This window comes from Pseudoxanthomonas broegbernensis (assembly GCF_014202435.1).
In the GTDB taxonomy this organism is placed as follows: Bacteria; Pseudomonadota; Gammaproteobacteria; order Xanthomonadales; family Xanthomonadaceae; genus Pseudoxanthomonas; species Pseudoxanthomonas broegbernensis.
Map to the genome: position 1 here is coordinate 1 of NZ_JACHGU010000002.1, position 54193 is coordinate 54193.

At 73.2% G+C, this 54193-nt stretch carries 56 protein-coding genes and 1 pseudogene; 31 read left to right on the forward strand and 26 right to left on the reverse strand.

Annotated features, from left to right (window positions below):
- Positions 1–95 (reverse strand): serine dehydratase beta chain (locus HNR76_RS03460; RefSeq protein WP_183982109.1); only part of this gene is annotated, 95 nt, incomplete at its 3' end.
- 114 nt (positions 96–209) lie between these two features.
- On the opposite strand from HNR76_RS03460, the gene HNR76_RS03465 reads away from it, so the two are divergent.
- Together HNR76_RS03465 and HNR76_RS03470 are read left to right on the forward strand one after the other, a co-directional pair.
- Positions 210–437: a glutaredoxin family protein gene (locus tag HNR76_RS03465; protein WP_162312328.1), complete on the forward strand. Its 228-nt coding sequence runs from the start codon at positions 210–212 to the stop codon at positions 435–437.
- Positions 434–871, forward strand: a complete 438-nt coding sequence (locus HNR76_RS03470) for a hypothetical protein (protein ID WP_162312329.1) — start codon at positions 434–436, stop codon at positions 869–871. Before HNR76_RS03465 ends, HNR76_RS03470 begins: the two co-directional genes overlap by 4 nt.
- A gap of 57 nt (positions 872–928) precedes the next feature.
- Here HNR76_RS03470 and HNR76_RS03475 read toward each other — a convergent pair whose 3' ends face one another.
- The 3 genes from HNR76_RS03475 to HNR76_RS03485 are packed head-to-tail and all read right to left on the reverse strand — an operon-like array spanning position 929 to position 2780.
- A complete protein-coding gene (locus tag HNR76_RS03475) occupies positions 929–1495 on the reverse strand; it encodes a YceI family protein (RefSeq protein ID WP_162312330.1) in 567 nt (188 codons plus the stop codon).
- On the reverse strand, positions 1492–2073 hold the full coding sequence (locus HNR76_RS03480) for a cytochrome b (protein WP_162312331.1): 582 nt from the start codon (positions 2071–2073) through the stop codon (positions 1492–1494). Before HNR76_RS03480 ends, HNR76_RS03475 begins: the two co-directional genes overlap by 4 nt.
- Positions 2070–2780: a YceI family protein gene (locus tag HNR76_RS03485; protein ID WP_162312332.1), complete on the reverse strand. Its 711-nt coding sequence runs from the start codon at positions 2778–2780 to the stop codon at positions 2070–2072. Before HNR76_RS03485 ends, HNR76_RS03480 begins: the two co-directional genes overlap by 4 nt.
- 237 nt (positions 2781–3017) lie before the next feature.
- Here HNR76_RS03485 and HNR76_RS03490 point away from each other — a divergent pair, with 237 nt between their 5' ends.
- Positions 3018–6500, forward strand: coding sequence for a hybrid sensor histidine kinase/response regulator (locus HNR76_RS03490; RefSeq protein WP_246429002.1), 3483 nt, complete (start codon positions 3018–3020; stop codon positions 6498–6500).
- Between the two features lie 128 nt (positions 6501–6628).
- Here HNR76_RS03490 and hemE read toward each other — a convergent pair whose 3' ends face one another.
- Genes hemE through HNR76_RS03505 form a run of 3 tightly spaced genes read right to left on the reverse strand, consistent with a single transcriptional unit; the run spans position 6629 to position 8996 of the window.
- The gene (hemE, locus tag HNR76_RS03495; protein ID WP_162312211.1) at positions 6629–7702 is read right to left on the reverse strand and encodes a uroporphyrinogen decarboxylase; all 1074 of its coding nucleotides are present in this window, start codon (positions 7700–7702) and stop codon (positions 6629–6631) included.
- 48 nt (positions 7703–7750) lie between these two features.
- Positions 7751–8005, reverse strand: a complete 255-nt coding sequence (locus HNR76_RS03500) for a WGR domain-containing protein (RefSeq protein WP_162312212.1) — start codon at positions 8003–8005, stop codon at positions 7751–7753.
- 34 nt (positions 8006–8039) lie between these two features.
- The gene (locus HNR76_RS03505) at positions 8040–8996 is read right to left on the reverse strand and encodes a GlxA family transcriptional regulator (protein WP_162312213.1); all 957 of its coding nucleotides are present in this window, start codon (positions 8994–8996) and stop codon (positions 8040–8042) included.
- A 94-nt stretch (positions 8997–9090) separates the two neighbouring features.
- Here HNR76_RS03505 and HNR76_RS03510 point away from each other — a divergent pair, with 94 nt between their 5' ends.
- The gene (locus HNR76_RS03510; RefSeq protein ID WP_162312214.1) at positions 9091–9705 is read left to right on the forward strand and encodes a cysteine hydrolase family protein; all 615 of its coding nucleotides are present in this window, start codon (positions 9091–9093) and stop codon (positions 9703–9705) included.
- Between the two features lie 38 nt (positions 9706–9743).
- Here HNR76_RS03510 and aroB read toward each other — a convergent pair whose 3' ends face one another.
- Together aroB and HNR76_RS03520 are read right to left on the reverse strand one after the other, a co-directional pair.
- Positions 9744–10847: a 3-dehydroquinate synthase gene (gene aroB / locus HNR76_RS03515; protein WP_162312215.1), complete on the reverse strand. Its 1104-nt coding sequence runs from the start codon at positions 10845–10847 to the stop codon at positions 9744–9746.
- The gene (locus tag HNR76_RS03520) at positions 10844–11386 is read right to left on the reverse strand and encodes a shikimate kinase (RefSeq protein WP_162312216.1); all 543 of its coding nucleotides are present in this window, start codon (positions 11384–11386) and stop codon (positions 10844–10846) included. The genes aroB and HNR76_RS03520 overlap by 4 nt, the downstream gene beginning before the upstream one ends.
- Positions 11387–11540: 154 nt before the next feature.
- Between HNR76_RS03520 and HNR76_RS03525 the strand changes: the two genes are divergently transcribed.
- A complete protein-coding gene (locus tag HNR76_RS03525; RefSeq protein ID WP_162312217.1) occupies positions 11541–11744 on the forward strand; it encodes a dodecin family protein in 204 nt (67 codons plus the stop codon).
- Between the two features lie 34 nt (positions 11745–11778).
- On the opposite strand, the gene HNR76_RS03530 is transcribed toward HNR76_RS03525, so the two are convergent.
- From HNR76_RS03530 to HNR76_RS03545, 4 genes are all read right to left on the reverse strand, one after another.
- Positions 11779–12063 (reverse strand): hypothetical protein, encoded by a 285-nt coding sequence (locus tag HNR76_RS03530; RefSeq protein ID WP_162312218.1) that lies wholly within the window; start codon positions 12061–12063, stop codon positions 11779–11781.
- Between the two features lie 113 nt (positions 12064–12176).
- Positions 12177–12836 carry a response regulator gene (locus HNR76_RS03535; protein ID WP_162312219.1) on the reverse strand — a complete coding sequence of 220 codons (660 nt, stop codon included), beginning with the start codon at positions 12834–12836 and terminating at the stop codon, positions 12177–12179.
- A complete protein-coding gene (locus HNR76_RS03540; RefSeq protein WP_162312220.1) occupies positions 12836–13693 on the reverse strand; it encodes a response regulator in 858 nt (285 codons plus the stop codon). The genes HNR76_RS03535 and HNR76_RS03540 overlap by 1 nt, the downstream gene beginning before the upstream one ends.
- A gap of 712 nt (positions 13694–14405) precedes the next feature.
- Positions 14406–15242, reverse strand: coding sequence for a kinase (locus HNR76_RS03545; RefSeq protein ID WP_162312221.1), 837 nt, complete (start codon positions 15240–15242; stop codon positions 14406–14408).
- A 44-nt stretch (positions 15243–15286) separates the two neighbouring features.
- On the opposite strand from HNR76_RS03545, the gene pdxH reads away from it, so the two are divergent.
- Positions 15287–15892 (forward strand): pyridoxamine 5'-phosphate oxidase, encoded by a 606-nt coding sequence (gene pdxH, locus HNR76_RS03550; protein ID WP_162312222.1) that lies wholly within the window; start codon positions 15287–15289, stop codon positions 15890–15892.
- Between the two features lie 67 nt (positions 15893–15959).
- On the opposite strand, the gene HNR76_RS03555 is transcribed toward pdxH, so the two are convergent.
- Positions 15960–16550 carry a class I SAM-dependent DNA methyltransferase gene (locus HNR76_RS03555; RefSeq protein WP_162312223.1) on the reverse strand — a complete coding sequence of 197 codons (591 nt, stop codon included), beginning with the start codon at positions 16548–16550 and terminating at the stop codon, positions 15960–15962.
- Positions 16551–16703: 153 nt separating this feature from the next.
- Here HNR76_RS03555 and HNR76_RS03560 point away from each other — a divergent pair, with 153 nt between their 5' ends.
- Positions 16704–17159: a CopD family protein gene (locus tag HNR76_RS03560; RefSeq protein WP_162312224.1), complete on the forward strand. Its 456-nt coding sequence runs from the start codon at positions 16704–16706 to the stop codon at positions 17157–17159.
- Between the two features lie 363 nt (positions 17160–17522).
- Here HNR76_RS03560 and HNR76_RS03565 read toward each other — a convergent pair whose 3' ends face one another.
- Positions 17523–19238, reverse strand: a complete 1716-nt coding sequence (locus tag HNR76_RS03565; protein ID WP_162312225.1) for an alkaline phosphatase family protein — start codon at positions 19236–19238, stop codon at positions 17523–17525.
- A gap of 211 nt (positions 19239–19449) precedes the next feature.
- Between HNR76_RS03565 and HNR76_RS03570 the strand changes: the two genes are divergently transcribed.
- A complete protein-coding gene (locus HNR76_RS03570) occupies positions 19450–20718 on the forward strand; it encodes a dicarboxylate/amino acid:cation symporter (RefSeq protein ID WP_162312226.1) in 1269 nt (422 codons plus the stop codon).
- Positions 20719–20799: 81 nt separating this feature from the next.
- Here HNR76_RS03570 and HNR76_RS03575 read toward each other — a convergent pair whose 3' ends face one another.
- Entirely contained in the window at positions 20800–21642 is an 843-nt protein-coding gene (locus HNR76_RS03575; RefSeq protein ID WP_425501838.1) for a C40 family peptidase, read from the reverse strand.
- A gap of 106 nt (positions 21643–21748) precedes the next feature.
- The gene (locus tag HNR76_RS03580; RefSeq protein WP_183982166.1) at positions 21749–22303 is read right to left on the reverse strand and encodes a C40 family peptidase; all 555 of its coding nucleotides are present in this window, start codon (positions 22301–22303) and stop codon (positions 21749–21751) included.
- A gap of 71 nt (positions 22304–22374) precedes the next feature.
- Here HNR76_RS03580 and HNR76_RS03585 point away from each other — a divergent pair, with 71 nt between their 5' ends.
- The 6 genes from HNR76_RS03585 (at position 22375) to HNR76_RS03610 (ending at position 27404) form a co-directional block, all read left to right on the forward strand.
- Positions 22375–22854, forward strand: a complete 480-nt coding sequence (locus tag HNR76_RS03585; RefSeq protein WP_162312228.1) for an FKBP-type peptidyl-prolyl cis-trans isomerase — start codon at positions 22375–22377, stop codon at positions 22852–22854.
- 252 nt (positions 22855–23106) lie between these two features.
- Positions 23107–24222, forward strand: a complete 1116-nt coding sequence (gene hflK, locus HNR76_RS03590; protein ID WP_162312229.1) for an FtsH protease activity modulator HflK — start codon at positions 23107–23109, stop codon at positions 24220–24222.
- The gene (gene hflC / locus HNR76_RS03595; RefSeq protein ID WP_162312230.1) at positions 24219–25082 is read left to right on the forward strand and encodes a protease modulator HflC; all 864 of its coding nucleotides are present in this window, start codon (positions 24219–24221) and stop codon (positions 25080–25082) included. The genes hflK and hflC overlap by 4 nt, the downstream gene beginning before the upstream one ends.
- Positions 25082–25270, forward strand: a complete 189-nt coding sequence (locus HNR76_RS03600; protein ID WP_162312231.1) for a DUF2065 domain-containing protein — start codon at positions 25082–25084, stop codon at positions 25268–25270. The genes hflC and HNR76_RS03600 overlap by 1 nt, the downstream gene beginning before the upstream one ends.
- A 180-nt stretch (positions 25271–25450) precedes the next feature.
- Positions 25451–25750: a DNA-directed RNA polymerase subunit omega gene (gene rpoZ, locus HNR76_RS03605; RefSeq protein ID WP_162312232.1), complete on the forward strand. Its 300-nt coding sequence runs from the start codon at positions 25451–25453 to the stop codon at positions 25748–25750.
- Positions 25751–25898: 148 nt separating this feature from the next.
- Positions 25899–27404, forward strand: a complete 1506-nt coding sequence (locus tag HNR76_RS03610; RefSeq protein ID WP_162312233.1) for a hypothetical protein — start codon at positions 25899–25901, stop codon at positions 27402–27404.
- A gap of 93 nt (positions 27405–27497) precedes the next feature.
- On the opposite strand, the gene HNR76_RS03615 is transcribed toward HNR76_RS03610, so the two are convergent.
- Positions 27498–29621: a glycosyltransferase gene (locus HNR76_RS03615; protein WP_183982111.1), complete on the reverse strand. Its 2124-nt coding sequence runs from the start codon at positions 29619–29621 to the stop codon at positions 27498–27500.
- Between the two features lie 98 nt (positions 29622–29719).
- Here HNR76_RS03615 and mrcB point away from each other — a divergent pair, with 98 nt between their 5' ends.
- From mrcB to HNR76_RS03670, 11 genes are all read left to right on the forward strand, one after another.
- The gene (gene mrcB / locus HNR76_RS03620) at positions 29720–32143 is read left to right on the forward strand and encodes a penicillin-binding protein 1B (RefSeq protein ID WP_162311012.1); all 2424 of its coding nucleotides are present in this window, start codon (positions 29720–29722) and stop codon (positions 32141–32143) included.
- An 8-nt stretch (positions 32144–32151) separates the two neighbouring features.
- A complete protein-coding gene (locus HNR76_RS03625) occupies positions 32152–32682 on the forward strand; it encodes a hypothetical protein (RefSeq protein WP_162311011.1) in 531 nt (176 codons plus the stop codon).
- Positions 32683–32761: 79 nt separating this feature from the next.
- Complete coding sequence (yoaA, locus tag HNR76_RS03630) at positions 32762–34792, forward strand: DNA repair helicase YoaA (RefSeq protein WP_162311010.1); 2031 nt, start codon at positions 32762–32764, stop codon at positions 34790–34792.
- Positions 34793–34895: 103 nt separating this feature from the next.
- A complete protein-coding gene (tsaB, locus tag HNR76_RS03635) occupies positions 34896–35621 on the forward strand; it encodes a tRNA (adenosine(37)-N6)-threonylcarbamoyltransferase complex dimerization subunit type 1 TsaB (protein WP_162311009.1) in 726 nt (241 codons plus the stop codon).
- Positions 35618–36250 (forward strand): RNA polymerase sigma factor, encoded by a 633-nt coding sequence (locus tag HNR76_RS03640; protein WP_162311008.1) that lies wholly within the window; start codon positions 35618–35620, stop codon positions 36248–36250. The genes tsaB and HNR76_RS03640 overlap by 4 nt, the downstream gene beginning before the upstream one ends.
- Before the next feature lie 67 nt (positions 36251–36317).
- On the forward strand, positions 36318–36695 hold the full coding sequence (locus tag HNR76_RS03645) for a VOC family protein (RefSeq protein WP_162311007.1): 378 nt from the start codon (positions 36318–36320) through the stop codon (positions 36693–36695).
- A gap of 176 nt (positions 36696–36871) precedes the next feature.
- A complete protein-coding gene (locus tag HNR76_RS03650) occupies positions 36872–37252 on the forward strand; it encodes a diacylglycerol kinase (protein ID WP_162311006.1) in 381 nt (126 codons plus the stop codon).
- A 29-nt stretch (positions 37253–37281) separates the two neighbouring features.
- Positions 37282–38031: a TerC family protein gene (locus tag HNR76_RS03655; RefSeq protein ID WP_162311005.1), complete on the forward strand. Its 750-nt coding sequence runs from the start codon at positions 37282–37284 to the stop codon at positions 38029–38031.
- 102 nt (positions 38032–38133) lie between these two features.
- Positions 38134–39018, forward strand: coding sequence for a prolipoprotein diacylglyceryl transferase (lgt, locus tag HNR76_RS03660; RefSeq protein ID WP_162311004.1), 885 nt, complete (start codon positions 38134–38136; stop codon positions 39016–39018).
- Positions 39015–39809 carry a thymidylate synthase gene (locus HNR76_RS03665; protein ID WP_162311003.1) on the forward strand — a complete coding sequence of 265 codons (795 nt, stop codon included), beginning with the start codon at positions 39015–39017 and terminating at the stop codon, positions 39807–39809. Before lgt ends, HNR76_RS03665 begins: the two co-directional genes overlap by 4 nt.
- A gap of 5 nt (positions 39810–39814) precedes the next feature.
- Positions 39815–40309 (forward strand): dihydrofolate reductase, encoded by a 495-nt coding sequence (locus HNR76_RS03670; protein WP_162311002.1) that lies wholly within the window; start codon positions 39815–39817, stop codon positions 40307–40309.
- Positions 40310–40378: 69 nt separating this feature from the next.
- On the opposite strand, the pseudogene HNR76_RS03675 reads toward HNR76_RS03670, so the two are convergent.
- The 5 genes and pseudogenes from HNR76_RS03675 to HNR76_RS03695 all read right to left on the reverse strand — a co-directional run.
- Positions 40379–41215: pseudogene (locus HNR76_RS03675) on the reverse strand (symmetrical bis(5'-nucleosyl)-tetraphosphatase); the annotation flags it as partial.
- A 13-nt stretch (positions 41216–41228) separates the two neighbouring features.
- Entirely contained in the window at positions 41229–41615 is a 387-nt protein-coding gene (gene apaG, locus HNR76_RS03680) for a Co2+/Mg2+ efflux protein ApaG (protein WP_162311000.1), read from the reverse strand.
- A gap of 192 nt (positions 41616–41807) precedes the next feature.
- Positions 41808–42590: a 16S rRNA (adenine(1518)-N(6)/adenine(1519)-N(6))-dimethyltransferase RsmA gene (rsmA, locus tag HNR76_RS03685; RefSeq protein WP_162310999.1), complete on the reverse strand. Its 783-nt coding sequence runs from the start codon at positions 42588–42590 to the stop codon at positions 41808–41810.
- A 79-nt stretch (positions 42591–42669) separates the two neighbouring features.
- Positions 42670–44055 carry a sigma-54-dependent transcriptional regulator gene (locus tag HNR76_RS03690; protein WP_162310998.1) on the reverse strand — a complete coding sequence of 462 codons (1386 nt, stop codon included), beginning with the start codon at positions 44053–44055 and terminating at the stop codon, positions 42670–42672.
- A gap of 55 nt (positions 44056–44110) precedes the next feature.
- A complete protein-coding gene (locus HNR76_RS03695; protein WP_162310997.1) occupies positions 44111–45712 on the reverse strand; it encodes a sensor histidine kinase in 1602 nt (533 codons plus the stop codon).
- Positions 45713–45894: 182 nt separating this feature from the next.
- Between HNR76_RS03695 and sucC the strand changes: the two genes are divergently transcribed.
- The 4 genes from sucC (at position 45895) to HNR76_RS03715 (ending at position 49723) form a co-directional block, all read left to right on the forward strand.
- Positions 45895–47058, forward strand: coding sequence for an ADP-forming succinate--CoA ligase subunit beta (gene sucC, locus HNR76_RS03700; RefSeq protein ID WP_162310996.1), 1164 nt, complete (start codon positions 45895–45897; stop codon positions 47056–47058).
- A gap of 180 nt (positions 47059–47238) precedes the next feature.
- Positions 47239–48111, forward strand: a complete 873-nt coding sequence (gene sucD, locus HNR76_RS03705) for a succinate--CoA ligase subunit alpha (RefSeq protein WP_162310995.1) — start codon at positions 47239–47241, stop codon at positions 48109–48111.
- Positions 48112–48534: 423 nt separating this feature from the next.
- Positions 48535–49044, forward strand: coding sequence for a sigma-70 family RNA polymerase sigma factor (locus HNR76_RS03710; RefSeq protein WP_246429003.1), 510 nt, complete (start codon positions 48535–48537; stop codon positions 49042–49044).
- 19 nt (positions 49045–49063) lie between these two features.
- A complete protein-coding gene (locus HNR76_RS03715; protein WP_162310993.1) occupies positions 49064–49723 on the forward strand; it encodes a hypothetical protein in 660 nt (219 codons plus the stop codon).
- An 87-nt stretch (positions 49724–49810) separates the two neighbouring features.
- Here the strand turns inward: HNR76_RS03715 and HNR76_RS03720 are convergent, their stop codons facing one another.
- Both HNR76_RS03720 and HNR76_RS03725 read right to left on the reverse strand, forming a co-directional pair.
- On the reverse strand, positions 49811–50374 hold the full coding sequence (locus HNR76_RS03720) for a cob(I)yrinic acid a,c-diamide adenosyltransferase (RefSeq protein WP_162310992.1): 564 nt from the start codon (positions 50372–50374) through the stop codon (positions 49811–49813).
- Between the two features lie 28 nt (positions 50375–50402).
- Positions 50403–50996 carry a hypothetical protein gene (locus HNR76_RS03725; protein WP_162310991.1) on the reverse strand — a complete coding sequence of 198 codons (594 nt, stop codon included), beginning with the start codon at positions 50994–50996 and terminating at the stop codon, positions 50403–50405.
- Positions 50997–51166: 170 nt separating this feature from the next.
- On the opposite strand from HNR76_RS03725, the gene ubiH reads away from it, so the two are divergent.
- Positions 51167–52372 carry a 2-octaprenyl-6-methoxyphenyl hydroxylase gene (gene ubiH, locus HNR76_RS03730; RefSeq protein ID WP_162310990.1) on the forward strand — a complete coding sequence of 402 codons (1206 nt, stop codon included), beginning with the start codon at positions 51167–51169 and terminating at the stop codon, positions 52370–52372.
- Positions 52369–53544, forward strand: a complete 1176-nt coding sequence (locus tag HNR76_RS03735; protein ID WP_162310989.1) for a UbiH/UbiF family hydroxylase — start codon at positions 52369–52371, stop codon at positions 53542–53544. The genes ubiH and HNR76_RS03735 overlap by 4 nt, the downstream gene beginning before the upstream one ends.
- 172 nt (positions 53545–53716) lie before the next feature.
- Here the strand turns inward: HNR76_RS03735 and HNR76_RS03740 are convergent, their stop codons facing one another.
- A complete protein-coding gene (locus tag HNR76_RS03740; RefSeq protein ID WP_183982113.1) occupies positions 53717–54091 on the reverse strand; it encodes an EF-hand domain-containing protein in 375 nt (124 codons plus the stop codon).
- Positions 54092–54193 lie beyond the last annotated feature (102 nt).

The window sequence follows — 54193 nt, forward strand, 5'->3', positions numbered from 1 at the left end:
TGGACGAAGCGCGCGGCCGCGCGCATCGGCCCGACGGTATGCGAGGAACTGGGCCCGATGCCAATCTTGAACAGGTCGAACGTGCTGACGGCCATCGCGAGGGATCGGGAGGCGATCGCCGAAGTGTATTTGTTTCGCGTGCAACCGGCATGGTGCGCTGCGGAATGCGGCTGGGCTACCGTGTCGGCTGGCCCGCCACGGAAACCCGGATGTCCCGCTACGCCCTCTACCAACGCGACGACTGCCACCTGTGCGACCAGGCGCTGGCCCTGCTCGCCCAGGCACGCCTGCCCGAGCCGGACAGCGTCTTCATCGACGGCGACCCTTCGCTGGAGGCCCGCTACGGCCTGAGGGTGCCGGTGCTGCGCGACGTCGCCACCGGCGCCGAGCTGGATTGGCCGTTCGCCGCGGAGGCGGTGCGGCAGTGGCTGGAATGAGCGCCGGCTGGGCGCCGCTGCTGGCCGCGCTGGGCGGCCTGGCCAGCGGCGCGGCGGCAGGCGGCGACGTGGACCTGGCCAAGTCCGCGCGTACCGGCAGCGCTTCGGAATGGGCCGGGCGCCGGGTCGGCGACGTGCTGGATCCCGACGCCATCGTCCGGGTGGTGCTGCTGAAGGCGATCACCAGCACCACGGCCGACCGCGACCTGGCCAACATCAGGCGGATCCTGCGGGATGCGGCCGCCCAGGCGTTCCTGGACGCGCCGGCGCCCCCCGCGCCGCTGCGCCTGGGCCACGACGACAGCACCTGGGAAGCGGTGGTCCTGACCGGCGACGGCGCGGTGTACGGCTTCGCCGCCGGCGGTGACCGTGCCTGCCTGCGCGGGGCGGACGGCCGGGGCGGCTGCTTCGCGCTGCCGCCGCCCAGCCCCTAGGAGCGGCGGCCGGGCGCCGGCAGGCCGGCAGCGGGCCGGCGCCCGCGCTGCCGGTTTCTACAGGGCTTTCAGAAGCACGCGGGTGCTGATGTTGACCTCGTTGGGAATGGCCGCGGTGTCGGACCAGTCGCCGTCGCCCACGCCGAAGTCCAGCCGCTTGACCACCGCCTTGCCGCTGAGCACCGGCTGCGCGCCGCCGCTCCAGCCGAAGGTCAGGGTCACCGGCTTGCGCACGCCACGCAGTTCCAGGGTGCCGTCGGCGGCGTACTGGCCATCGGCCAGCTTGCGGAAGCCGCTGGCGGTGTAGCGGGCCTGGGCGAACCGGGCGATGTCGAAGAAGTCGGAGGTCTTGAGCGTGGAATCGCGATCGTCGTTGCCGGTGGCCGCGCTGGACAGGGCGATGGTCACGTCCAGGCTGCCCGCTTCCGGCTTGGCCGGGTCGAAGCTGACCTTGGTGTCGAAATCGGAGAAGCGGCCGGTGAACAGCTCGCCGTCGTAGCGGCTGGCGAAGACCAGGGTGGAGCCGGCGGCCTGGACGTAGTCGGCGGCGTGCGCGGTGGGGGCGGCCAGCATCGCCGCCAGCGCGGCGGCGACGGCGGCGGGCGTGGTGAGCTTGACGGTCATGCGGAGTCCTCGTTTCGTGGGGGAGAGATCCAGCGGCGCGGCAGCATCCGCGCCAGGGTGGCGTCGCGCTGGACGAAATGGTGGTGGAGCGCGGCGCCGGCATGGGCCAGCACCAGCGCGATCAGCAGCCAGAACAACCATTCGTGCGTGCTGTGCGCCGTGCTGGCCAGGGCCTCGTCCGGCGCGGCGAGCTTGGGCACTTCGGCCAGGCCGAACCAGCGGAACGGGCGCAGCCCGCTGGCCGAGTCGTACAGCCAGCCCGACAGCGGCATGGCCAGGATCAGCAGGTAGATCGCGCCGTGCGTGGCCGAGGCCATCCACGCCTGCCAGCGCGGCGTACCCGGTACCGGCTTGGGCGCGCCGGCGTACAGCCGCCAGCCGATCCGCGCCAGCACCAGCGCCAGCACGGTCAGACCCAGCGATTTGTGCGCGGTGTACACCCAGAAGTACTTCGGCGTGCGCGGCAGCTCGCCCATCACCAGCCCCACGGCGCCGATCGTCAGGATCAGCACGGCGATGGTCCAGTGCAGGAACTGGCTGACGCCGCCCCAGCGGTCGGCGGTGTTCTTCAGGTTCATGGCAGGGTCGGCTCCTGGCGGGCGGGCTGGGACGGATCGCAAACGCACTCGGCGGGTGGGTCGGAAACGGGAGCGGGCTCGTCGCCGGGGTCGCTCCATTCCGGAAGGGCTGCGCTTTCCGCGTGGCCGTCCTGGCCGCCGGACGCGCCGCGCGCGCGTACCGCCTCGGCCTCGATCCGCAGCTCAACGCGCTCGCCGATCATCGACGGCCAGGCGTCGATGCCGAACGCGCTGCGTTCCAGCACCGCGGTGGCGGAGAAGCCCGCCACGCGGCGGAACGGCGGCAGCGGATGCCGCCTGAGCGCGTTGAACCTGACTTCCAGCGGCAGTTCGCGGGTGACGCCGTGCAGGCTCAGGCGGCCGTGGACGATGAACCGGTCCGGGGCGAGCGGTTCGACCCGCTCGGAGACGAAGCGCGCCAGCGGCCAGCGCTGGCCGTCGAGCAGGTTGCGCGCCAGCGCCGCGCGGTTCCATCCCGCATCGCCCAGGTCCAGGCGCTGCAGCGGCACGGTCACGTCCAGGCGCGCGCCGGTCCAGTCGTCCGGGTCGAACTCCAGCGTGCCGGTGCTGCCCGACACCGTGCCCAGCGCCTGCGAGAAGCCGGCGTGCCACACCGCGAACTGCACCCGCGTGTGGACCGGGTCCAGTTCGTAGCGCGCCGGTGCGGCCCCCGCGCGCGGCATGGCGGCCGCGCACAACGTGAACATCGCCGCGGCCGCGGCCCCCGCCGCACGGTGGCGGCGGGCGGGCGGGGGGCTCCGGCGGGGCAGGCGGGCACGCATGGCCGGCATTCTAGGCATACCCGCGATAATGGCCCGGCTTGCGCCTGCAACGAACCGTTGCGAGGATTCGAGCGGACAGGGGGAGAGGGGACGGCGATGCGGCGCTGGCTGTGCGTGTGGTTCGTTCTGGCATCGTTCGGCGTCCACGCGGCGGTGCCCGAAATGCCCAGGTTCCGCGTGCTCGGCCCCGGCGACGGCCTGCCGGCCACCACCGTCACCTGCCTGGCGCGCGACCGCGACGGCTATCTGTGGGCGGCGACCTGGGACGGGCTGGCGCGCTACGACGGCATCGGCTTGCGCGTCTGGCGCCACGATCCCGACGACCCGGCCTCGCTTCCGGGCAACGTGCTGCAGGCGCTGTACGTGGACGGGCGCGACCGCGTCTGGGTCGCCAGCGAAAGCGGCGGCGTGAGCGTGATGGAGTCCGGCCGCACCGCGTTCCGCCATTTCCGCAAGGCCGACCATCCGGCCATGGAGAGCGACGACGTGTTCGCCGTGGCCGGCTATGGGGACGACGTCTGGTTCGGCACCTACGGCGGCGGCCTGTACCGGATCGGTGCGGACGAGCGGGTGGAACGCCTGCGGGCCGGCGTCGCGGACGTGGACGCGGCGATGGACAAGGCGATCCTCGCGCTGGCGTTCGACCCGGCCGGCAATGCGCTGGTGGCCACGCTGCGGGGCCTGGTGCGGCGCGACGGCGGCGATGGCCGGATGCTGCGCGTGCCGCTGCCCGGCCCCCATCCGTGGGCGCCGGTGGTATCGCTGTGGCGCGATGACGCGTCGACCTGGGTGGGCACCCCGCGCGGCCTGTTCCGCCTGCACGATGGCGGCACCTGGGATGCGCCGGACTGGGCCGCGGACTTCGCCGCGCGCCGCGCGGTCACGGCGATGAGCGAGGACGGCCGGGGCGGCCACTGGATCGCCACCCGCGACGGCCTGTGGCATGCGCCGGCGGGCGGCGCGCCGGAGCCGGTGCTGCACGAATCCAAGGCGCTGGGCATCAACAACATCGTCCAGGCGCTGCTGTACCAGGACGATGGCGGCCTGTGGGTCACGCTGCCGTCGCGCGGCCTGGGCTACCTGCGCGCGGACTGGCGGCGCACCGCCGTACTGGGCGAGGCCCAGGGCCTGCGCGGCGGCCTGTACCGCGGCATCGCCCGGGCCAGGAAAGGAGGGGTCTGGCTGGCCGGCAGCACCGGCATCCTCGAACACCTGGACACGGCCAGCGGCAAGGCCGTTCAGCGGCCGGAGCTGCCGCCCTTGCGCGAACGCAGCCGCCTGCGCGCGGTGCTGGAGGACCGCTACGGGCAGGTGTGGCTGGGCCAGCAGGACGCGCTGACCCGGATCGATGCGCGGGGCCAGGTGCGGGAATGGCAGGTCGAAGACGGCGAGGATGCGATCCCCCGCAATGGAACCCTGGACTGGCTGCTGGAATCCCCGGACGGCTCGCTGTGGCTGGGCAGCGGCGCCGCCGGCCTGCAGCGCCGCGACCTGCGCAGCGGCAAGGTGCTGGAGATGCTGCGCCCGGGCCAGACGCCCGGCCTGGCCAAGGCCGATTTCTCCGCCATGGGCATCGGTCCGGACGGCATGCCCTGGATCGCCGAGGACCGCCGGCTGCTGCGCTGGGACCCGGCCAACCGCGCCTTCGTCGCGCTGCCCGGGATGGTGCCGGCGGATGTGCCGGTGCTGGCCTTCGCTTTCGACGGGCGCCACCGGCTGTGGCTGCAGAGCCTGGCCGGCCTGGAACTGTGGGTGTGGACGGACGATGCCTGGACGCGGATGGCGCGGCTGGGGCCGGCCGAGGGCATCCCCGCCACCGAGGCCACCGGCCTGGTGGTCGATGCCCGGCACCGGGCATGGCTGGCCACGCGCCGCGGCCTGTTCCGGGTGGAGCCGCCGGACCATGGCCGGGCGGCCTCGGTACGCGGGTTCGGCGTGCGCGAAGGCTTGCCCAGCCAGGAATTCGCCGAGCGCGCGCTGGTCCTGGACGCCACCGGCGTGCTGGTGGCCAGTACCGGCGACGGCTCGCTGCTTTTGCTCGATACCCGCATGCACGACCCGGTCCGGCCGGTGCCGCGGGTGATGGTGGACGCGGTGCGCGTGCGCCGCGGCGAGCGCCTGCTGGAACTGCCGGCGAGCGGCGGCTTCGAGCTGGAGCCGGGCGATAGCGAGATGAGGGTGAGCACCCGGCTGCTCGTGTTCGACGACCCCGATTCCAACCGCTACCGGTCGCGCCTGCTGGGCTTCGACACCGACTGGTACGAAGGGCCGGGGGGCGAGCGGGTCTTCTCGCGCCTGCCGCCGGGGGCCTACCGCCTGCAGTTGCAGGCCTCCGGCGGTGCGGACCAGCCGTGGTCGCCGGTGCACGAACTGGCGTTCCGGGTATCGCCGCCGTGGTGGCGCAGCGGCTGGGGCCTGCTGGCCCTGGCCGTGGTCGCGGCGCTGCTGCTGGGCGGCGCCGCCCTGGTCTATCGAAGCCGCCTGCGCCGCCGCAACCAGTGGCAACTGGCCGTGCACAAGCAGGAACTGGCCGAGCAGGCCTCGCAGGCCAAGAGCCGGTTCCTGGCCACCCTCGGGCACGAGATCCGCACTCCGATGACCGGCGTGCTCGGCATGAGCGAGCTGCTGCTGGACAGCCGCCTGGAGCCGCGCGAGCGCGGCTACGTCGAGTCCATCCGCCGCGCCGGCGAGCACCTGCTGCGGCTGGTCAACGACGCTCTGGACATGGCCCGGATCGAGGCCGGCAAGCTGGAGCTGGACGACCAGCCGTTCGAACTGCGCGCACTGGTGGGCGAGGTGGCCGCGCTGATGGCGCCGGGCGCCGAGCAGCGCGGCCTGGCCTTCCACGTGCGCATCGCCGAGGACGCGCCGCACGGCCTGCGCGGCGATCCGGTGCGGGTCTGCCAGATCCTGCTCAACCTGGTCGGCAATGCGATCAAGTTCACCGACCATGGCGAAGTGGTGCTCGGGGTGGCCGCCGGTGCCGGCGGCGGCGTGGTGTTTGCGGTGCGCGACACCGGGCCGGGCCTGAACGAGGAGCAGAAGGAACGCCTGTTCCGCCGCTTCGAGCAGGCCGATGGCGCGCGCACCAGTGCCCGCTACGGCGGCAGCGGCCTGGGCCTGGCGATCTGCCAGGAACTGGCGGCGGCCATGAACGGGCGCGTGGAGGTGGACAGCATGCTGGGCCGCGGCACCGTCTTCCGCGTGGAACTGCCGTTGCCGGAGGCCGAGGTGGTCGCCACGGTGCCGCGCACCGCCGACCGCGGTACCCGCCACCTGGACCTGCTGCTGGTGGAGGACGATCCCGACGTGGCCGAGGTCGTGGCCAGCCTGTTGCGCGCGCAGGGCCATCGCGTGGCCCATGCGCCGCACGGCCTGGCCGCGTTGGGCAACGTGGCGGTGGCGCGGTTCGACCTGGCCCTGCTGGACCTGGACCTGCCGGGCATGGATGGGCTGGCGCTGGCGCGGCAACTGCGCGCCCAGGGATTCGCGCCGCCCTTGCTGGCGGTCACCGCGCGCGCCGACGTGGACGCCGAGCAGCAGGCGCGCGCGGCGGGTTTCGACGGCTTCCTGCGCAAGCCGGTGACGGGCCAGATGCTCGCCGCCGCCATCGACGCCGTGCTGCCGGAAGTGGTGGCCGGATGAAGCGGCGCCGGCCGTCGGCGCGATAGCCGCGGCCCGGTGGCGGCGGTCCTCGCTTGGCGCCCGCCGGAGCGACGCGGGCGGACCGCCCCCGGCCGCACGCCTTCTCCGTGGAGGCCGGCGCGGGGAGGTCAGCGCGCGCTGTGCGCGTGTACCGCCTCGACCAGCGCGGCCACGTGCTCGGGGTTCATGTCCGGCGACATCCCGTGGCCGAGGTTGAACACGTGGCCCTCGCGCGAGCCGCCGTTGCCGGCGGCGTAGTCGTCCAGCACGCGCGCGGCCTCGCCGGCGATGACCCGCGGATGGGCGTACAGTGTGGCCGGGTCCAGGTTGCCCTGCAGCGCGACGCGGCCGCCGACGCGGCGTGCGGCCTCGTCCAGGCCGACCAGCCAGTCCACGCCCACCGCGTCGGCGCCGCTGGCGGCCAGCGCCTCCAGGTGCGGCGCGTTGCCCTTGCCGAACAGGATGAGCGGCGCGCGCGCGTCGCCTTCGCCCCGGTCGAGCTCGCGCGCGATGCGCTCCAGGTAGGGCAGCGAGAACTGGCGGTACAGCGCGGGCGACAGCACCCCGCCCCAGGTGTCGAACACCTGCAGTGCCTGCGCGCCTGCCACGCGCTGCGCCGACAGGTAGGCGATCACCGCGTCGGTGATCGTGCCCAGCATGCGGTGCAGCAGTTCCGGGCGGTCGAAGGCCATGGCCTTGATTCGGGCGTAGTTGTCGCTGCCGCCGCCCTCGACCATGTAGCAGGCCAGGGTCCACGGGCTGCCGGAGAAGCCGATCAGCGGCACCTTGCCGCCCAGTTCGCGGCGGATGGTGCGCACTGCGTCCATCACGTAGCGCAGTTCGGTCTCCATGTCCGGCACCGCCAGGCGGGCCACGTCGGCCTCCTCGCGTACCGGGCGCTCGAACTTGGGGCCTTCGCCTTCCACGAAGTACAGGCCCAGGCCCATCGCATCGGGCACGGTGAGGATGTCGGAGAACAGGATCGCCGCGTCCAGCGGAAAGCGCCGCAGCGGCTGCAGGGTCACCTCGCAGGCAAGCTCGGGGTTCTTGGCCATGGCCAGGAAGCTGCCGGCGGCGGCGCGGGTGGCGCGGTACTCGGGCAGGTAGCGGCCGGCCTGGCGCATCAGCCAGACGGGGGTGCGGTCCACGGGCTGCCGGCGCAGGGCGCGCAGCAGGCGGTCGTTGGCGAGGGTGTCGGACACGGTCTACCTATACGGGGGAGGGAAGGCGGGCCGCCGCAGCGGGTTATTTTATTTCGGCGCCTCGGCGCCGCTGACGAACATCACCTGGTAGCCGCGTTTGAGCTGGCCGTCGCGGGCCTTCTCGAACGCGGCGGTGGCCTCGGCCTGCAGCAGGTACTGCTCGCGGCGCAACTGCGACCTGCCGCCGACCTGGCCGCTTTCGCGCAGCAACTCCCAGCCGCCGAACAGGTCCGGCTGCAGGGTCAGTTGCAGATAGCGGGGAGCCTCGCCCGGGGGCGGGCGCTGCTGCAGGAGGATGCGCATGGGCCGTGATTGTAGCCGGCCGTGGCCCGGCCGCTCAGGCGCGCCCGCGGAAGCTGCGCCGCCAGGCCGAGGGCGACACGCCCAGCGCCGCGGAAAAGCGCAGGCGCAGCGACGCGGCGCTGCCGAACCCGGCCTGCGCGGCCACCCGCTCCAGCGGCGCGCCGGTTTCCTCCAGCAGGCGCTGCGCCCGCACCAGCCGCTGGTGCGCCAGCCACTGCAGCGGGCTGCTGCCGGTGGCCTGGCGGAAGCGCCGGGTGAAGGTACGCCGGCTCATCAGCGCGCGCGTGGCCAGGGCATCCACGTCCAGCGGCGTGTCCAGGTGCGCCAGGGCCCAGGCCAGCACGGCGTCCAGGCGCGCGTCGCCGGCGTCGGCCGGCAGGGGCTGCTCGATGTATTGCGCCTGCCCGCCTTGCCGGTGGGGGGCCACGACCATGCCGCGCGCGATGCGGCCGGCCACGGCCGCGCCGTGCCACTGCCGCACCAGGTGCAGGCAGCAGTCGATGCCGGCGGCGGTGCCGGCCGAGGTGAGCACGTCGCCGTCGTCCACGTAGAGCACGTCCGGTTGCAGGCTTACCCGCGGGTGGCGCCGGGCGAAGGCCTCCATCGCCGCCCAGTGGGTGGTGGCCGGGCGCCCGTCCAGCAGGCCTGCGTCGGCCAGCACGAAGCTGCCCAGGCACAGGCCGACCAGCCGTGCCCCGCGCGCGTGGGCGCGGCGCAGCGCCCGGCACAGCGCCGGCGGCGCGGGCTCTTCCGCGCCGTGCCAGCTCGGCACGACCACGATGTCGGCGCGGTCCAGGGTGCGCAGGCCGTGCCTCACGTGCAGGCCGAAGCCGGCGTCGGTGCGCAGCGTTCCCGGCTCGGGGGCGCACACGCGCAGGTCGAAGACGGGCGCGCGCCGGGTCGCGTGCCCGTCGAGCACCATGCACGGCACCGACAGGTGGAACGGGCTGATCCGGTCGAAGGCGACCACGGCGACGCGAGGCAGGGCCATGGCCCGATACTAGCGAATATTGGCGTTCGGGCCACTCGTAGCCCGGTCCGGCGCGGACGAGAATCGCCGCAACTTCCCCGTTGGAGCCTTGCCGATGCCCCGCCGCGCCCTGCTGGTGATCGACGTCCAGAACGAATATTTCGACGGCGTCATGCCCATCGCCCATCCCCCCGTGGCGCAGTCGCTGCCGCGCATCGTCGATGCGATGGAGGCCGCGCGCGCGGCGGGCATCCCGGTCGTGGCGGTGCGGCACGGCACGGTGGAGGGCGCGCCGGCGTTCGCGCCGGGCAGCCATGGCTGGCAACTGCATCCGCAGGTGGAACGGCAGGCCTGCGACCTGCGCCTGGACAAGCGCCAGGCCAGCGCCCTGGCCGGCACGGGACTGGACGACTGGCTGCGCGCGCGAGGGATCGACACCCTGGTCCTGGCCGGGTACATGACCCACAACTGCCTGCTGGCCACCGCCCTGGACGCATCCCAGCGCGGCCTGAGCGTGGAGGTGCTGGCCGATGCCGCCGGTTCGCCGGCCTACGCCAACGCGGCTGGCCGCGCCGGCGCCGAGGAACTGCACCGGGTCGCGCTGGTGGTGCTGCACAGTAACTTCGCCGCCGTGACCGATGCCGAGGGATGGAAGCGGGCGGTGCGCAACGACCGGCGGCTGGTGCCGGACGACGTGGTGCGCTCGCACTTGCGCTCGCGCGCCGCGTAAGGCCGGCAACGCGGCGCCGACGGGCCGCCGCAGGCGGCTCAGCCGGCCAGCACGTCCAGCACCCGGGCCTCGTCCACGCCGGGCACCACCTCGGCGCGGCCGATGCCGCGCCACAGCACCAGGCGCAGGCGGCCGGCCAGGTTCTTCTTGTCCAGCCGCATCCGCGCCAGCAGCGCCTCCGGGGCCAGCCCGGCGGGCAGCGCGGTCGGCAGGCCGTAGGCGTCCAGCAGCGCGCGCAGGCGCTCGGTGTCCGCGTCCGGGGCCATGCCCAGCATCGCCGACAGGCGCGCGGCCAGGACCATGCCCACGGCCACCGCTTCGCCATGGTTGAGCGCGTCGCGACCGTCGCCGGAATAGCCCTGCTCGGCCTCGACGGCGTGGCCGAAGGTGTGGCCCAGGTTGAGCAGGGCGCGCTCGCCCTTTTCCAGCGGGTCGCGCTCCACGATGCCGGCCTTGTGCGCGCAACTGCGGGCGATGGCCTCGGCCAGGGCGTGATCGTCGCTGGCCAGCAGCGCCTCGCGCTCGGCTTCCAGCCACTGGAAGAACAGCGGGTCGCCCAGGGCGCCGTACTTGATCACCTCGGCCAGGCCGGCGCGCAGTTCGCGGGCGGGCAGGGTGCGCAGCGCGGCGGTGTCGGCGATCACCGCGCGCGGCGGATGGAAGGCGCCGACCAGGTTCTTGCCCTGGGGGATGTCCACCGCGGTCTTGCCGCCCACCGAGGAATCGACCATCGACAGCAGCGTGGTCGGCAATTGCACGCAGTCCACCCCGCGCATCCAGCACGCCGCGGCGAAGCCCGCCAGGTCGCCGACCACCCCGCCGCCGAGGGCGTACACGGTGGCATCGCGGGTGGCGCCCAGCTCGGCCAGGGCTTCGATCGCCTCGCCGAAGCAGGCCAGGGTCTTGTGCGACTCGCCGGCGGGCATGACGTGGGTGGCCAGGTGCAGGTCCGGGCGCGCGGCGCGCAGCGCGGCCTCCACCCCGTGCGCATACAGCGGCGCGACGTGGCGGTCGCTGATCAGCAGCGCGTGGCGGCCACGCGCCTGCGCCGCCAGCCGCGCGCCGTCGCCCAGCAGGCCGGGGCCGATCTCGATCCGGTAGGGGGCCGCGCCGCCGACGTCGACCGTGCTGATCGCGCTCATGCCGCCGCCCCGCTCATGCTCCAGCGCTCGGCCAGCAGCATGCCCAGGCGCACGGCCGCCTCGCTGGCGGTCAGGTGGTCGGTCTCCATCACCAGGTCGGCCACTTCGCGGTACAGCGGTTCGCGGAATTCGGCCAGGTCGCGCAGCACCTGCTCGCGGTCGCCGCGCTGCAGCAGCGGGCGGGTGCGGTCGCGGCCCAGGCGGCGCAGTTGCGAGTCCAGGTCCGCGCTGAGGTAGGCCACGAAGCTGCGCGCGCGCATCAGCCGGCGGTTGCCGGCGTCGAGGACCGCGCCGCCGCCGGTGGCGACCAGCCGTCCTTCGCCGGCCAGCAGTTCGGCCAGCGCGCCGCTCTCGCGCTCGCGGAAGCCGGATTCGCCCACGTGCTCGAAGATCGCGGCGATGGTGGCGCCGGTGCGCTGCTCGACGAAATGGTCGGCGTCGACGAAATCCAGGCCGAAGCGTTCGGCCAGGCGTCGTCCGATCGAGGTCTTGCCGGCGCCCATCGGGCCGACCAGCACGAGATTGGGTGCGGGATTCATGGGTGTGGATGCTAGCACCGCGGTCGCATCCAGCGGCATTGGTCACCCCTGCAACGAAGCCCGCGCCCGGCGCGCGCGGCCGTGCCGTGGCCTTAACGCGCCGCCGGCGATGCTGGCGCTCCACGGCGCGTGGCGCCATACAGCGGAGATGGATATGTCGGTCGCGAAAGTCATCGAGATCAGCGCGTCCTCCAAGACCAGCGTCGAGGATGCGGTGAAGACGGGATTGAGGAAGGTCGCCGAGACCGTGCAGGGCATCCAGGGCGCCTGGATCAACGAGACCAAGGTCGAGACCGATGCTCAGGGCAACGTGCTCGAGTGGCGGATCAACATGCGGGTGACCTTCGTCGTGCAGTAGCGCGTCCGAGCGCCGCGCCGGCCGCCGGCGCGGTTCAGTCCGGTTCGCCCGAAAGCTGCTGCAGTTCCAGCGAGATCATCAGGTGCAGCTCGTCCAGGGTGCGATCGGGCAGGCGGTCGCAGTGGTGCAGGTGGATGTCCATCAACGTGGCGACCAGGTCGCTCATCACGTCGGGGTCGCGGCTCCAGGCCATCGTCACCGCCGCCTGGGTCAGGCGGTGCCAGGTGTCGGCATCGACGCGGCGCCGATCGTGCGGCGTGGCCCCGCGTGGTACAGCCTCATCCTTGGCGGTTGACGCATGCCTGGGAACAATCGGCATTGCCAGCATCGTGTCCATGGCGCGATGGTGGCGCCGGCCGCCGTGCATCGCCATCGGAATCGTCTGAAAAGCGCGGTTCCTCGACCCGCCGCGCACTCGGCCTGAGGTGGCGGTCAGGGCAGCAGGCCATGGCGGCGCGCGTAGGCGTAGATTTCCAGGTCGTTGCGCAGGCCGAGCTTGGCCATCGCGTCCATCTTCTGGCGGCTCACCGTCTTCACGCTGCGGCTCAGGCGCCGGGCGATCTCCGAGACGGTGAGCCCGGAGGCGAACAGGCGCAGCACCTCGATCTCGCGCCGCGACAGCGATTCGCCCGGGCCGATGCCGCCGCCGTCCGCGCCCATGTCCTCGAACAGCCGGCGGATGCCCGCGCCCAGGTAGGAGCGCCGGTGCGATACCGCGGCCACGGCGAGGGTGAGCTCGGCCAGCGCGTCGGACTTGTTGAGCAAGCCCAGCACGCCGGTGGCCAGGATCGAGCGCAGCACGTCGACGTTGGCGGCCACGGTCAGGACCAGCACGGGCAGTTCCGGCCAGCGCAGGCGCAGGCGGGCGAGCATGCTCAGGCCATCGGCGGTGCCGCCGCCGGGCATGCTGAAATCGGTGATGACCAGGTCGGCCGGCTCGCGCGCGACGGCGGCGAACAGCTCCTCCGCGGTCGCCGCCTCGGCCACGATGCGGACGCGCGCGCTGCCTTCCAGCAGCGAGCGCACGCCGCTGCGCACGACCGGATGGTCGTCGGCGAGGACGATCCGCAGCGGCGCGCCCGGGTCCGGCATCAGGCGTCCTCCGCGTCGCGGCCGGCGGGCGGCGGGGCGAGCCGGCCGGCGAGGCGTTCCAGTTCTTCCAGCCGCCGCGCCAGCGCATCGCGGTGCGCACGGTTGCCGGCGCGGGACGGGCCTTCGCCGCCCTCGCCGCCGAGCAGGCGCAGGGCGCCGTCGATGCGGTGCAGCAGCTCGCGCTGGCGGACGCGGGTGCCGGTGTCCAGGGCCCGGTCCAGTTCGGCCAGGTCCCGGCGCCCGGCATCGAGCAGTTGCCGCAGCATCCGCGCGGCGAGTTGCTGCGAGCCGAAGGCTTCGACCAGGCGGTCCAGCCGCGGGCCGTCCGCCGCGCCGGCCGGTGCCGGCCCGGTTTCCGGCTTTGGCCGCACGGGGCCGGCGTCGCCGGGCGGGCCGAGGTGCCGCAGCAGTTCGTGCCGCAGTTCGTGCAGGTGCACGGGCTTGCCCAGGAAGCCGTCCATCCCGCACTCGGCGCAGCGGTGCAGGGGGTCGTGGGCCGCGCTGGCCGACAGCGCCACGATCGGCAGGCGCGCGCGTCCGTCGCGTTCGCCGTCGCGGATGCGGCGCGCCAGCGCATAGCCGTCGAGCACCGGCATGTGGCAGTCGGTGAGCAGCAGGTCGAAATGCCCGCGCGCCAGCATCCGCAGCGCCTGCTCGCCGTTCTCCGCCAGGGCGTGGCGGTAGCCCAGCCGCTGCAGTTGGCTGGAGATCACCGCACGGTTGATCGGCTGGTCCTCGGCGACCAGGATGCGGTGCGCGGCCTGGCCGCGGGGCGGATCGGCGCGGACCCTCCCCCGGGAACGGGGCGGCTTGGAACGCTGGAGCGTGGCGGCCGGCTGCCGCGCTTGGACCGGCAATGGTGCGGCGCTAACGGGTTCGGAGGTTCGCGGCGCGGCCGGCCCATGCATCCTCCGCGGACCGGGGGCGGCGACATGCGGCCTGTGCGGGAAGGCCGCCGTGGCCGGCTGGGGACCGGTTCCGGGGGAAAGCCGTTGCCTGCGCAGGAAATGGACCAGGGGGGCGAACATGCCCAGGACGAGCAGCCCGGCCAGCCAGGGCGCGGGAAGCCATGGCGCCGTGCCGACGGCCAGGCCCACGGCCGCCAGCGCTCCGGCTGTCAGCCACGCGCAGGCCGCCAGGGCCGGGCGTGGTGGTGCGCGCGTGGACCGCGGGGTTGGGCGGGATGGACTGCGTTCCATCAGGGCGGCTCCAGTTCATGTCGGCCGGGTCACGGCTGCCATGAGACTTTCGTCGCAAAATACACGCCAAATCCTGCCGCGGCGATTGCGCGGTGCGGGCTGGGCGGCGGAATGACGTCCGGGCGGGGGGCCCGGACGGGCCGCGGCCGTGCTGCATCGGGGGAGCGAGGCAGGACGGCGGGTTGCGGCCAGAGGGGTTTGGACACGTTGCCCGACGGCGCTGCGCGACCGTGGCCTGCCCGGCCGGCTGGCCGATCGCGCGCATCCAGGCGTTGCGAATCTCCCATGCCGGAAATCTGCCGCCGGATGGCCGCCGCGCCAATGAGACATGTCTGAAAAAACCGGGAAGCGGCAGGTGCGGGCCCGCATTTCAGTCTCCCCCGGGCCGCGCCCGCACCGATTGCGGGAGCCTGCGCGCATCCAGGACCACGCGGGTGTCGGCGATGCCGGGCAGGGTGCGCAGCGCCTGCCGGCTGACCCGCTCGTAGTGCTGGATGAAGCGCTCCAGCCGCGCGCGGTCCATGCCCGCGCGTCCGGCCTGGGCCGCCTGCAGCGCCCGTTCCTGCTGCCAGCGCCATTCGCGCACCGCCTCGAAGCCGGGCGGCTGCAGGAACCAGAGGACATCCACCCGCGACCACAGCGGCGGGTAGTCGCGGCCGAGCGCGGCGTTGCAGAAGCGGCGCCATCGGCCATCGGCGTCCTCCTCGCGTTCCAGCGCGTTGAGCGGGGCATCCAGGGCGCGCTCCGGTTGCGCCGGGACGCACAGGCACCAGCCTTCCAGCACCAGCAGGTCCAGCGGGCGTGGAGGGCGTGGCCAGTCCCGGGGCGGCAGGCGGTCGTCGCCCAGCTTGTCGAAGCGCGGCAGCGCCCGGGTTCGGCCATCGCGCAGCGCATCGACGGTCTCCAGCGCCAGGGCCACCTCGTGGGTGCCCGGCGGCCCGCGGGTGGCCAGCAGCGGATGCACCTTGCGGGCCAGGGCCCGGCGCTGCGCGGCGGTCAGGTAGAAATCGTCCAGCGAAACGGCGGCGGCGCAAAGCCCCGTGGCTGCTGCAACGGCCACTACTTGTGCGGCCAGGGTGCTCTTGCCGCTGCCCTGCAGCCCGCCGATGCCGAGCACGCGCATGCCCTCGCCCGCCCGTACGCCGCTGGATTCCAGCGCCTGGCGGGCGAGCGCGGCGGGGAAGCCGGTGGGCGAGGGATTGAGCATCGGTCCACAATACGTGCCCCCTTCGTGCCTGTGGAGCGCCCCCGATGACCGACCCGGTGTACGCCGAAGCCCTGGAGACCTTCGGCCGGTTGTTCGAGCGGGCGCGGGGGCTGGCGGCGGAGATCGAGCCCAATGCCATGACCGTGGCCACCGCCACGCCGGACGGGCGGCCCTCGGCGCGCACGGTGCTGCTGAAATCCTTCGACGCGCGCGGCTTCGTGTTCTATACCCATTTCGACAGCCACAAGGGCCGCGAACTTCAGGCCAATCCGCGCGCGGCGCTGCTGCTGCTTTGGCGCAGCATGGGCGAGGCCGGGGTGCAGGTGCGGGTGGAGGGCGCGGTGGAGCCAGTGGAGGCGGCCGAGGCCGACGCCTACTTCGCCGGCCGGCCGCGGCTGAGCCAGCTCGGCGCCTGGGCCTCGAAGCAGTCGGCGACGCTGGAGTCGCGCGAGGCGTTCGAGGCGGCATTGGCGCGGGCGGAAGCGCGGTTCGAAGGCCTGCAGGTGCCGCGCCCGCCGGGCTGGGGCGGACTGCGGGTGGTGCCCGAGGCGATGGAGTTCTGGTACGGCGCGGGCTTCCGCCTGCACGAGCGCTGGCGCTATGAGCGCGATGCCGGCGGCGCCTGGTCGAAGCGGATGCTGCAACCCTGAGCCTGCGACGGTGGCCGGCTCGCCGGTGCCGGATGGTCCCGCATCGTCGTGACCAGCACGCGCGCCGCTAGGCCCGTTCCAGCGCCGCCGCGCCGTCGGCCAGGGCCGGGCCCAGCCAGCAATGCGAGCCGATCGCCGCGAATCCCTCGGCCCGCAGCCGTCGCCGGTACCAGGCGGCGGCGCGGTGCTGGAAGCCTTCGGTGTCGCCTTCGAATTCATCCTCGGCGGCGAAGGTTTCGAGGAAGGCCACGCCACCGCACAGTTCGGCCAGGCCCGGCAGCCCCCGCGCCAGTTCGCGCGTGGGCAGGTAGTGCAGCACGTCGGCGCAGACCAGCAGGTCGACGGGCGCGCAGGGGCGCAGCCAGGCGAAGTCGCCGAATCGCGCCAGGCGCAGGTTGCGGCGCGCGCCATGGCGGGCGATGGCGTACTCGCTGGCGTCGAAGCCCAGGTAGTGCAGCTTCGGCCGCAGCTTCAGCAGCGGCGCGCGCCAGGCGCCCTCGCCGCAGCCGATGTCGAGCGCGCTGCGGATGGGGCGCTCGAGGTAGTACTCGGCGGCCGATACCGCCAGCGCGACCTTGCGCGCCAGCCGGCGCGGATCCTGGATGTTGCGGCCGCGGTACCAGTGCTCGAAGTAGGCGCGGTCGTAGGACTTGGTCATCGGCGGGAAAGGTAGGCAAGAAGGGGGGCGGCGGATCCCGCGCCGGCGTCCGGCCGGCGGCGGCAGGGCGCGATGGCGCGCGCCGACGGTTCGACAGCCCGGGCGCCATCGCCGAGAATCCGCGCACCCCATCCTAGCCGCAGGCCGCCGCGCATGTACGCCACGTATCTCTGGGTGAAGTCGTTCCATCTGCTGTTCGTCGTGGCCTGGATGGCGGCCGTGTTCTACCTGCCGCGCATCCTGGTCAACCTGGCCGAAGCCGGTGCCGAGCCCGCGGTGCGTGCGCGGCTGGTGCTGATGGGGCGGCGGCTGTACCGCTTCGGGCACGTGATGTTCGGCCTGGCGGCGGCGCTGGGGCTGGCGTTGTGGATGGGTTACCGGGTGTTCGATGGGTTCCCGGCCACGGTCGGTTCGCCTGCCGGCTGGATGCACGCCAAGCTGACGCTGGTGGCGCTGCTGCTGGCGCACTACATCCTCGCCGGCCGCTGGCTGAAGGGCCTGGACAAGGGACGCACGCTGCCGGCGGGCAAGGCGCTGCGCCTGTTCAACGAACTGCCGGTGCTGGCGCTGTTGCTGGTGATCTGGCTGGTGCTGGCCAAGCCGTTCTGAGCGCGGCCTGGCCTTTGTAGGAGCGCCTTCGGGCACGGCCGCCATTCCTGTTGGGCCATGCCCCCAGGGCACGACGTCCTTCGGCGGCGCTGGGGTCGCGATTCCGATTGAAGGGCCAAGGTCATCGCCGAGGCGGCAGTGCCTCCGCTTTGCGCTTTGCTGTGTCGGGGAGCGGACAGGGGAGATGCCGCCCTCCGTGCCGGAGGGCGTCGTCCTGGCGCTGCGGGGGCAAGCAGCAGGGAGGGCCGCGTCCGCGAAGCGGGGCAGGATGCCGGCCTGGGCAGTGACCCCCACGGCGACGGGCACCGCCCGAAGCCAGTTCTTTCGCTTCGGTTTACGGTCCCTCCCCCCTGCGCTCCGGGTTCAGCGCTGGCGCATGAAGTCCACCGGCTGCGGCAGTTCCACCGGCACGCCGTTGCGGTCGCAGGTGCCCGCCTCGCACAGCCGCTGGCGCAGCTTCGGCGTGGCCTGGACGATGAAATGGTAGATCGCGTTCTGCTCGACCGTGCCACGGACCGCGGCGCTGCCCGGCCCCCGCGCCCAGATGCCGACATCCTCGCCGCCGTGCGATTCTGACTTCAGCGGCACCAGTGCTTCCTGCAGGTAGTCCGGGTCCTCGGTGTCGATCCCGCCCAGGTCCGGACGTCCGGTCGACGGCTCCATGCTGCTCGGCGCGTGCAGGTGGCGCTTGGGCCCGGCCGGCTGGCGATTGCTGGCGCCAGTGTGGCCGGGGCCGTTGGCGTAGCTGAGGGTGGTGTAGGGCAGGCCGCCGAGGTCGCGGGCGTAGTCGGCCGAACCGCCATCCTCGCCGCCGCCGCGCACCTTGCCCAGGATCGGGTTGCCGCGTACCGGATAGCCGACGAAGTTCAGCGTGTGCGAATGGTCGGCGGTGACCAGGATCAGCGTGTCCCGCGCCGACGTCATCTCCGCCGCCGTGCGCACCGCCTCGGACAGGGCGATGGTCTCGTCCAGCGCGCGGAACGCATTGCCTTCGTGGTTGGCGTGGTCGATGCGGCCGCCCTCGATCATCAGCACGAAGCCGTTGGGGTCGCGCGACAGCCGCCGGATCGCCTCGGCGGTCAGCTCGGCCAGCGAGGGCTCGGCGTTGCGGTCGCGGTCGTGGTCGTACTGCATGTGGTCGGGCTCGAACAGGCCAAGTACCGCCGGCGCGTCCCTGGCCGCCCGCAACTGCTCGCGGTTCCAGACATAGGCGCCGCCCGGGTGCGCGGCCTTCCATTGGGCCACCAGGTCGCGCCCGTCCAGGCGCTGGCCGACCTTGTCGTCGTACTCGGGATCGCGCTCCTCGACCGTGGTGAATTCGCCGCGGCCGCCGCCCAGCAGCACCTGCGGGCCGCGGCCGTAGGGCGTGGCCACCATCTGCCGGGCGATGTCGATGCAGCCGGCGGCCACCGCCTCGGGCGGCAGGTCGGTGTCGTTCTCCCAGTTGCGGTCGGGCGCATGCGCCCAGGTCGCGGCCGGGGTGGCGTGGGTCAGGCGCGCGGTGGTGACGATGCCGGTGGCCAGGCCGGCGCTGTCGGCCAGTTGCAGCCAGGTCAGGCGCGCCTGGCCGAGGCTGCCGGCGCAGTCGTCGCGGTCGCCGGCCGAAACCGCTATCGCGCCCATGTGGCTCTTCACCCCGGTGGTGATGGCGGTCATGGTGCCGGCCGAGTCCGGGGTCTGCGAATCGGTGTTGTAGGTCTTGCTGAAGGCGGTGTGGGGGAAGCGCTCCCAGCTCAGCAGGTTCTCCTCGCCCGGGCCGCCGTGGCGCTGGCCCTGGAGGATGCGCGCGGCGGCCACCGTGGTCAGGCTCATGCCGTCGCCGAGGAACAGGATGACGTTCTTCGCCCGCCCGGCCATCGCGCCGTTGGCGGCGGCCCTGGCCGCGCCGCCGCGGTACCACCATTGCGGGGTCTCGCCGGCCGGGTGGGCCACGGCCGCCACGGGCACGGCGATGGCCGCGGAAGCCGCGTCCGCAGGCGCGGGGGCGGGCGCTTCGCCGGAACTGGCGCAGGCGGCGAGCACGGTGGCGCACACGGCGGCCAGGAGCGGGAAGGGCGGGAAGGCAGTGGGGCGGCGCATCGCGGCTCCGGCATGGTCCGCGGGGAGCGGCCGGCGCCCGGGCATGCCGCCGCGAGCGCCACGTCCGCACGCCGGCGGCGTGGTGGAGGTGAGCGATGATTATGCGGCCGCGCGCAAGTCATGCCGATGACCGCATGCCGTTCCGGCGCTGCCGTCGCCAGCGCTGCCGGGCCGGGGTATCGTGCCGTCTTTCGCAGTTCCCGGATCGACGATGAGACTGGTTTCGGCCTGGCTGGCCATCCCCTTCTGGCAGCGCGTGCTGGCCGGCTTCGTCCTCGGCGGGCTGGCCGGGTGGCTGGCCGGGCCGGCGGCGCAGACCTGGTTCGGGCCGCTGGGCACGGTGTACGTGACCCTGATCCGGATGATCGCGGTGCCGCTGGTGCTGTTCGCGGTGGTCAACGCGGTGGCCTCGCTGCACGGGCAGAAGTCGATGGCCGCGCTGGGCGGGCGCACCTTCATGTGGTTCGCCGTCACCGCCGCGCTGGCGGTGTGCGTGGGCCTGGCGGTGGGCCTGGTACTCGAGCCGGGCCATGGCCTGAGCGGCCTGGAGATGGCCGCCGACTACAGCGTGCGCGAGGTGCCCACCCCGGTGCAGGTGCTGCTGGACGTGGTGCCGTCCAACCCGTTCGCGGCGCTGGCCGAGGGCAAGATCCTGCAGGTGATCTTCTTCGCCGGCCTGCTCGGTTTCGCCCTGGTCAGGCTGGGCGAGCGCACCGCGCGGCTGCGCGCGCTGGCCGGCGAGGCCAGCGAGGCGATGATCCAGGTCACGCGCTTCGTGCTGGAGATGACCCCGCTGGGCACCTTCGGCCTGATCGCCGCGCTGGTGGGCAGCTACGGCTTCGAGAAGCTGGTGCCGCTGGGCAGCTTCGTGTTCGCCCTGTACCTGGCCTGCGCGCTGCACATCGTGCTGACCTACGGCGGGCTGCTGCTGGCACATGGGCTCAACCCGCTGCGGTTCTTCCGTGGCGCGGCACCGGGCATGCAGGTGGCCTTCGTCAGCTCCTCCAGCTTCGCCTCGCTGCCGGTGGCGCTGCGCAGCGCCACCCACAACCTGGGCGTGGACAAGGACTACGCCGCCTTCGCCGTGCCATTGGGCGCCAGCATCAAGATGGACGGCTGCGGGGCGATCTACCCGGCGCTGACCAGCGTGTTCGTGGCCCAGTACTTCGGCCTGGACCTGTCGGCGAACCAGTATTTCGTGATCCTGCTGGCCTCGGTGCTGGGCAGCTTCGGCACCGCCGGGGTGCCGGGCACGGCCATCGTCATGGTTACCCTGGTGCTCAGCGCGGCGGGCCTGCCGCTGGAGGGCATCGGCTACCTGGTGGCGATCGACCGGGTGCTGGACATGATGCGGACCATGACCAACGTGACCGGGCAGATGCTGGTGCCGGTGCTGGTGGCCAAGGAGACCGGGCTGCTGGACCGCGAGGTGTACGAGCGCGCCTCCAGCAACGTCGGCCTTGAGGACGCGGTGTCGTAGGCGCGCGCGCAGCGGCGCGGGCAAAGCGAAAGGGCCGCCTTGCGGCGGCCCTTCGTGCGTCGCACCGGGCGAGGGCAGTGATCAGAGGTCGACCCGGCGCGCCTGCATGAAGCGGTTGCCCCAGTAGCCCGAGGCCAGGCTGTCCATGCGCACGTCCTTGCCGCGGCTGGGCGCGTGCAGGAACTGGCCGTCGCCCACGTAGATGCCGACGTGGTTGACCCGGCCGCGCAGGCCGAAGAACACCAGGTCACCCGGGGTGAGCAGGCTGCGGTCGCGGATCAGCTCGGCGTCGGGCTTGGTGGCCATCTCGCGCGAGACGCGCGGCAGTTCGATGCCCAGGGCGTTGCGGAACACGTAGCCGACCAGGCCGCTGCAATCGAAGCCGCTGTCCGGGGAGTTGCCGCCCCAGCGGTAGGGCGTGCCCAGCAGCGACATGGCCGCCTTGAGCACCTGCTGGACGCCGCTTTCGGGCGCGGCGGGCGAAGTGGACCCGTGCGTGCGCGCCGGGACGGCCTGGGTGAGGTCGTAGGCGGCCAGCAGCCGGCTGATGTCGCCGGCGAACATCGCCGAGCGGTCCAGCAGCGGCAGGTTGTCGCTGCCGGCCAGGTGCGGCAGCAGCGCGGCCAGGGTGGCGCTGGCGGCGGCGTCGGCCTTCTGGCGCAGGCTGGGCGGGGCCGGCGGGGCCGGCGCGGTGGTGGGCTTCGCCACCGGCACCTGCACCACCTCCACCGGCGGCAGGGCCGGGGCTACCGCGACCGGTTCGGCGGCGGCGATGGTTTCGGGTTCGATCGCCGCCGGTTCCGGCGCGGCCAGCAGCGGCGCGCCGGGCAATGCCAGCAGCAGCGGAAGCAGCACGCGCAGGATCGGGCGCGGGCGGACTGGGGCGGTGGCCTGCGGGCCTGGGGTCAGGTCTCGGATCGTCACGCGGCAGTCACGAAAAATGATCGGGCGATCATGCCGGCTCCGCATTGGCGGAATGTTTAAAAATTGTTAAAAAACAGTGTGCCAGGGGCCTGGGAGCGGAGTCGATTCAGCGCAGGACGCGCCTGGCGCCGGTGTAGTGGTCGCGCCAATACGCGCCGTCCAGCCGGTCCAGGCGGACCGTCCCGCCGCTGCTGGGCGCATGCACGAAGCGGCCTTCGCCGACGTAGATGCCGACGTGGCTGACGTCGCCGCCACGGCCGAAGAACACCAGGTCGCCGGTTGCCAGCCGGTCCTGGGCCAGGCGCGGGCCCTGCAGGGCGGCCAGTTCGCGCGAGCTGCGCGGCAGGCGCAGGTCGAGCATGTCGCGATAGACGTAGTTGACCAGGCCGCTGCAGTCGAAGCCCGAATCCGGGGTGTTGCCGCCATAGCGGTAGGGCGTGCCCACCAGGCTCAGGGCGCGCAGGGTCACGGCATTGGCCGAGGCCGGGTCGGCCGGCGCGGTCCGCGGCCAGTCCCGGGCGGCGGGAGCGGCCGGGCGCACGGCCGGACCGCCGCCGCAGCCGGCCAGCAGGGCCAGCAGCAGCGCGGCCGTCGCCCGGGCCGGAACTGGCACGGCCGGGAAAGGGACAGGATAATGCGGCGCTTTCCTCACGGCGGCCATCATGGCCGCAGACCCCCGCGGCCGACAAGCCGTCCACCCGCTGCCCGCCGGCAGCCTCTTCCGAGTTGCGCATGAAGATCGAGAAAGACCGCGTCGTCCGTTTCCACTACACCGTCTCCGAGGTCGGCCAGGAGCCGCTGGAGTCCTCCCGGGACCGCGACCCGATCGCGATCCTCGTCGGCCACGGCAACATCATCCCGGGCCTGGAGGCGGCGTTGCAGGACAAGGCCGCCGGCGAGAGCTTCGGCGTGGACGTGCCGGCCGCCGAGGCCTACGGCGAGCGCCGCGAGGGGCTGGAGCAGCGCATTCCCAAGAAGCATTTCGGCACGACCCGGCTGCAGCCGGGCATGCAGGTGGCGCTGCAGACCAACTTCGGCCCGCGCGCGGTGACCGTGGTCAAGGTCGGGCACAGCGTGGTCGACGTCGACCTCAACCACCCGATGGCCGGCAAGGACCTGCACTTCGACGTGGAGGTCGTCGAGGTGCGCGAGGCCAGCGCCGAGGAGATCGAGCACGGGCACGTGCACGGCGACGGCGGCCACGACCACTGAACCCGGCGTCCGGGCGGTGACGGCCGGCGGCCCGCCTCGGCGGGCCGTCTTCGTTTCCGCGCATCCTTCCGCGCTGGCCGCCGCCGATGCCGCCATGCGGTTCCCGCGCAGGCGCACGGCCCGCCTGCCCCGGGCCCGGTTCCCGTGCGATGCCTAAGCGTGCCGATGCGGCGCCCCGGGACGGTATTGCTAGAATCAGGTGCGATCCGCCCGCGGCCACTCCGCGGTCGGGCACCTCACCACGGAGTCTTCATGGTCTGGAATACCCCCGGCAAGGGCGGCGACAATCCTGGCGGCCAGCGCCGCAATCCCTGGCCGCCGCGCCGGCCCTCGGGCGGAGGCGGTCCGGGCGACGTCCTGGCGCGGCTGCGCGACATGCTCGGCGGCGGCGGGAGCGGCGGCGGCATCGGCCGCTGGGTCCTGCTGGGCGTGGCCTTGCTGGTGCTGCTGAGCAGCTTCCAGCTCGTCGGCGAGCAGCAGCGCGGCGTGGTCCTGCGCTTCGGCCAGTTCGCCCGGGTGATGCAGCCCGGCCCCAACCTGAAGTGGCCGTGGCCGATCGAACGGGTGATCAAGGTCAACGCCACCCAGATCAAGACCTTCAGCAACACCGTGCCGGTGCTCACCCGCGACGAGAACATCGTCAACGTGGCCATGAACGTGCAGTACCGGGTCGGCGACCCGCGCCTGTACCTGTTCGGTTCGCGCAACGCCGACCGGGTGCTGGAGCAGGTGGCGCAGAGCGTGGTCCGCGAGCAGGTAGGCCGCGCCACCCTGGATACGGTGCTGGGCGCCCGCGGCCCGCTGTCGGTCAGCGCGGCGGGGCAGTTGCAGGCGTCGCTGGACGCCTACCGCACCGGCCTGGTGGTCACCGAACTGAACCTGCAGGACGCGCGCCCGCCGGAGGAGGTCAAGCCGGCCTTCGACGAGGTCAACAGCGCCCAGCAGATCAAGGACCAGTTGATCAACGAGGCCCGCGCCTACGCGGCCAAGGTGGTGCCCGAGGCGCGCGGCGAGGCGGCGCGCAGGCGCACCGTGGCCGAGGGCTACAAGGCGGCCAAGACCGCGCAGGCCGAGGGCGACGTGGCCCGCTTCGACCTGCTGCGCGACGAGTACCGCGCCGCGCCGGAAGTCACCCGCAAGCGCCTGTGGCTGGAGACGGTGCAGGACGTGCTGTCGCGCAACCGCAAGGTGGTCGGCGGCGACAGCCGCCAGTTGCTCTACCTGCCGATGCCCGGCGCCGGCAACGCCGTGGCGCCGATCCCCGGCGCGGCCGAGGCCCTGCTCCCGGCGATCGAGAGCAGCCCCGAACCCCTGCGCAGCGGTAACCGCGATCCGCAGCGCGGCGGTCGCGAGGAGGTGTCCCGATGAAGTACCCGCTCTGGATCGCACTGGCCATGGCCGGCCTGCTCGGCCTGCTCGGCTCGGTCTACGTGGTGCGCGAGGACCAGGTCGGCCTGGTCCTGAACCTGGGCCGGGTGGCCCGCACCGACATCGGGCCCGGCCTGCACCTGAAGTGGCCGCTGGTGGAGACGGCGCGGGTGTTCGACCGCCGCTTCAGCCTGGTCGACTTCTCCCCCGAGCGCTACCTGACCTCCGAGCGCAAGGACGTGGCGGTGGACTTCGTGGCCATCGGCTACATCGACGACGTGCGCGCCTTCTACCGCGCCACCGGCGGCGACGAGATCGCCGCCGCGGACCGCCTGGCGCCGATCATCAAGGATTCGCTGCGCAACGAGATCAACGCCCGCACCCTGACCCAACTGGTGTCCGGGGACCGCAGCGAGGTGATCGCCAAGCAGTTGGAAGGCATCAACCGCGGCGCGATCACCCTGGGCATGCGCATCGTCGACATCCGCCTCAAGCAGATCGACCTGCCCACCGACAGCGACGTGATCAAGCAGGTCTACGACCGCATGCGCGCCGAGCGCAAGCAGGTGGCCAGCGCGCTGCGCGCCGAGGGCGAGGAGCAGGCGCGCACCGTGCGCGCGCAGGCCGACCGCGACCAGGCGGTGATCGTGGCCGAGGCCGAGCGCGACGCCCAGCGCCTGCGCGGCGAAGGCGACGCCCAGGCCGCGCGGCTGTATGCGCAGGCGGCCAATGCCGACCCGTCCTTCTACGCGTTCTACCGCAGCCTGGAGGCCTATCGCGCCGCGTTCGCCGACGGCCAGGGCGTGATCGTGCTCGACCAGGACGATCCTTTCCTGCAGTACATGAAGAACGACCGCTGATGCCCGCCGAGCTGGTCTCGGCGCTGTGCCTGGTGGTGGTGATCGAGGGGTTGTTCCTGTTCACGGCGCCGGCGCTGTGGCGGCGGACCATGGAGCAGTTCCTGTCGCGTCCGCCTTCCAGCCTGCGCCGGCTGGGGGCGGGGATGCTCGTCGTCGGCCTGGCGGCGCTGTGGTGGTCGCGGACGTGAGCCGTCGCCGGTTGCCGGGCGCGCGCAAGCGGCGTCCTGGCGAGGGCGCGCCGGGTGGCCTAAGCGATTGATCGATAAGCATCGTTCAGCGCGCGGGCTTGCCCGCCGGCCTGTCCGGCGGGTACACTCCGCGCCCATTTCCCCCTACGCGAGCGGCGACGGCAGTCGCCTGGAATACCTATGGCCCGTATCACCGTCGAAGATTGCCTGGAAGTGGTCAACAACCGCTTCGAACTGGTCATGATGGCCGCCAGGCGCTCGCGCCAGTTGGCCAACGGCGTGCCGGCCACCCTCGACAACAGCGAGGGCGACGACAAGCCGACCGTCCTGGCGCTGCGCGAGATCGCCGCGCGCACCGTCGACAACGCCCTGATCGACGAGGTCGACAAGGCCGAGCGCGAGCGCGCCGAGCGCGAGGCGCTGGAATGGGCCGCCGCCGAGGTGGTGGCCGACGACGACCTGTCCAAGGGCGAGGACTGATCCGGCGCCGGCCCCACCGACATGCCCCCGACGGCCCGCCCTGCGCGGGCCGTTCGCGTTCTGCGCGGGCCCTGCGGCCGGGCGATGACGGAGGCCGCGCGCGGCCACGCTAAGCTGCGGCCGTGACCCGTGGCCTCGACCCTTGAACATGCGCCCGCGCCGGGACCCGGCCGGAGCACGCCCGCGCGCCGCCATCGCCGCCGGACGGGGCCGCCGCTGGTCCTGGTACGCACTGGCGGCGTTGCTGCCGCTGGCCGTGGCGCTGGCCGTGTTCCGCCAGCCGCTGGCCGAACGGCTATGGCCCTCGACCCGGATCGACCGGCTCCTGGCCGAGGGCGAGCACGCGCTGGCCCAGGAGCGTCTGGACCAGGCCGACGGCCAGGGCGCGCGCCAGAAATTCGAGGCCGCGCTGGCCCTGGACGGCGACCGCGGCGAGGCCCGGGCCGGCCTGGCACGGGTAGGCCAGGCCGCGCTGACGCAGGCGCGACGCGCGACCATGGCGGCGGACCCGGCCGCCGCGCGGCGCTGGCTGGCGCTGGCCCGCGACCTGCAGGTGCCGCGTGCGCAGTGGGAGGCCGAGGCCGCGCGCCTGCGCACGATGGAGGCCGCGGCCGCGGACCTGCCGGCGCTGCGCGCCCGGGCCCAGGCGCGCCTGGCCGCCGGCGATCCCGAGGCGGCGCTGCCGTTGCTCGCCCGCGTGCTGGCGCTGGAGCCGGGCGATGCGGCCGCGCTGGAAGGACGCGAGGACGCGCTCTCGCTGCTGGTGGAACGAGTGCATCGGGCCCTGCGGTCGCAGGATCTGCGCGCGGCGAACGATTGGCTGCGCCTGGCGCGCGGCTACGACCCCGGCCATGTCGACTTGCCCGCCGCCCAGGCCCAGGTGGCGCAGGCGCTGGAAGCGGGCCGGCGCCGGGCCGAGCGCCAGTTGCGGCGCGGCCGTCCGGACCAGGCGGCGGAGGCGTTCCGGGTGCTGCGCGAGATCGCCCCGGACGATCCGGCCGTCGCCGAGAGCGCGCAGCGCACCGCCGTGGCGCTGGCGGCGCAGGCTCGGCGGCTGTCGGCCGATTTCCGTTTCGATGCCGCCGAGCGCGAGCTGGCGCGCGCGCGCGAACTGGCGCCGGACGCGGATGCGGTGCGCGAGGCCACGCGCGGACTGGCCCGCGACCGCGCCGTCGCCCGGCAGCGGCTGGTCGGGCGCACGCCGCGTCCGCAGGCCGCCCTGCGCCGTGCCCTCCAGGAATTCGACGCGGCCATGGCGCGGCGGCATTGGATCGTCCCGCCTGGCGCCAGCGCCTACGACCACCTGCGCACCGCGCAGGCCATCGCCCCGGAGGCGGCGGCCGTGCGCGATGCGGCGCAGCGGCTGCGCGCCGCCGCGCAGGACTGCGTGGAGGAAGCGATGCGCGGCAACCGGCTGCACCAGGCACAGGACTGCCACGACGCCTGGCAGGCGGTGGCGCCGGGCGATCCGGCGCGCGCGGCGGCCGCGCGCCTGGCCCAGCGCTGGCTGGCGGTGGGCGAGGAACGCCTGCGCGCGGGCGAACTGGACGCGGCCGCGCATGCGCTGGGGGCGGCGCGCAGGCTCGATCCGTCCGCCGCCGGCATCGGGGAATTCGCCGCGCAACTGGATCGTGCGCGCAGCGCGGCCCCGTGATTGCACGGCTCCCTCATCGGTGCCCGGGCCGCGTCGCCGGCTGAAGCCGGCCCCCGCGGGGGCGTCGCTCCGGGGCGGCAGCGCGCCGCGACTTCAGTCGAAGAACACCCGCCGCACCGTCGCCTCCGCCGCCTCCAGGGAAAAGTGCCGGGCCACGTTCTCCCGCCCGGTCCGCGCCTGGCGCCGCCAGCGCTCGCGGTCCCGGTACAGGCCCACGACCGCATCGGCGAACGCGGCCGCCTCGTCGGCGACCGCCACGTCCACGCCGTCGCGCAGGTGCATGCCTTCCACCGCGCAGGACGTGGCCACCACCGGCTGGCCATGGGCCATGCTCAGGTTGACCTTGCCCTTGACGCCCGCGCCGAAGCGCAGCGGCGCCACCGCCACGCGCACCTCGTCCATGTACGGCGCCAGGTCGGGCACGTGGCCGTGGACGAGGATGCCCGGCTGGCCAGCGAGCGCGCGCACCGGCGCCGGCGGCTCGGCGCCGATGCAGTGCAGGCGCACCTGCGGCAGGCGTTCGCGGATGCGCGGGAAGACCTCGCGCGCGAACCACAGCACCGCGTCCGCATTGGGCGGATGGCGGAAGCCGCCGACGAACACCAGGTCCGCGCGCGCATCGAAGTCCGCGCCGGGCCCGGCGACCTCGTGCAGGTTGGACAGCAGTTCCACCTTCGCCGCGGGCGCATCCTGCGCCAACTGCACCTGTTCCTCGGCGCTGACCACCAGGGTCAGGTCGGCGGCGCCCATGGCCGCCAGCTCACGGGTACGGGTGGCCTCGGCCGCGCGCATGGCCGTAGCGTCGCCGGCAAGCCGCGCACCGCGGCGCTCGCGCAGGTAATGCAGGTCGATGGTGTCGAACACCAGCCGCGCCCGCGGCGCGTGCCGGCGCAGCAGCGGGATGAAGGCGCCGGCCACATGGTGGCGGGTGAGCACGATCACGTCGAAGCGCGCCGCGTTGGCGCGCAGCCATGCCGGGGCCGAGCGCGCGAACGGCGCGTACCAGGTCTCCACGCCCAGCCGCTGCAGGGCACGCGTGGCCGCGCCGGCATGGGCCAGCCCGGTGGGCAGGAACGCCACGTGCGCGCCGCCGGCGCGCAGCATCCGCAGCAGGTTGAACTGGCGCAGCGAGGCCGAGTCGCGGTCCGGCCGCGGCACCGTTTCGTCGATCACCAGCACCCGGCGCTGGCCGGCGTACAGCAGCGCCGGGTCCGGTACCGTGCCCGGCGCCGGCTGCGCGCGCAGCGCGTCGGCCCACTTGTCGGCGAACACGGCCCGGTTGCGCACCTGGTAGGCCTTGATCCCGCTGCCGGTGTCGGTGCCGGCGGTGGTGCCCTCGTCATGCAGCACGCGGCTGGCCGGCTGCACCCGCACGCGCCGGCCGGCCGCGCGCACGGCGAAGGCCAGGTCGGTGTCCTCGTAGTAGGCAGGCGCGTAGCGCGCATCGAAGCCGCCGAGGGCCTCGAACAGCGCGCGCGGGATCGCCAGCGCCGCGCCGGAGCAGTAGTCGGCCTGGCGCAGGTAGGCGTAGCGTGGATCGTCGGGCGACTCGAAGCGGCCGTAGCTCCATGCGCTTCCATCGGCGAACACTACGCCGCCGGCCTCCTGCAGGCGGCCGTCCGGGTAGAGCAACTGGGCGCCGGCCAGGCCGGTGTCCGGGTGCGCCTGGAAGGTGTCCAGCAGTGCGTCCAGCCAGCCGGGCTGCGGGATCGTGTCGTTGTTGAGGAACACGATGCAGTCGCCGCGCGCCAGCGCCGCGCCGTCGTTGCAGGCGGCGATGAAGCCGCCGTTGGCGGCGCGGCGGTGGTAGCGCAGGCCGTCGACCTGGGCCATCCACGCGGCGGTGGCGTCGCCGCTGCCGTCGTCGACCACGATCACCTCGCAGGCCGCGGCCGGCGGATGCGCGGCCAGCGCGCGCAGGCAGGCCAGGGTGGCCTCGCAGTGGCCGTACACCGGGATGACCACGCTGGCGCGGGGTGTCGCGGCACCGGCGGGGCGGGGCACGGCGAACGGTGCGAACGGGGTGGGATCGGGCCGGTACGGCGGCGTGCGCGGCGGCGGCGGCGGCGGGCGCAGGTGCAGCAGCGCGCGCTGCCAGGTCGCGCGCCAGCCGCGGCTGCGCAGGCTGGACAGGCCCCGGCGCAGCAGGCCGCGCAGGTGCGCCAGCCGGAAGCGGACAACGGCCAGCCAGGTACGGTCCCGCGGTGGCGTTGGCATTCCGGTTCGCAACTCGTGACTGAAGGACAGGACGGCGCGGTCGCGGCGCGCGCGGAAGGCTGCGCTAGACTCGGCCGGTCCCGCATTCTCGCATTCCCGTGCCCCGACGCCACGCGCCCGAAGACATCGACGCCTTCGAAGACGACCGCACCGTGCCGGCCTGGCGCCGCCATCTGCTGACCGCGCTGCTGGCCGGCGCCGGCCTGGCGGCCGGCTTCCTCATCCCGTACACGATCTACCTGAACCATCAGGTCACGCGGCATTTCGGCGCGTTGCAGTGGCAGATCCCCACTCGGGTGTACGCGCGGCCGCTGCAACTGCGTCCCGGGCTGGCGCTGGACGCGCGCACCCTGCGCACCGAGCTGGACGCGGCCGGCTACCAGGAGGACGCGGCCGGCGAGCGTTCGGGCAGCTACCTGGTGGATGGAGGCCGCTTCGTCGTCTCCAGCCGCGGCTACCTGGACATCGACGGGCAGGTGCCGGCGCGGCGGATCGAGGTGGCCCTGTCCGGCGGCCGCGTGGCCCGCCTGCGCGACGCGGCCACCGGCGAGGCGGTCAAGGCCGCGCGCCTGGACCCGGCGCGCATCGCCACCCTCTACGGGCAGCGCCAGGAGGAGCGGCGCCTGGTGCGCATCGAGGAAGTGCCCGAACTGCTGGTCACCGGCCTGCAGGCGGTGGAGGACCGCGACTTCGCCCACCACCACGGCATCGACGTGTCCGGCATGGCGCGCGCGCTGCTGGTCAACCTGCGCTCGGGCGAGAAGAAGCAGGGCGCCAGCACCCTGACCCAGCAGCTTGCGCGCAGCGGCCTGCTGGGCATCGGCAAGGAACAGACCTGGACGCGCAAGTTCAACGAGATCCTGTACGCGCTGATCCTGGAGGCGCGCTACGACAAGCGCACGATCCTGGAGACCTACCTCAACCAGGTCTACCTGGGCCAGCGCGGCGGCCAGGCGATCCACGGCGTGGCTTCCGGCGCCGAGTTCTGGTTCGGCCGCGACCTGGACGAGCTGACCGTCGAGCAGACCGCGCTGCTGATCGGCCTGGTCAAGGGGCCTTCGTTCTATGACCCGCGCCGGCATCCCGAGCGCGCGACCGAGCGCCGCAACATCGCCCTGTCGATGCTGCGCGACACCGGCCTGATCGACGACGCCCGCTACCGGCACGCGCGCCAGGCGCCGCTGGGCGTGACCCGGCAGCCGGGGGTGGCCGCAGCCAACCGCTTCCCGGCCTACATCGACCTGGTGCGCCGCCAGTTGGCGCAGGACTACCCGGAAAGCGCGCTGCAAGGCGCCGGGCTGATCGTGCTCACCGGCATGTCGCCCTCGGCCCAGGCCTATTCCGAAGGCGCGGTGGCGCGCGCCATGGAGGCGCTGCAGACCGGCAAGCGGCCGCCGCTGGAAGCGGGCGTGGTGGTCACCGACGTGCATGCCGGCGACGTGCTGGCGGTGGTGGGCGGGCGCGACTTCGACACCCACGGCTTCAACCGCGCGGTGGAGGCCCGGCGCCCGGTCGGCTCGCTGCTCAAGCCCTACGTCTACCTGCTGGCGCTGGCCCAGCCGCAGCGCTGGTCGCTGGCCAGCTTCGTCGAGGACGCGCCGGTGACCGTGCAACTGGCGCGCGGCCGGCGCTGGTCGCCGGACAATTCCGACCGGCGCAGCCACGGCACGGTGCGCCTGGTCGATGCGCTGGCCCATTCCTACAACCAGGCCACCGTGCGGATCGGGATGCAGGTCGGGCCGGAGCGGCTGGCGCAACTGGTCAAGGTGCTGGCCGGGATCGAGGCCGAGCCGAACCCGGCGCTGATCCTGGGCGCCACCGACCAGAGCCCGTACGCGATGGCGCAGCTCTACCAGTTCCTGGCCTCGGGCGGGCAGATCCAGCCGCTGCGCGCGGTGCGCGGTGTGCTCGATCCGGACGGCCGCCTGCTCAAGCGCTACGACACCGCCCCGGCGCCGGCGCAGGAGGGCGACTCCATCGCCGCCAACCTGATCAGCGTGGCCCTGCAGCAGGCCGTGGCCGAAGGCACCGGCCGCCAGTTGCTGCGCGACGGGCTGGGCCGGCTGTCGGCGGCCGGCAAGACCGGCACCAGCAACGACGGCCGCGACAGTTGGTTCGCCGGCTACACCGGCGACCACCTGGCCGTGGTGTGGATGGGCAACGACCAGAACGAGCAGACCGGCCTGTACGGCGCCACCGGCGCGATGCGGGTGTGGTCGGGCCTGTTCGCGCGCCTGCCCAGCTCGCCGCTGCGCGTGGCGGAAAAGGGCCTGGACTGGCAGTGGGTGGAAGCGCAGGGCTCCTACGTCACCGACGCCGACTGCCTTGGCGCGCGCCGCTTCGCCTTCGTCGCAGGTGCCGCGCCGGCCTACGCGCCGTGCGCGCCGGCCTACGAGGAAGGCGTACCGGCCGGAAGCGGCGAGGCGGAACAGGGCAGCGGCTTCTGGCAGCGCCTGTTCGGCCGCGGCCGCCCATCGGCGCCTGAACAGCCGGCCCCGGACGCCGCGCCGGCTACGCCATAATGGCGCGCATGAACCGCCTCATTCGACGTTGCGCGCGCATGGCCGCGCCGTGCCTGCTGGTTTCCGTCCTTTCCGCCTGCGGCCCGGTGGTCCCGCCGCCGCCCGCCGCGCCCGCGGTCAGCCCGCAGCAGCGGCTGGCCGCGGTGCAGGCCGCGGCCGGCGTGGAAGACACCGAGTTGAACGTGCAGCCGCTGCGCGACCCGCAGGTGGAGGACCTGCGCGCGCAGGCCGCGCGTGCGCTGGCCGCCGGCGACGTGGAAGCGGCTGGCGAAGCGCTGAACCAGGCGCTGCTGGCGGTGCCGGACGATCCGGCCGTGCTCCAGGAGCGGGCCGAAGTGGCCCTGTTGCAGGCCCAGTACGACCGCGCCGAGATCCTGGCCCGGCGCGCCTTCGACGTCGGCTCCAAGGTCGGCCCGCTGTGCCGCCGGCACTGGGCCACGATCGAGCAATCGCGGCTGGCCCGCGCCCAGGCCGAGAACGCTGCCTCGGCCCAGGCCCAAGTGCGCACCTGCACCGTGCCGGGCGTGACCCGGTACTGAGCCGCCCGTGGCAACCACCGGTGCGCCGCGCGATCCTCGCCCGCGCATCGGCGGCCACGCCACGCCGGCCGATCGCCCCATGTCCGTACTCGCCGACGCCAGCCGCGACGCCCTCAGCGAAGGAGGCGCGCTTGCCTCCCGCCTGGACGGCTTCGTCGCCCGGCCGGCGCAGCAGCGCCTGACCGCGGCGGTGGCCGAGGCGATCGAGCGGCGCGGCGTGCTGCTGGCCGAGGCCGGCACCGGCACCGGCAAGACCTATGCCTACCTGGTGCCGGCGCTGCTGTCGGGGCTGAAGACCATCGTCTCCACCGGCACCCGCGCACTGCAGGACCAGCTCTACCACCGCGACCTGCCGCGGGTGCGCGAGGCGCTGGGCACGGGCCTGCGCAGCGCGCTGCTGAAGGGGCGCGCCAACTACCTGTGCCACTACCGGCTCCACCAGGCCAAGGGCGACGCGCGCTTCGCCAGCCCCGAGCAGGCCAGCCAGTTCCAGCGCATCGTCGCCTGGGCCGGGCGTACCCGCGCCGGCGACATGGCCGAGCTGGAAGGCCTGGCCGACGATTCGCCGCTGCTGCCGCAGGTCACCTCCACCGTCGACAACTGCCTGGGCAGCGAGTGCCCGTTCTGGGACGAGTGCTTCGTGGTCCAGGCGCGCCAGCGCGCGCAGGCCGCCGACCTGGTGGTGGTCAACCACCACCTGCTGCTGGCCGACCTGGCGCTCAAGCAGGAGGGCTTCGGCGAAATCCTGCCCGGCGCGCAGGCCTTCGTGATCGACGAGGCCCACCAGTTGCCGGAGCTTGCCGCCAGCTTCTTCGGCGAGGGCTTCGGCATGCGCCAGGTCCAGGAACTGGGCCGCGACAGCCTGGCCGAATGCAAGCAGACCACCGGCGCGCTGGCCGTGGTCCAGGCGCCGGTGCGCGCGCTGGAACAGGCGCTGCGCGAATTGCGCGCGGCGATGGAGGCGCTGCCGCCGCGCGGCACCCGCTACCGCGCCCTGACCCTGCCCGCGGTGGCCGACGGTTTCGACGTGCTGGCCGACGCGCTGGGCGCCCTGGAGGATGCGCTGGCGCCGCTGGCGCAGACTTCGCCGGGCTTCGACGCCTGCACGGCCCGTGCCCGCGACCTGGGCGAGCGGCTGGGGCGCTGGCGCGACGGCGGCAGCGCTTCGGACTCCTTCGACGACGAGGCAGCGGACGACGAGGCGCTGCTGGACGCGGTGGTCGGCGAGGGCGGTGGAGACGACGCCGCGCGACTGGCCGCCGCGGCCGCGCGCGGCGGCGAGGTCTACTGGTACGAGCTCAGCCCGCGCGGCTTCCGCTGCCAGCGCACGCCGCTGGACGTGTCCGCGCCGCTGCGCCAGCACCGCGAGCGCTCGCATGCGGCCTGGGTGTTCACCTCGGCCACGCTGGCGGTGGGCAACGGCTTCCACCATATCGGCCACAAGCTGGGCCTGTTCGACCCGGACACCCTGCTGGAGCCCAGTCCGTTCGATTGGCCGCGGCAGGCGCTGTGCTACCTGCCCGGCAACCTGCCCGAGCCGAACGATCGCCGCTTCGGCACGGCGATGCTGGACGCGGTGCGCCCGGTGCTGCAGGCGTCCAACGGCCGCGCCTTCCTGCTGTTCGCCTCGCACCGCGCGCTGCGCGAGGCCGCCGCCGCGCTGGAGGGCGGGCCGTGGCCGCTGTTCGTGCAGGGGCGGGCGCCCAAGGCCGAGCTGCTGCGCCGCTTCCGCGAATCGGGCAACGGCGTGCTGCTGGGCTCGGCCAGCTTCCGCGAGGGCGTGGACGTGGCCGGCGACGCGCTGAGCGTGGTGATGATCGACAAGCTGCCGTTCGCCGCGCCGGACGATCCGGTGTTCGAGGCGCGCCTGGATGCGGTGCGCCGGCGCGGCGGCAACCCGTTCCGCGATGAGCAGTTGCCGCAGGCGGTGATCGCGCTCAAACAGGGCGTGGGCCGGCTGATCCGCACCGAGTCCGATCGCGGCGTGCTGGTGCTGTGCGACCCGCGCCTGACCGGCAAGCCCTATGGCCGGGTGTTCATGCAGTCGCTGCCGGACTTCACGGTCACGCGCAGGATCGAGGACGTGCGGGTGTTCTTCGCGCGCATGTAGGCACCCTGTACCGCGCGGGCATGCCTGGGCCGGCCATCGAATGGCAAGGGCAACGGCATCGTTTACTCTTTGGCTCCCGCCATCGTTGCCGTACCTGCATCCCATGAAGCTGCTCGCCTTCGAAACCGCCACCGAGGCCTGTTCGGTCGCGCTGTACCTGGACGGGGAGGTGCACGAGCGCTTCGAGATCGCGCCGCGGCGCCATGCCGAGCTGGCCCTGCCCTGGGCCGAGGCGCTGCTGGCCGAGGCCGGGATCGCGCGCGCGCGCCTGGATGCGATCGCGGTCGGCCGCGGCCCGGGCGCGTTCACCGGCGTGCGCCTGGGCATCGCGCTGGCGCAGGGGATCGCATTGGCGCTGGACCTGCCGGTGGTGCCGGTCTCAACCCTGGCGGTGCTGGCCGCCGGCGCGCATGCGCAAGGGCCGGAGCGGATCCTGGCCGCGATCGACGCGCGCATGGGCGAGGTCTACGTCGGCGCGTTCCTGCGCGAAGGCGACGCGGTGGCGGCGCTCGGCGCCGAGCGCGTGCTGCGGCCGGAGGCGGTGGCGCTGGCCGAGGTGGCCGGCGGCGGCGATGCGGCCTGGCAGGGCGTGGGCACCGGTTTCGCCGCCGCCGAGGGCGTACTGGCGCGGCACCTGTCGCCGGCGCCCGCCGGGGTGGATGCCCAGGCGCTGCCGCGCGCGGCCACGCTGGCGCGCCTGGCCGCGGCGGCCCATGCGCGCGGCCAGGCGGTCGCGCCCGAGCGCGCCGAGCCGGCCTACCTGCGCGACAACGTGGCCCTGACCCTGGCCGAGCAGCAGGCGCTGCGCGGGAGCCGGCGGCCGGCATGATCGACCGCGCCGGCTACCTGGCCCTGCTGGCGCAGGCGCGCCGGTTGAGCCGAGGCGAGGACGAGGCGCGCGACCTGGTGCAGGACACGCTGCTGGCGGCCATCGAGCGCGGGCGCTGCGAACCGGCGTGGCTGGCCGGGGTATTGCGCCGCCGGGCCGCGATGCACGTGCGCGGCGAGGTGCGCCGCCGCCGCCGCGAGCGCGATGCCGCCACCGGCCTGGCCGCCGGTCCGGCCGATTCCGCCTTGCCGGGTGCCGGCCCGGACGCGCCGGACGCCTCCTTCCTGCGCGCGCTTGCGCCGGCCTCCCGCCAACTCGCGGTCCTGGCCCTGCATGGCCTGGCCGCCGAGGAGATCCGCTGGATCCTGGGCTTGGAGCCGGCCGCGTTCCGGCAGCGGATGAGCCGGCTCCGGCGCGCTCTGGAAGGTCTGGACGGCACGCTGCGCAGGCAGGCCGCCGAAGCCGCGGGCCACCCGCCGCGGCGCAGCGCCGACCTGGCCTTCGGCCGCGTCCGCCGCGCGCTCAAGGCGGCCTTGCGCGGCCCGGCGCTGGGCACGCACGATCCGGACGGCCACCTGCTGGTCCTGCGGCGGCCCGGTCACGATCGGGCGTGCCGCGGCAACGAATAGGGCAGTCCGGCATGTCGCCGGGCCGGGACGGGCCATGCCCGGCCCCTGGCATCCCAAGGAGTGATCCATGCTCAGCGGCAGCAAACTCGACACCGTGGTGTTCTTCGTCTCCAGCCTGGCGCGCAGCGCGGCGTTCTACCGCGACACCCTGGGGCTGGAGGTCCAGGCGGTCGAGGGCCACGACGGCCCGTTCGCCACCGCCCAGGCGGGCGCGGTCGCACTCGTGTTCATCGAGCGGCCCAGCCGGGTCGGCGAGTCGCCGGTGGTGGTGTTCAACATTGGCCAGGGCATCGACGACTGCGCCGACGCGCTGGCGTGCCGGGGCGTGGAGATCGTGGTGCCGGTCAGCGAAGCCCCCGACGGCGGGTTGACCCTGGACTTCCTCGACCCGGATGGCGCCGTGTTGAGCCTGTACCAGCCGCCGCGGGCGCCGCGCCGGCGCTGAGGCCGGGCCCGCATCGGCGGCATGACAGGGAGGCGTAAGGGGCGATGTGGCAAAATCGCCCTTTCCGTCTCTGCCGACCGCCGCAAATGCCGTTCCCTTCGATCCGTCCGCAACGCCTTCCATCGGCGCCGATCCCCGTGCACGCGCCCATGCACGCGCGGCGGGTCCGCTGAATCATGGCCGATGAGACCGGGCACCTCCCGCGCCGGCCCGGACGCATCCTCAAGGCGGCGCGATGGTCGTGGCAGGGCCTGTGCGCGGCGTGGCGCCACGAATCCTCCTTCCGCCTGGAAATCTACCTGTGCGCGGTCCTGGCGCCGCTGGCGCTATGGCTGGGCGCGGACGGGGTCGAGCGCGCCCTGCTGCTGGGCTCGCTGCTGCTGGTGCTGGCCGCCGAGCTGCTGAACTCGGCGATCGAGGCGGTGATCGAACGCTACGGCCCCGAGCACCACGAACTGGCCGGCCGCGCCAAGGACATGGGTTCGGCGGCGGTCTTCATGCTGATGATGAACGTGCTGCTGTGCTGGGGACTGGTCCTCGGCCCGCGGCTGCTTTGATGTCGAAACGAACGTAGGAACCGACCGCGATGAGCTTTGAATTCCTGGCCGACCCCAATGTCTGGCTGACCCTGGTGACGCTGAGCGCGCTGGAAATCGTGCTGGGCATCGACAACCTGGTGTTCATTTCCATCGCGGTGGGCCGGCTGCCGGAGGAGCGGCGCGACTTCGCCCGCAAGTTCGGCATCGCGGTGGCCTGCATCACCCGCATCGCGCTGCTGGTGTCGCTGGCGTTCCTGGCGCGGATGCAGCACGACCTGTTCAGCGTGTTCGGGATGGGCATCTCCATCCGCGACCTGGTGCTGATCCTGGGCGGCGGCTTCCTGCTGGTGAAGGGTGCGATGGAGATCCGCGAGCTGATCACCGGCGGCCACGACGACGACCCGCGCACCACCAAGAGCTCGCAGGTGTTCTGGGTGGTGATCGTGCAGATCGCCATCATCGACATCGTGTTCTCGCTGGACTCGGTGATCACCGCGGTGGGCATCGCCGAGCACATCCCGGTGATGGTGGTGGCGATCCTGCTGGCGGTGGCGATCATGCTGCTGGCGGCCAACCCGCTGGGCCACTTCATCGACGCCAACCCGACGATCAAGATGCTGGCCCTGGCCTTCATCCTGCTGGTGGGCGTGGTCCTGATCCTGGACGGCGTGGACGTGCACGTGCCCAAGCCGTACATCTACTTCGCCATGGCCTTCTCGGTGATGGTGGAGACGCTGAACCTGCTGATGCGCCGGCGCGCCGCAAGCAAGCAGGTGCCCGGCGCGGGCCAGTGGTGATGCGGGCCTGAAGCGCCCGCCGTCCGGCCGGACGCTTCCCGGCCGGTGTGGCGGGCCGGCCGGCTCGGGCACAATAGGCCCACTTCCAGGCCGGCACGCCCCATGATCGTCCTCCACCAGATCGATCCCATCGCCGTCTCGCTCGGCCCGCTGCAGGTGCACTGGTACGGCCTGATGTACCTGCTGGCCTTCGCCGCCGCGTGGTGGCTGGGGCGCCGCCGGGTCGCCGCCGGGCGCCTGCCGGGAGTGGACGCCAACGCGTTTTCCGACCTGCTGTTCTACGCCATGCTCGGCGTGATCCTGGGCGGGCGCCTGGGCTACGTGCTGTTCTACGGCCTGGGCGAGGCGTTGCGCGACCCGCTGATGGTGGTCCGCGTGTGGGACGGCGGCATGAGCTTCCATGGCGGGCTGCTCGGCGTGCTCGTCGCGGCCTGGCTGTGGTCGCGCCGGCAGGGGCTGCACTTCTTCGACACCATGGATTTCGTCGCGCCGCTGGTGCCGCCGGGGCTGGGCTTCGGCCGGCTGGGCAACTACATCGGCGGCGAGCTGTGGGGCAAGTACACCGAGGCGGGCTGGGGCGTGGTCTTTCCGGCCGGCCTGCCGGAGCGCTTCCGTAGCCTGGACCCGGCCGCGCTGAAGGCGCAGTTCGACGCCGGCGCGCTGGACGCGTTCGCGCGCCATCCCTCGCAGTTGTACCAGGCCGCGCTGGAGGGCGCGGTCATGTTCGCGGCGCTGTGGTGGTTCTCCTCGCGGCCGCGGCCGCGGTACGCCGTGGCGGGGCTGTTCGCGCTGCTGTACGGCTGCTTCCGCTTCCTGGTGGAGTTCGTGCGCGTGCCCGATGCGCAGCTCGGCTACCTGGCCTTCGGCTGGCTGACCATGGGCCAGGTGCTGAGCCTGCCGCTGGTGGCGCTGGGCCTGTACCTGCTGTGGCGCTCGCGCGGGGCGCCGGTGCTGCACCCGCGGCCGGTGCAGGGGGAAGCGCGGTGAGGCAATACCTCGACCTGCTGGGCCACGTGCTGGAACACGGCACCGAGAAGGCCGACCGCACCGGCACCGGCACCCGCAGCGTGTTCGGTTGGCAGATGCGCTTCGACCTGCGCGAAGGCTTCCCGCTGGTCACCACCAAGAAGCTGCATTTGCGCTCGATCGTCCACGAGCTGCTGTGGTTCCTCAGGGGCGAGACCAACATCGCCTACCTGAAGGACAACAAGGTCAGCATCTGGGACGAGTGGGCCGACGAGCACGGCGAGCTGGGCCCGGTGTACGGCAAGCAGTGGCGGCGCTGGAACGGCGGCGACGGCGGCGAGATCGACCAGCTTCGCTGGGTGCTGGAGGAGATCGTCCGCAACCCGGATTCGCGGCGGCTCATCGTCTCGGCCTGGAACGTGGCCGACCTGCCGAAGATGGCGCTGATGCCCTGCCACACCCTGTTCCAGTTCTACGTGGCCGGCGGCCGGCTGAGCTGCCAGTTGTACCAGCGCAGCGGCGACATCTTCCTGGGCGTGCCGTTCAACATCGCCAGCTACGCCCTGCTGACCCACATGATGGCGCAGGCGGCCGGGCTGGAGGTCGGCGACTTCGTCCATACCTTGGGCGATGCGCACCTGTATTCCAACCACTACGCGCAGGCGCGCGAGCAGCTCTCGCGCTCGCCGCGCGCGCTGCCGCGGCTGCGGCTCAACCCGGAGGTGACCGACCTGTTCGCCTTCGCCTACGACGACATCGCCATCGAGGGCTACGACCCGCTGCCGGCGATCAAGGCGCCGGTGGCGGTCTGAGCGCGATGCGCGTCTGCCTGATCGCGGCGCTGGACCGCAATGGCGCCATCGGCCGCGGCAACGACTTGCCCTGGCGGCTGCCGGACGACCTGAAGCACTTCAAGGCGCTGACCCTGGGCAAGCCGGTGCTGATGGGGCGCAGGACGGCCGAATCGCTCGGCCGCGCGCTGCCGGGCCGCGCCAACCTGGTGCTCACCCGGCGCGGCGCGGCGCCGTTCGAGGGCATGCGGGCCGTCGCCTCGCTGGACGAGGCCTTCGCCACGGCACGGGCCGATGGCGCGCCGGAGCTGTGCGTGATCGGCGGCGGCGAGGTCTACGCCTTGGCCCTGCCGCGCGCCGACGCGCTGCACCTGACCCACGTGGACACGGGGGTGGAGGACGCCGATGCGTTCTTCCCGGCATGGGACCCGGCGCAGTGGCGCGAGCGCTCGCGCCGGGCGCACCCGGCCGACGCGCGCCACGCCCATGCGTTCGAGTTCGCCGACTACCTCAGGCGCTGAGCGGCGGAGTGCGGGCGCCGCATCCCGCCGGCCGCCGACGCCGCGCGGCGCAACTCAGCCGCGCTCCTGGCGCGGGGCCGGCGGCGGCACGTCCCGCCCGGGCACCTGCACCACGCACAGTCCTTCGCCGTCCAGGCGCAGCGCGGTCAGCTTGCCGCCCCATACCGCGCCCGTGTCGATGGCGTGCACGCCCTGGGTGAGGGTCAGGCCGAGGGTGGACCAGTGCCCGCAGACGATCTTCAGGTCGCGCTCGACCCGGCCGGGCGCTTCGTACCAGGGGTACAGGCCGGCGGCCTGGGTGCCGGGCGCGCCTTTTTCCTCGATGGCGATGCGCCCGCGCGGGGTGCAGTAGCGGGCGCGGGTGAACCAGTTGATGATCGCGCGCCAGCGCTCGTGGCCGCGCAGGCCCGGCGACCAGTTCGGCTTGTCCCCGTACATGTTGCGCAGCAGGCCGCGGTAGCCGTCGCCCCGCAGTTGCTGCTCGATTTCCGCGGCGTAGTGCTCGGCCTGCTGCGTGGTCCACTGCGGGGCCAGGCCGGCGTGGACCATCATCCAGCCCAGCCGGCGGTCGGCATGCACCAGCTTCTGCCGGCGCAGCCAGCCCAGCAGCTCGTCGCTGTCTTCGGCCAGGACCACGCGCTGCAGGTCGGCGTTGACCTTGCGCTTCTCCGCCATGGGGCGCTCGCCCACGGCCAGCAGCGAGAGGTCGTGGTTGCCCAGGACCACCACGGTGCGCTCGCGCAGCGAATGCACCAGGCGCAGCGTCTCCAGCGATTGCCCGCCGCGGTTGACCAGGTCGCCGCAGAACCACAGCGTGTCGGCCGCCGGGTCGAAGCGGATCCGCTCCAGCAGGCGCTGGGTGGCGTCGTAGCAGCCCTGCAGGTCGCCGATGGCCCAGGTGCTCATCGCGGCGGCCCCATCAGTGCAGGGTCCGCGGGACGGTGAGCAGGAACGGGGCGATGGGCGCGTCGAAGCGGGTGCCGTCGGCGGCCAGCATGTCGTAGCTGCCGTGCATCGCGCCGTCGCCGGTCTCCAGCACCACGCCGGAGGTGTATTCGTAGTCCTCGCCCGGCTGCAGCCAGGGTTGCTCGCCGACCACGCCTTCGCCGTGGACCTCCTCGGTGCGGCCGTTGCCGTCGGTGATGCTCCAGTGCCGCGCGATCAGGCGCGCGGCGACGCTGCCGCGGTTGCGGATGCGGATGGTGTAGGCGAAGACGTAGCGGCCGGCATCCGGTTCGGATTGGTCGGCGAGGAAGCGCGGAGTCACGTCCACGTCGATCGCATAGGGCGTATCGGGCTGCTGCATGGCGACAGTTTAAGCAAAAAGGCCGTGACGGCCGAGGTGACGCGGGGGAGCGTGGGCCACGGCCGCAGTCGCAGCCGTATGGCACGGCAGAAGCCTCGGCTCCGGACGGGGCCGCCATGCCATGGGGGTATGGCTTACCCCTCGGGACGGCCTCCCGTCTTTACTCGGGGCCGTGGCACATCGTTTGCGCAACTAGGCGCGCTTCGCGTTCGCCAGCCGGATGAAGGCCGCCACCTCGATCTGCTCGGCCCGCGCATCGGGACTGACGCCGGCGGCCTCGAACTGGGCGGCGTCGCAGACCTCCTTCAGGGCGTTGTGCAGGGTCTTGCGGCGCTGGCCGAAGGCCGCGCGCACCACCTGGGCGAAGCGTGCGCGGTCGTCGATGCCGAGGGTGGCCGGGTCGCGCGGCAGCAGCCGCACCACCGCCGAATCCACCTTCGGCGGCGGCCGGAACGCGCCCGGCGGCACCACGAACAGCGGCTGCACCCGGCAGTAGGCCTGCAGCATCACGCTCAGGCGGCCGTACACCTTGCTGCCGGGCGCGGCGCCCATGCGGTCCACGACTTCCTTCTGCAGCATGAAGACCATGTCGCTGATCGCCGCGGCGTGGTCCAGCGCATGGAACAGGATCGGCGAGGAGATGTTGTAGGGCAGGTTGCCGACCAGCCGGAGGGATGCGCCGGCGGCCAGCGCGGTGAAGTCCACCTGCAGCACGTCGCGGTGGACGATGCGCAGCTCGCCCACGCCGTCGGCCATCGCCATCAGCGGGGCGATCAGGTCGCGGTCGAACTCGATGACGGTCAGCGCACCGTGGCGGCGCAGCAGCGGCAGGGTGATGGCGCCCTGGCCGGGGCCGATCTCGACCAGGGCATCGCCCGGCCTGGGGTCCACGGCCTGGACGATGCGCTCGATGTAGGCGCGTTCGTGCAGGAAGTGCTGGCCCAGCGATTTCTTCGGCAGGTGGCTCGTGCTCATGCGCCATTATCGCCGGATGCCGGCGCCGCGGTGGCCGGCGGTGGGCGAACCTTGCGCGGGACGGCGCGGCCCGCCGCCTTCAGTCCATCCCCAGCTTCTTGAGCTTGTAGCGCAGCGCGCGGAAGGTGATGCCCAGTTGCGCGGCGGCCTTGGTCTTGTTCCAGCGGTTGTCCTCCAGCGCCTTCTGGATGGCCGCGCGCTCCAGTTGCTCGATGTAGGAGGGCAGGGCGCCGGTACCCGGGTCCAGGTCCACCACCGCTTCCGGGGCCGCGGACGGGGGGCCGTTGTCGGCGGTGCGGATCGGCGCCTGCGGCAGGTGCAGGTCGGATGCGTCGATGCGTTCGCCGTCGGCCATGGCCAGGGCGCGCTCGAGCACGTTCTCCAGCTCGCGCACGTTGCCGGGGAACGGGTAGCCGGCCAGGGCCGACACCGCGGCAGGGGTCAGTTCCGGCGGACGGCGTTCCTGCCCGGCGGCCAGCCGCGCCAGGATCGCGCCGGCCAGTTGCGGCAGGTCGCCGGTGCGCTCGCGCAGCGGCGGCACGCGCAGCTCGATGACGTTGATGCGGTAGTAGAGGTCGTGGCGGAAGCGGCCGTCGGTCACCAGCAGGCCCAGGTCCTTGTGCGTGGCCGACAGGATGCGCACGTCCACCGGCACCTCGCCGGGCGCGCCCACCGGGCGCACGCGCTTCTCCTGGATGGCGCGCAGCAGCTTGACCTGCATCGCCAGCGGCAGCTCGGCCACCTCGTCCAGGAACAGGGTGCCGCCGCTGGCGGCCTGGAACAGGCCGGGCTTGTCGGCGTGGGCACCGGTGAAGCTGCCGCGCTTGTGGCCGAAGAACTCGCTTTCCATCAGCTCGGCCGGGATCGCGCCGCAGTTGACCGGCACGAACGGGCCGCCCGCCCGCGCGCCCTGCTCGTGGATGGTGCGGGCGACCAGTTCCTTGCCCACGCCCGATTCGCCCAGGATGTACACCGGCGCCTGGCTGCGCGCGACCTTGGCGATGGTGGCGCGCAGGGTGGCCATGGCCGGGGAGTCGCCCAGCAGGCGGCTGGCCTGGTCCTGCGGCGAGGCGGCCGGGTGGGAGCGCTCGCTGTTGTTGAGTTCCAGCGCATGCTTGACCAGCCCGCGCAGCACGTTGATGTCCACCGGCTTGCTGACGAAGTCGAACGCGCCGGCCTTCAGCGCCTCCACCGCCAGGTCCATGTTGCCGAACGCGGTGATCATGGCCACCGGCGTCTGCGGGTGGTCGCGCACGATCTCGCCGACCAGCTCGATGCCGTTGCCGTCGGGCAGGCGCATGTCGGTGAAGCACAGGTCGTAGCGGCCGCCGCCCAGCAGTTCCCGTGCCTCGGCCAGGTTGGCGGCGGTGTCCACACGCAGCCCCATGCGCCCCAGGGTCAGGACCAGCAGCTCACGGATATCGCGTTCGTCGTCGACGATCAGGGCGCTGCGGCTTTGGCTCATGAAGGGAAACGATAGCGGAGTCAACCGGTCGGGCCAAGCGCCGGCGCGCGGCGGCTCATACCGGCAGCATGTTGTGCGGGCCTGGCAGGACCACGCGGAAGCAGGCGCCGCCGCCGGGCACCGGCACGTATTCCAGGGTGGCCTGGTTGGCCCGGCTCAGCTCGCGGGCGATGTACAGGCCCAGGCCGGTGCCGTGCTCGGAGGTGGTGAAGAACGGCCGGAACAACTGCGCGGCCACGCCCTCGGGAATGCCGGGGCCGCGGTCGAGCACGTCCACCATCGCGTTGCGCTCGGTCTGGAACACGCGCAGGCGCACCCGCGCCGGCTCGTCCATGATCCGCCCGTACTTGAGCGCGTTGTGGACCAGCGAGGTGAGGATCTGCTGCAGGTGCCGCGGGTCCACCAGGGTGGGGACCGGCTGCGCCGGGATGATGGCCTCCAGGCTGTCGGTCTCGATCGACAGGGTCTGCCGGTAGTCGTCCACGAAGCGGCGCACGAACGCGCCCAGGTCGATGTTCTCCGGGTTGGCCCGCTCGCGCCGGGCCAGCCCCAGCACGCTCTCGACGATGCCGTTGGTGCGCTGACACTGCTGGTGGATGATCTGCAGCAGGCGGCGGTCGGTGTCGTCCACCCCGCGCGACTCCTCCAGCAACTGGGCCGCGTAGTTGATGGCTGCCAGGGGGTTGCGGATCTCGTGGGCCAGGCTGGCCGAGAACCGGCCCAGCGCGGCCAGGGTCAGCGACTCGGCCCGGCGCGAGACCACGGTGGCGTCGTCCAGGAACACCAGGACCACGTCGCTGTCGGCCAGCAGGCGGGCGAAGCGCGGCTGCACCTCCGGCTGGTCGGGCAGCAACTGCATCGGGCTGTCGTCCACCTCCCAGCCGTTGCGCCAGCGCAGCAGGCGCCGGGCCAGCTCGGGCGCGGCCGTCGTCAGCGAGGCCGTGCGGGCCCCGGCGCCGTCGCCCAGCAGCAGCGACGCGGCCTCGTTGGCCAGGGTGATGCGGTTGTCGGCGTCCACCACCAGCACCCCGGTGCGCATGCGGCGGATGATCAATTCGTTGATCTCCACCAGGTTGGCGACCTCGGCGGTGCGCCGGGCGGCCAGTTGCTGGCTGGAGCGGGCGCGCTGGCCGATCTGGTGGGCCAGCCAGGCCAGGGCCAGGTAGCTGGTGACGAACATCGACAGCTCGGCCAGCGAGCGCGGCGCCGGGCCGGTATCCAGCATCGACCACACGTACTCGGCCACCATCGCCCCGGAGGCCAGCACCGCCACCGCCAGCCCGTAGCGCAGCGGCAGCAGCATGGCCGCCGCGGCCACGTTGAACAGCAGCATCATCGCGATGCCGGCGCCGACCATGGGCAGGGCGTGGGTGGCCACGGTCGCGGCCAGGATGTCCAGGCAGGTGCCGCCGAACACCAGCGGCACCAGCCAGCGCTCGTTGCGCCCCAGCACCAGCATGCCCAGGGCCGCCACCAGGTAGGCCACGGCCACGCCGCCGCCCAGGGCGGCGTTGCGCGGCGTGCCGACCATCTCGCGCAGCGGGCTGAACACCAGGGCCGCCACCAGCCCGGCTTCCAGCACCCGGTACAGGGCGAAGAAATAGAGCTCGCGCTTGGGGATGGACTCGATGCGCTGGATGAGCGAAGCGTGGGGCAAGCGGGGCTCCCGGGTTCGCGGCTGCGGGCCAGTATAGGCGGCGTGCCCGCGCCCGGCGCGGACCGCGTTTTGCACCGCCGGGGCCGGTCGGCGACAATACCGCCCCCGCCTGCACGCCATCCGGCTGCCCCCGGCCGGCTCGTCGCGTGCCCGGCGGTCATTCCCCACCCCACTGGTGAAGCATGAATTTCCACGAGTACCAGGCGAAACAACTGTTTGCCGACTACGGCATCCCGGTCCCGGCCGGACGCGTCGCGTCCACCCCGGCTGAAGCGGTCGACGCGGCCAAGGCCCTGGGCAGCGGCCCGTGGATGGTCAAGGCCCAGATCCACGCAGGCGGCCGCGGCAAGGCCGGCGGCGTGAAGTTCTGCAAGACCGCCGACGAGGTGTTCAACGCCGCCATCGGCATGCTGGGCAAGAAGATGGCCACCTACCAGTCCGCCGGCGTGGCCCTGCCGGTGAACCAGGTGCTGGTCACCGAGGCCGGCGAGATCGCCAAGGAACTCTACCTGTCGGTGCTGGTGGACCGCGGCAGCAAGTCGATCACCTTCATCGCCTCGTCCGAGGGCGGCGTGGACATCGAGACGGTCGCCGCGCAGACCCCGCACCTGATCCAGACCCTCAACGTGAACTTCGTCGAGGGCCTGCAGCCGTACCAGGCGCGCAACGTCGGCTTCGCCCTGGGCCTGAACGCCAAGCAGACCGGCCAGCTCGTGAAGATCATGACCGGCCTGTACCGGCTGTTCAACGACAAGGACCTGTCGCTGGTGGAGCTGAACCCGCTGGCGATCCTGGACAGCGGCGACCTGTACGCGCTGGACGGCAAGGTCAATTCCGACGACAACGCCAGCTTCCGCCACCCGGACCTGGTCGCCATGCGCGACAAGAGCCAGGAGGACGAGACCGAGGTGCTGGCCAGCCAGCACGACCTCAACTACGTGACCATGGACGGCGACATCGGCTGCATGGTCAACGGCGCCGGCCTGGCGATGGCGACCATGGACGTGATCAAGCTCAACGGCGGCGAGCCGGCGAACTTCCTCGACGTCGGCGGCGGCGCCACCAAGGAGCGGGTGACCACCGCGTTCAAGCTGATCCTGTCCTCGGACAAGGTCAAGGCGATCTTCGTCAACATCTTCGGCGGCATCGTCCGCTGCGACATGATCGCCGAGGGCATCATCGCCGCGGTCAAGGACGTGGGCGTCAAGATCCCGGTGATCGTGCGCCTGGAAGGCACCAACGTGGAGGAAGGCAAGAAGCTGCTGAAGGAAAGCGGCCTGGCCATCATCCCCGCCGACGACATCAACGACGGCGCCAAGAAGTCGGTCGCCGCGGTCGCCGCCTGAGTCTGATCTTGACGGCAGCGGATACGGCGTGAATCCCGACCTCCCCCCCCTTGAGTCTAAGGGGGTGGCTCGCCGCGAAGCGGCGGGACGGGGGTTGTGGAAGCGCGCACCGGGCATCGGCGCAGCCGATGCCCGGTTTCCGGAGCCGGCATCCATTACGAAATTCGAGGACTTCAAACAATGTCCGTTCTGATCAACAAGAACACGAAGGTGATCGTGCAGGGCTTCACCGGCCAGCAGGGCACCTTCCACGCCGAGCAGATGGTCGAGTACGGGACCCAGGTCGTCGGCGGCGTCACCCCGGGCAAGGGCGGCCAGCAACACATCGGCCTGCCGGTGTTCAACACCGTCGCCGACGCCGTGGCGCAGACCGGCGCCGACGCCTCGGTCATCTACGTGCCGCCGGCGTTCGCGGCCGACGCGATCCTGGAGGCGGCCGCGGCCGGCATCAAGGTCGTCGTGTGCATCACCGAGGGCATCCCGGTGCTGGACATGCTGCGGGTGAAAAACGTGCTCAACGGCTACGACGACGTGGTCCTGATCGGTCCCAACTGCCCGGGCATCATCACGCCGGGCGAGTGCAAGATCGGCATCATGCCGGGCCACATCCACCAGCCGGGCAAGATCGGCATCGTGTCGCGCTCGGGCACGCTGACCTACGAGGCGGTCAAGCAGACCACCGACGTGGGCCTGGGCCAGTCGACCTGCATCGGCATCGGCGGCGACCCGATCAACGGCCTGAACTTCGTCGACTGCCTGAAGCTGTTCAACGAGGACCCGCAGACCGAGGGCATCATCATGGTCGGCGAGATCGGCGGCAGCGCCGAGGAAGAGGGCGCCGAGTACATCAAGCAGCACGTGAAGAAGCCGGTCGTGGGCTTCATCGCCGGCGCCTCGGCCCCTCCGGGCAAGCGCATGGGCCATGCCGGCGCGATCGCCTCCGGCGGCCAGGGCACGGCCGAGGGCAAGTTCGCGGCGATGGAAGCGGCGGGCGTGACCACCGTGCGCTCGCCGGGCGACCTGGGCGCGGCGATCAAGGCCCGCCTGGGCTGAGCCACGCTTCCCGCGCCACGCAAGGCATCGACGAGGCCGCCCCCGGGCGGCCTCGTCGTTTTTCCATCGCCGGCATCCGTGACGCCGCATGCCCTACTTCGCGTGTAGGAGCCGGCTTCCGCCGGCGACCGCCGGCATGGCGATCGTCCCAGGCTCCCGTGGACCCTGCCGCCGGCCGCACCCGGCGCTTCCGGAGGGCATCGCGAAGGCAACGGCGGTGGGAGCCGGTGGGCCGGCCGCGCCGTGCCCGTGGCCGGCATCGCGCCTCCGCCGGCCGCCTCCAGCCGGCACCCGGGAACACCGCCGCCCGGCCGCGCCGCGCCATGCCGGGGCCGAGGGTGTGACAAACCGCCTGCTGCGGCGAATCACCTGGACAACGCACAATGCTTTCCGGACCCGCCCCGCATGGATCTCGCCACGAGCATGGCCCCAACCCCGGCACAGGCCTTCGACACGCTGCTGCAGCGGCACCGCGGCATCGTCCGCAAGGTGGCCGGCAGCTACGCGCGCGGCGCCGAGGACCGTGCCGACCTGGCCCAGGAGATCGCCATGCAGTTGTGGCGGGCGTGGCCGGACTACGACCCGTCGCGCAGCTTCTCCACCTGGATGTACCGGATCGCGCTCAACACCGCGATCTCGTTCCTGCGCGGCCAGTCGCGGCGGCAGGACTCGGTGCCGCTGGACGACCACATCGACAGCCTGGCGGGCGGGGCCGCGTTCGATCCGGAGACCCACGAGCGCCTGCGCCTGCTGCAGCGCTTCATGGCCACGCTCGGTGCGCTCGACCGCGCGCTGCTGCTGCTCTACCTGGAGGAACGCAGCGGCCGCGAGATCGCCGAGGTGCTGGGCATCGGCGAAAGCAACGTCACCACCCGCATCGGCCGGCTCAAGCAGCGCCTGCGCGATTTCGCCGGCGCTTCCCCGCGGCCGTGACCCCACAGGAAAACAACCGATGGATGCCACCATGGAACTCGACGAACTGAAGCAGGCCTGGCAGGTGCTGGGGCAACGGCTGGAACGGCAGGAAACCATCCAGTGGCAGTTGCTGCGCGAACGCAAGCTGGACCGGCTGCGCTCCGGGCTGCGCCCGCTGGCGTGGACGCAGGCCCTGCAGATGCTGCTGGGCATCGGCCTGATCGTGCTGGGCGTGGGTTGCTGGACCGGCAACACGGGCGTGCCGGGGCTGTTCTGGAGCGGCCTGCTGGTGCACGCCTTCGGCGTGGCCCACGCGGCGCTGGCCGGCATCACCCTGGGGCTGCTGGGCACGATCGACTACGCCGCGCCGGTGCTGCGGATCCAGAAGCAGTTGTCGCGCCTGCGCGGCTTCCATGTGTTCAACGCCGCGGTCTGCGGCGCGCCCTGGTGGATCATGTGGCTGCCGGTGGTGGTGGCGTTCGCCGGGTTCGGTACCCGCGGCCAGCCCGGGCCCACGCCCGGCTGGGTGGCGATCAGCCTGGCCATCGGCGTGGCCGGCCTGCTGGCGACGTATGCGCTGGCCTGGCGCGCGCACCGTCGGGCCCGCTCCCGGAATGCGGCCGGGCCGTTCGACAACGCGGGCGTCGAGCGCGCGCGCGCGCTGTTGGGCGAGATCGCCGAATTCGAGCGCGAGTGAAGGCGGTCCGGGCATCGTGCCGGTGCGGCATCCGGTCCGGGGAATGGGAGTCGCGGCCGTCGCTTGCGCCACGGTCCTGCGCCGGGTTCAGTCGGCCGCGTTGCGGCGCTCGTGCCGCCACAGCACCTCGCCCTGGCCGTCGGCGCGGGCCAGCACCCGGGCCAGCACGAACAGCAGGTCGGACAGGCGGTTGAGGTAGCGCACGGCCTCGCCGCGCACGTCCTCCACGCGCGACAGCGCCACCGCCTCGCGCTCGGCGCGGCGCACGAGGGTACGGGCCAGGTGGCAGCGCGCCGCCGCCTCGCCGCCGGCCGGCAGGATGAACTCCTTCAGCGGCGGAAGCGTTGCGTTGTGGCGGTCCAGGTGGCGTTCCAGGGCATCTATGTCGGCCGCGGCGATCGCCGCGTGGCCGGGGATGCACAGCTCGCCGCCCAGGTCGAAGAGCTGGTGCTGGATGGCGGTGAGCAGTTCGCGCACGTCCGCCGGCACGCCGGGCGCGGCCAGGACCACGCCGATGGCCGAGTTGACCTCGTCGACGGTGCCATAGGCGCCCACCCGCAGGGAGTCCTTGCCGGTGCGGCTGCCGTCGCCCAGGCCGGTGCTGCCGTCGTCGCCGGTGCGGGTGTAGATCTTCGAGAGGCGATTGCCCATGGCCGCTTGCGGCGCCGCGACGGCGGCTTCAGTGCGCGCCGCGGTCGCGGCGGTCGCGCAGCAGCGGGCCGATGCGCTCGGCGGCGGCCTGCAAGGCCGCGGCGATGGCCACGTAGGTGCCGGCCGTGGCCATGTAGGGCGGCAGCCAGTCGGTGTAGTTCTTCCACCAGCCGGCCAGGGTCGGCTCGGCGACCACCGGGCTGGTCCAGTAGAAGCCGCCCTGGGCGATCAGGTGGCAGACCGCCACGCTGGCCACCAGTGCGGCGGCCAGGCGGCCCAGCGCTTCCCAGTTCGCCCCCGCATAGCGGCGGCGCATCCAGGCGCCGCCGGCCCACATCGCGCCGTAGGCGGGCACCAGGGCCCAGTAGCCGGGCGAGACGCAGTAGTGGTTCCAGAAATCGATGCCCTGGCCGGAGATCACGTACCAGTCCACCGCCACCGCCAGCGCGGTCAGCAGCGGGAACACCCAGCGGCCCCAGCCGCGCAGGTGGAAACCGGCGATGAAGAACGCCGCCCAGGTCGCGTCCGGCGGCGAGAAATGGTCGAACACGTGGGCGCGCGAGGCGGCCATCAGCAGGACCAGGACGGACAGGACGAAGACGCGTGGGGTGGTGGCGGTCATGGCGCACGGGTGGTGGAAGCTCGCCGGCATTCTAGCCGAGGGTGGCCGGGGCTGCGCCGGCGGTGCTTGTCGCGGCCCGGCGCGGAGGCGCGGGGCATGGCGGGCCGCGTCGCGAACGGCGCGGGCGTGCGGCGGCCTGGGTCCGCGGGTCGCCCGCGTATCATGGGCCGATGATCCGAACCCATGACGTGCTCATCGTCGGCGGCGGCCTGGTCGGCGCAAGCCTGGCGATCGCCCTGGAGGCGCTGCCGCTGGACGTGGCCCTGGTCGAGGCGACCCCGCCCGGCGAGCTGCCGGCGGTGTTCGACCAGCGCAACCTCAGCCTGGCCGCCGCCTCGGTCAAGGCGCTCGAAGCGCTGGGCGTGATGCGCGCGCTGCGTGCGCCGGCCGGGCCGATCCGGCGCATCCACGTCAGCCGCGCCGGCGATTTCGGCAGCGTGCGCCTGGAGGCGGCCGACTACGGGCGCGACGCCTTCGGCCAGGTGGTGGTAGCGCGCGACTTCGGCCAGGCGCTGGAGGCGCGGCTGGCGCAGTCGCCACGGCTCACCCGCTACCGGCCGGCGCGCTTCGTCGCGCTGGAAGGCGAGGCCGGCACCGGCGCGCGCGGCGTGCGCCTGGCCACGGACCAGGGCGAACTGCGGCTGCAGGCGCGGCTGCTGGTCGCCGCCGACGGCACCCGCAGCGCGCTGCGCGAGGCGCTGGGCATTGCCGTGCGCAGCCACGACTACGGCCAGGCCCTGTTCGTGGCCCGGATGCGCGCCGAGCGTGCGCCCGACGGCACCGCCTGGGAGCGCTTCACCGACAGCGGCCCCACCGCGCTGCTGCCGCGCGGCGACCGCGCCTATGGGGTGGTCCACGGCGTGCCGGCCGCGCAGGCCGGGCCGGTGGCCGCGCTGGACGATGCGGCCTGGATCGCGCGCATCCAGCGCGTGTTCGGCTGGCGCGCCGGACGTTTTCTCGATGCCGGGCCGCGCAGCGCCTACCCGATCGTCTCGGTGCTGGCCGAGGCGCTGGCCGCTCCGCGCGCGGTGCTGCTGGGCAATGCCGCCCAGACCATCCATCCGATCGGCGCGCAGGGCTTCAACCTCGGCCTGCGCGACGCGCTGACCCTGGCCGAACTGCTGCACGCGGCCGGCACCGGCGATCCTGGCGATGCCGAGTTGCTCGACCGCCATGCGCAGCGCCGCCGCGAGGACCGCGAGCGCACCCTGGCCTTCTCCGACGGGCTGGCCCGGGTCACCGCCAACCCCGCGCCGCTGCTGCGGCCGTTGCGCAGCCTGGGGCTGCTGGCCGCCGACAGCGGCGGCTGGCTGCAGTCCTGGCTGGTCGGCGGCGCGATGGGCTTCCGCGGCGACGTGCCGGAGCTGTGCCGGTGAGCCGCGCGCGCCTGGACGTGGCGGTGGCCGGCGGCGGCGTGGTCGGCGCGGCCTGCGCGCTGGCCCTGGCCCGCGCCGGCCTGGACGTGGCGCTGGCGGAGCCGCGGCCGGCGCCCCGCTGGTCGGCGCCGCGGCCGGACCTGCGGGTGTACGCGCTGGCGCCGGACAACGCCGCGCTGCTGGAGCGGCTGGACGTGTGGCCGCAGGTGCTGGCCGCGCGCGCGCAGCCGTACCGGCGGATGCGGGTGTGGGACGCGGCGGGCGGCGGCGAACTGGACTTCGATGCGGCGGCGCTGGCGCGCGCCGAACTGGGCTGGATCGTCGAGAACGACCTGCTGGCGGACCGGCTGTGGGCGGCGCTGGCGGCCGCCGGTGTGCGCCTGCACAGCCCGGCCCGGGTGGAGGCGATGGAACAGGACGCGGCCGGCGTGCGCCTGCGCCTGGACGATGGCACGCGCCTGGAGGCGCGGATCGCGGTGGCGGCCGACGGCGCCGGCTCGGCGCTGCGGCGCCTGGCCGGCCTGGAGGTGGACGCGCACGATTACCGCCAGCGCGGCGTGGTCGCCTATGTCGAGACCGAGCATGCGCACGCCGATACCGCATGGCAGCGCTTCCTGCCCACCGGGCCGCTGGCACTGCTGCCCTTCGCCGGAGGACGCACGTCCATCGTCTGGACCTTGCCCGATGCCGACGCCGCGCGCGTGCTGGCGCTGGACGACACGGCCTTCGCCACCGCGCTGACCGACGCTTCCGCCGCGCGCCTGGGGCGTGCGGTGCCGGTATCGGCACGGGCGGCCTTCCCATTGCGCCGGCAACTGGTCCGGCGCCAGGTCGCCGGGCGACTGTTGCTGCTGGGCGATGCGGCGCACGTGGTGCATCCCTTGGCCGGGCAGGGCGTGAACCTGGGCCTGCGCGATGTGGCCGCATTGGCGGCGGAGGTCGAGGCCGCGGCGCTTCGCCGCGCCGACTGGGCCGCCCCGCACCGGCTGGCCCGCTGGGCGCGGCGCCGGCTCAGCGACAACACCGTCTCGGCCCATGCCTTCGAGGGCATCGACCGCTTGTTCTCCAACACCGACCCGCTGGCGACCCTGCTGCGCGGCCCGCTGCTGGGCCTGGCCGGCAAGCTGCCGCCGCTGCAGCGCGCGCTGTGGCGGCACGCGGCCGGCGCCTGAGGTTCGTCCGCGCCGCCGGCTGGAGCCGGCGCCTGCGCAGCCCGGTGCTGCGTGGCCTCGACGTGGGAGCCCACTTCAGTGGACGACCCGAGGCGCCTTGCCCAAGCAGGCAGGACCGGGGAAATCCCAAGCGCAATCGCCCAGGCCCGGCCCCCGGCGCATGCATGCGGGTTCAGCGGATCCAGCCGGCCAGTTCTTCGCGGTCGAGGCGGCCGTCGGCATTGGCGTCGACCGCGCGGAACTCCGCCTCCAGGGTGGCGTTGGCGGCGGCTTCGCGGCGGTCGATGAGGCCATCGCCATCGGCATCGAGTGCATCGAAGTCGATCCGGTAGTCGCCGACGACGCTGTCCGGCTCGAACGAGCGGACGATGGTGAGCTCGTGGTGGTCGCCGGGGATCACCACCATGCCGCTCTGCCGCTGCATGGGCGCGCTGGCCGGCGGCGCTTCCGGCGGCGGAAGCGGCAGGGACGTGGCCTGGGCCAGCGCGCCGGTGCTGGCGAGGGCGAGCAAGGGGCCGGCGATGAGGCGAGGGAAGCGACGGTCCATGGCGGTAGGCATCGGCGACGAGGCTGCAAACGCTAGGAGCGGACCGGTGAAGCGCCGGTAAACGCCGCATGCCGGCGGCCGGTGTTTCCCCGGATCGACCCG

Coding starts and splice junctions, on each gene's coding strand:
- HNR76_RS03500 (WP_162312212.1), bottom strand. CDS start 8,005: ATGCGCATCCTCCTGCAGCAGCGCCCGCCCCCGGGCGAGGCTCCCCGC.
- HNR76_RS03710 (WP_246429003.1), top strand. CDS start 48,535: ATGGCCCCAACCCCGGCACAGGCCTTCGACACGCTGCTGCAGCGGCAC.
- HNR76_RS03570 (WP_162312226.1), top strand. CDS start 19,450: ATGAGACTGGTTTCGGCCTGGCTGGCCATCCCCTTCTGGCAGCGCGTG.
- HNR76_RS03715 (WP_162310993.1), top strand. CDS start 49,064: ATGGATGCCACCATGGAACTCGACGAACTGAAGCAGGCCTGGCAGGTG.
- HNR76_RS03510 (WP_162312214.1), top strand. CDS start 9,091: ATGCCCCGCCGCGCCCTGCTGGTGATCGACGTCCAGAACGAATATTTC.
- HNR76_RS03615 (WP_183982111.1), bottom strand. CDS start 29,621: ATGCCAACGCCACCGCGGGACCGTACCTGGCTGGCCGTTGTCCGCTTC.
- HNR76_RS03585 (WP_162312228.1), top strand. CDS start 22,375: ATGAAGATCGAGAAAGACCGCGTCGTCCGTTTCCACTACACCGTCTCC.
- hflK (WP_162312229.1), top strand. CDS start 23,107: ATGGTCTGGAATACCCCCGGCAAGGGCGGCGACAATCCTGGCGGCCAG.
- HNR76_RS03465 (WP_162312328.1), top strand. CDS start 210: ATGTCCCGCTACGCCCTCTACCAACGCGACGACTGCCACCTGTGCGAC.
- HNR76_RS03560 (WP_162312224.1), top strand. CDS start 16,704: ATGTACGCCACGTATCTCTGGGTGAAGTCGTTCCATCTGCTGTTCGTC.
- apaG (WP_162311000.1), bottom strand. CDS start 41,615: ATGCAGCAGCCCGATACGCCCTATGCGATCGACGTGGACGTGACTCCG.
- HNR76_RS03535 (WP_162312219.1), bottom strand. CDS start 12,836: ATGCCGGACCCGGGCGCGCCGCTGCGGATCGTCCTCGCCGACGACCAT.
- HNR76_RS03600 (WP_162312231.1), top strand. CDS start 25,082: ATGCCCGCCGAGCTGGTCTCGGCGCTGTGCCTGGTGGTGGTGATCGAG.
- rsmA (WP_162310999.1), bottom strand. CDS start 42,590: ATGAGCACGAGCCACCTGCCGAAGAAATCGCTGGGCCAGCACTTCCTG.
- HNR76_RS03650 (WP_162311006.1), top strand. CDS start 36,872: ATGGCCGATGAGACCGGGCACCTCCCGCGCCGGCCCGGACGCATCCTC.
- HNR76_RS03740 (WP_183982113.1), bottom strand. CDS start 54,091: ATGGACCGTCGCTTCCCTCGCCTCATCGCCGGCCCCTTGCTCGCCCTC.
- ubiH (WP_162310990.1), top strand. CDS start 51,167: ATGATCCGAACCCATGACGTGCTCATCGTCGGCGGCGGCCTGGTCGGC.
- HNR76_RS03480 (WP_162312331.1), bottom strand. CDS start 2,073: ATGAACCTGAAGAACACCGCCGACCGCTGGGGCGGCGTCAGCCAGTTC.
- HNR76_RS03690 (WP_162310998.1), bottom strand. CDS start 44,055: ATGAGCCAAAGCCGCAGCGCCCTGATCGTCGACGACGAACGCGATATC.
- yoaA (WP_162311010.1), top strand. CDS start 32,762: ATGTCCGTACTCGCCGACGCCAGCCGCGACGCCCTCAGCGAAGGAGGC.
- HNR76_RS03555 (WP_162312223.1), bottom strand. CDS start 16,550: ATGACCAAGTCCTACGACCGCGCCTACTTCGAGCACTGGTACCGCGGC.
- HNR76_RS03530 (WP_162312218.1), bottom strand. CDS start 12,063: ATGCCGATTGTTCCCAGGCATGCGTCAACCGCCAAGGATGAGGCTGTA.
- HNR76_RS03520 (WP_162312216.1), bottom strand. CDS start 11,386: ATGAATCCCGCACCCAATCTCGTGCTGGTCGGCCCGATGGGCGCCGGC.
- HNR76_RS03610 (WP_162312233.1), top strand. CDS start 25,899: ATGCGCCCGCGCCGGGACCCGGCCGGAGCACGCCCGCGCGCCGCCATC.
- HNR76_RS03720 (WP_162310992.1), bottom strand. CDS start 50,374: ATGGGCAATCGCCTCTCGAAGATCTACACCCGCACCGGCGACGACGGC.
- HNR76_RS03525 (WP_162312217.1), top strand. CDS start 11,541: ATGTCGGTCGCGAAAGTCATCGAGATCAGCGCGTCCTCCAAGACCAGC.
- HNR76_RS03645 (WP_162311007.1), top strand. CDS start 36,318: ATGCTCAGCGGCAGCAAACTCGACACCGTGGTGTTCTTCGTCTCCAGC.
- HNR76_RS03475 (WP_162312330.1), bottom strand. CDS start 1,495: ATGACCGTCAAGCTCACCACGCCCGCCGCCGTCGCCGCCGCGCTGGCG.
- HNR76_RS03670 (WP_162311002.1), top strand. CDS start 39,815: ATGCGCGTCTGCCTGATCGCGGCGCTGGACCGCAATGGCGCCATCGGC.
- sucC (WP_162310996.1), top strand. CDS start 45,895: ATGAATTTCCACGAGTACCAGGCGAAACAACTGTTTGCCGACTACGGC.
- HNR76_RS03490 (WP_246429002.1), top strand. CDS start 3,018: ATGCCCAGGTTCCGCGTGCTCGGCCCCGGCGACGGCCTGCCGGCCACC.
- hflC (WP_162312230.1), top strand. CDS start 24,219: ATGAAGTACCCGCTCTGGATCGCACTGGCCATGGCCGGCCTGCTCGGC.
- aroB (WP_162312215.1), bottom strand. CDS start 10,847: ATGAGCGCGATCAGCACGGTCGACGTCGGCGGCGCGGCCCCCTACCGG.
- HNR76_RS03580 (WP_183982166.1), bottom strand. CDS start 22,303: ATGGCCGCCGTGAGGAAAGCGCCGCATTATCCTGTCCCTTTCCCGGCC.
- lgt (WP_162311004.1), top strand. CDS start 38,134: ATGATCGTCCTCCACCAGATCGATCCCATCGCCGTCTCGCTCGGCCCG.
- HNR76_RS03725 (WP_162310991.1), bottom strand. CDS start 50,996: ATGACCGCCACCACCCCACGCGTCTTCGTCCTGTCCGTCCTGGTCCTG.
- HNR76_RS03640 (WP_162311008.1), top strand. CDS start 35,618: ATGATCGACCGCGCCGGCTACCTGGCCCTGCTGGCGCAGGCGCGCCGG.
- HNR76_RS03545 (WP_162312221.1), bottom strand. CDS start 15,242: ATGCTCAATCCCTCGCCCACCGGCTTCCCCGCCGCGCTCGCCCGCCAG.
- tsaB (WP_162311009.1), top strand. CDS start 34,896: ATGAAGCTGCTCGCCTTCGAAACCGCCACCGAGGCCTGTTCGGTCGCG.
- HNR76_RS03655 (WP_162311005.1), top strand. CDS start 37,282: ATGAGCTTTGAATTCCTGGCCGACCCCAATGTCTGGCTGACCCTGGTG.
- HNR76_RS03565 (WP_162312225.1), bottom strand. CDS start 19,238: ATGCGCCGCCCCACTGCCTTCCCGCCCTTCCCGCTCCTGGCCGCCGTG.
- HNR76_RS03505 (WP_162312213.1), bottom strand. CDS start 8,996: ATGGCCCTGCCTCGCGTCGCCGTGGTCGCCTTCGACCGGATCAGCCCG.
- HNR76_RS03485 (WP_162312332.1), bottom strand. CDS start 2,780: ATGTTCACGTTGTGCGCGGCCGCCATGCCGCGCGCGGGGGCCGCACCG.
- rpoZ (WP_162312232.1), top strand. CDS start 25,451: ATGGCCCGTATCACCGTCGAAGATTGCCTGGAAGTGGTCAACAACCGC.
- HNR76_RS03470 (WP_162312329.1), top strand. CDS start 434: ATGAGCGCCGGCTGGGCGCCGCTGCTGGCCGCGCTGGGCGGCCTGGCC.
- HNR76_RS03625 (WP_162311011.1), top strand. CDS start 32,152: ATGAACCGCCTCATTCGACGTTGCGCGCGCATGGCCGCGCCGTGCCTG.
- pdxH (WP_162312222.1), top strand. CDS start 15,287: ATGACCGACCCGGTGTACGCCGAAGCCCTGGAGACCTTCGGCCGGTTG.
- sucD (WP_162310995.1), top strand. CDS start 47,239: ATGTCCGTTCTGATCAACAAGAACACGAAGGTGATCGTGCAGGGCTTC.